This window comes from Pseudomonas sp. GW821-FHT07E12 (genome assembly GCF_058986605.1).
The window spans coordinates 1-52,221 of sequence record NZ_JBYSVX010000039.1 but is presented as its reverse complement, the minus strand read 5'-3'; the positions used below and the strand labels follow the sequence as shown (position 1 = coordinate 52,221).

51 protein-coding genes are annotated in these 52,221 nt (G+C 66.1%); 24 read left to right on the top strand and 27 right to left on the bottom strand.

The annotated features are described in order from the left end of the window. The 3 genes from AC3WJE_RS17965 to AC3WJE_RS17955 form a co-directional block, all read left to right on the top strand. Nucleotides 1-296: hypothetical protein (locus AC3WJE_RS17965; protein ID WP_493732192.1), on the top strand; the 296-nt coding region annotated here is incomplete at its 5' end. Nucleotides 297-336: 40 nt separating this feature from the next. Next, the gene (locus AC3WJE_RS17960; RefSeq protein ID WP_493732191.1) at nucleotides 337-1,281 is read left to right on the top strand and encodes an ABC transporter ATP-binding protein; all 945 of its coding nucleotides are present in this window, start codon (nucleotides 337-339) and stop codon (nucleotides 1,279-1,281) included. Next, complete coding sequence (locus AC3WJE_RS17955; protein ID WP_493732190.1) at nucleotides 1,278-2,039, top strand: ABC transporter permease; 762 nt, start codon at nucleotides 1,278-1,280, stop codon at nucleotides 2,037-2,039. Before AC3WJE_RS17960 ends, AC3WJE_RS17955 begins: the two co-directional genes overlap by 4 nt. A 54-nt stretch (nucleotides 2,040-2,093) precedes the next feature. Here AC3WJE_RS17955 and AC3WJE_RS17950 read toward each other — a convergent pair whose 3' ends face one another. Then, a complete protein-coding gene (locus AC3WJE_RS17950; protein WP_493732189.1) occupies nucleotides 2,094-2,336 on the bottom strand; it encodes a DUF3297 family protein in 243 nt (80 codons plus the stop codon). 130 nt (nucleotides 2,337-2,466) lie between these two features. Here AC3WJE_RS17950 and AC3WJE_RS17945 point away from each other — a divergent pair, with 130 nt between their 5' ends. Continuing rightward, the gene (locus tag AC3WJE_RS17945) at nucleotides 2,467-3,009 is read left to right on the top strand and encodes a DUF6630 family protein (RefSeq protein WP_493732188.1); all 543 of its coding nucleotides are present in this window, start codon (nucleotides 2,467-2,469) and stop codon (nucleotides 3,007-3,009) included. A 358-nt stretch (nucleotides 3,010-3,367) separates the two neighbouring features. Here the strand turns inward: AC3WJE_RS17945 and AC3WJE_RS17940 are convergent, their stop codons facing one another. The 11 genes from AC3WJE_RS17940 to AC3WJE_RS17890 form a co-directional block, all read right to left on the bottom strand. Then, nucleotides 3,368-3,691: a hypothetical protein gene (locus AC3WJE_RS17940; RefSeq protein ID WP_493732187.1), complete on the bottom strand. Its 324-nt coding sequence runs from the start codon at nucleotides 3,689-3,691 to the stop codon at nucleotides 3,368-3,370. 96 nt (nucleotides 3,692-3,787) lie between these two features. Next, complete coding sequence (locus AC3WJE_RS17935; protein ID WP_493732186.1) at nucleotides 3,788-4,072, bottom strand: DUF4031 domain-containing protein; 285 nt, start codon at nucleotides 4,070-4,072, stop codon at nucleotides 3,788-3,790. A gap of 8 nt (nucleotides 4,073-4,080) precedes the next feature. Then, a complete protein-coding gene (locus AC3WJE_RS17930; RefSeq protein ID WP_493732185.1) occupies nucleotides 4,081-4,554 on the bottom strand; it encodes a hypothetical protein in 474 nt (157 codons plus the stop codon). 57 nt (nucleotides 4,555-4,611) lie between these two features. Continuing rightward, entirely contained in the window at nucleotides 4,612-5,382 is a 771-nt protein-coding gene (locus tag AC3WJE_RS17925) for an enoyl-CoA hydratase-related protein (protein ID WP_493732184.1), read from the bottom strand. Next, nucleotides 5,375-6,898 (bottom strand): 3-hydroxyacyl-CoA dehydrogenase, encoded by a 1,524-nt coding sequence (locus AC3WJE_RS17920; protein ID WP_493732183.1) that lies wholly within the window; start codon nucleotides 6,896-6,898, stop codon nucleotides 5,375-5,377. Before AC3WJE_RS17920 ends, AC3WJE_RS17925 begins: the two co-directional genes overlap by 8 nt. After that, a complete protein-coding gene (locus AC3WJE_RS17915; protein ID WP_493732182.1) occupies nucleotides 6,891-7,496 on the bottom strand; it encodes a glutathione S-transferase family protein in 606 nt (201 codons plus the stop codon). Before AC3WJE_RS17915 ends, AC3WJE_RS17920 begins: the two co-directional genes overlap by 8 nt. Next, nucleotides 7,496-8,722 (bottom strand): CaiB/BaiF CoA transferase family protein, encoded by a 1,227-nt coding sequence (locus tag AC3WJE_RS17910; RefSeq protein WP_493732181.1) that lies wholly within the window; start codon nucleotides 8,720-8,722, stop codon nucleotides 7,496-7,498. The genes AC3WJE_RS17915 and AC3WJE_RS17910 overlap by 1 nt, the downstream gene beginning before the upstream one ends. Nucleotides 8,723-8,776: 54 nt before the next feature. After that, the gene (locus AC3WJE_RS17905) at nucleotides 8,777-9,604 is read right to left on the bottom strand and encodes an enoyl-CoA hydratase/isomerase family protein (RefSeq protein WP_493732180.1); all 828 of its coding nucleotides are present in this window, start codon (nucleotides 9,602-9,604) and stop codon (nucleotides 8,777-8,779) included. Between the two features lie 64 nt (nucleotides 9,605-9,668). Beyond that, complete coding sequence (locus AC3WJE_RS17900; RefSeq protein ID WP_493732179.1) at nucleotides 9,669-10,466, bottom strand: amidohydrolase family protein; 798 nt, start codon at nucleotides 10,464-10,466, stop codon at nucleotides 9,669-9,671. Beyond that, a complete protein-coding gene (locus AC3WJE_RS17895; protein WP_493732178.1) occupies nucleotides 10,466-11,032 on the bottom strand; it encodes a carboxymuconolactone decarboxylase family protein in 567 nt (188 codons plus the stop codon). The genes AC3WJE_RS17900 and AC3WJE_RS17895 overlap by 1 nt, the downstream gene beginning before the upstream one ends. A 91-nt stretch (nucleotides 11,033-11,123) precedes the next feature. After that, nucleotides 11,124-12,110: a LysR substrate-binding domain-containing protein gene (locus AC3WJE_RS17890; RefSeq protein WP_493732177.1), complete on the bottom strand. Its 987-nt coding sequence runs from the start codon at nucleotides 12,108-12,110 to the stop codon at nucleotides 11,124-11,126. 654 nt (nucleotides 12,111-12,764) lie between these two features. Between AC3WJE_RS17890 and AC3WJE_RS17885 the strand changes: the two genes are divergently transcribed. From AC3WJE_RS17885 to AC3WJE_RS17855, 7 genes are all read left to right on the top strand, one after another. After that, entirely contained in the window at nucleotides 12,765-14,045 is a 1,281-nt protein-coding gene (locus AC3WJE_RS17885) for a porin (RefSeq protein WP_493732176.1), read from the top strand. Between the two features lie 61 nt (nucleotides 14,046-14,106). Further along, nucleotides 14,107-15,435 carry an MFS transporter gene (locus AC3WJE_RS17880; RefSeq protein ID WP_493732175.1) on the top strand — a complete coding sequence of 443 codons (1,329 nt, stop codon included), beginning with the start codon at nucleotides 14,107-14,109 and terminating at the stop codon, nucleotides 15,433-15,435. Between the two features lie 127 nt (nucleotides 15,436-15,562). Beyond that, nucleotides 15,563-16,387, top strand: coding sequence for an alpha/beta fold hydrolase (locus AC3WJE_RS17875; protein WP_493732174.1), 825 nt, complete (start codon nucleotides 15,563-15,565; stop codon nucleotides 16,385-16,387). A 17-nt stretch (nucleotides 16,388-16,404) separates the two neighbouring features. Beyond that, nucleotides 16,405-17,373 carry an aldo/keto reductase gene (locus AC3WJE_RS17870; RefSeq protein ID WP_493732173.1) on the top strand — a complete coding sequence of 323 codons (969 nt, stop codon included), beginning with the start codon at nucleotides 16,405-16,407 and terminating at the stop codon, nucleotides 17,371-17,373. 57 nt (nucleotides 17,374-17,430) lie between these two features. After that, nucleotides 17,431-18,867, top strand: coding sequence for an aldehyde dehydrogenase family protein (locus AC3WJE_RS17865; protein ID WP_493732172.1), 1,437 nt, complete (start codon nucleotides 17,431-17,433; stop codon nucleotides 18,865-18,867). 11 nt (nucleotides 18,868-18,878) lie between these two features. Next, nucleotides 18,879-20,321 (top strand): aldehyde dehydrogenase family protein, encoded by a 1,443-nt coding sequence (locus AC3WJE_RS17860; protein ID WP_493732171.1) that lies wholly within the window; start codon nucleotides 18,879-18,881, stop codon nucleotides 20,319-20,321. Between the two features lie 71 nt (nucleotides 20,322-20,392). Continuing rightward, nucleotides 20,393-21,160 (top strand): SDR family NAD(P)-dependent oxidoreductase, encoded by a 768-nt coding sequence (locus AC3WJE_RS17855; protein ID WP_493732170.1) that lies wholly within the window; start codon nucleotides 20,393-20,395, stop codon nucleotides 21,158-21,160. A 465-nt stretch (nucleotides 21,161-21,625) separates the two neighbouring features. Here AC3WJE_RS17855 and AC3WJE_RS17850 read toward each other — a convergent pair whose 3' ends face one another. Beyond that, the gene (locus AC3WJE_RS17850) at nucleotides 21,626-21,865 is read right to left on the bottom strand and encodes a hypothetical protein (protein ID WP_493732169.1); all 240 of its coding nucleotides are present in this window, start codon (nucleotides 21,863-21,865) and stop codon (nucleotides 21,626-21,628) included. A 263-nt stretch (nucleotides 21,866-22,128) separates the two neighbouring features. Between AC3WJE_RS17850 and AC3WJE_RS17845 the strand changes: the two genes are divergently transcribed. Both AC3WJE_RS17845 and AC3WJE_RS17840 read left to right on the top strand, forming a co-directional pair. Continuing rightward, entirely contained in the window at nucleotides 22,129-22,515 is a 387-nt protein-coding gene (locus AC3WJE_RS17845) for a BlaI/MecI/CopY family transcriptional regulator (RefSeq protein WP_493732168.1), read from the top strand. A gap of 1 nt (nucleotide 22,516) precedes the next feature. Continuing rightward, complete coding sequence (locus AC3WJE_RS17840) at nucleotides 22,517-24,364, top strand: M56 family metallopeptidase (protein ID WP_493732167.1); 1,848 nt, start codon at nucleotides 22,517-22,519, stop codon at nucleotides 24,362-24,364. 15 nt (nucleotides 24,365-24,379) lie between these two features. Here the strand turns inward: AC3WJE_RS17840 and motB are convergent, their stop codons facing one another. The 3 genes from motB to msrB form a co-directional block, all read right to left on the bottom strand. Next, on the bottom strand, nucleotides 24,380-25,540 hold the full coding sequence (gene motB / locus AC3WJE_RS17835; RefSeq protein WP_493732166.1) for a flagellar motor protein MotB: 1,161 nt from the start codon (nucleotides 25,538-25,540) through the stop codon (nucleotides 24,380-24,382). Between the two features lie 6 nt (nucleotides 25,541-25,546). Then, nucleotides 25,547-26,401: a flagellar motor stator protein MotA gene (motA, locus tag AC3WJE_RS17830; RefSeq protein ID WP_493732165.1), complete on the bottom strand. Its 855-nt coding sequence runs from the start codon at nucleotides 26,399-26,401 to the stop codon at nucleotides 25,547-25,549. Nucleotides 26,402-26,529: 128 nt separating this feature from the next. Then, entirely contained in the window at nucleotides 26,530-26,994 is a 465-nt protein-coding gene (msrB, locus tag AC3WJE_RS17825; protein ID WP_493732164.1) for a peptide-methionine (R)-S-oxide reductase MsrB, read from the bottom strand. Between the two features lie 100 nt (nucleotides 26,995-27,094). Here msrB and AC3WJE_RS17820 point away from each other — a divergent pair, with 100 nt between their 5' ends. Further along, nucleotides 27,095-27,493 carry a DUF3224 domain-containing protein gene (locus AC3WJE_RS17820; RefSeq protein ID WP_493732163.1) on the top strand — a complete coding sequence of 133 codons (399 nt, stop codon included), beginning with the start codon at nucleotides 27,095-27,097 and terminating at the stop codon, nucleotides 27,491-27,493. 40 nt (nucleotides 27,494-27,533) lie between these two features. Further along, nucleotides 27,534-27,980 carry a hypothetical protein gene (locus AC3WJE_RS17815; RefSeq protein ID WP_493732162.1) on the top strand — a complete coding sequence of 149 codons (447 nt, stop codon included), beginning with the start codon at nucleotides 27,534-27,536 and terminating at the stop codon, nucleotides 27,978-27,980. 126 nt (nucleotides 27,981-28,106) lie between these two features. On the opposite strand, the gene AC3WJE_RS17810 is transcribed toward AC3WJE_RS17815, so the two are convergent. Both AC3WJE_RS17810 and AC3WJE_RS17805 read right to left on the bottom strand, forming a co-directional pair. Continuing rightward, nucleotides 28,107-28,454 (bottom strand): hypothetical protein, encoded by a 348-nt coding sequence (locus tag AC3WJE_RS17810; protein WP_493732161.1) that lies wholly within the window; start codon nucleotides 28,452-28,454, stop codon nucleotides 28,107-28,109. Nucleotides 28,455-29,077: 623 nt separating this feature from the next. Then, nucleotides 29,078-29,557, bottom strand: a complete 480-nt coding sequence (locus AC3WJE_RS17805) for an Lrp/AsnC ligand binding domain-containing protein (protein WP_493732160.1) — start codon at nucleotides 29,555-29,557, stop codon at nucleotides 29,078-29,080. 148 nt (nucleotides 29,558-29,705) lie between these two features. On the opposite strand from AC3WJE_RS17805, the gene AC3WJE_RS17800 reads away from it, so the two are divergent. Next, nucleotides 29,706-31,016 (top strand): D-amino acid dehydrogenase, encoded by a 1,311-nt coding sequence (locus AC3WJE_RS17800; RefSeq protein ID WP_493732159.1) that lies wholly within the window; start codon nucleotides 29,706-29,708, stop codon nucleotides 31,014-31,016. Further along, nucleotides 30,995-32,071 carry an alanine racemase gene (gene alr, locus AC3WJE_RS17795; protein WP_493732158.1) on the top strand — a complete coding sequence of 359 codons (1,077 nt, stop codon included), beginning with the start codon at nucleotides 30,995-30,997 and terminating at the stop codon, nucleotides 32,069-32,071. The genes AC3WJE_RS17800 and alr overlap by 22 nt, the downstream gene beginning before the upstream one ends. A gap of 128 nt (nucleotides 32,072-32,199) precedes the next feature. Here the strand turns inward: alr and AC3WJE_RS17790 are convergent, their stop codons facing one another. Beyond that, complete coding sequence (locus AC3WJE_RS17790) at nucleotides 32,200-32,778, bottom strand: DUF3016 domain-containing protein (RefSeq protein ID WP_493732157.1); 579 nt, start codon at nucleotides 32,776-32,778, stop codon at nucleotides 32,200-32,202. A 206-nt stretch (nucleotides 32,779-32,984) separates the two neighbouring features. Between AC3WJE_RS17790 and AC3WJE_RS17785 the strand changes: the two genes are divergently transcribed. The 4 genes from AC3WJE_RS17785 (at nucleotide 32,985) to AC3WJE_RS17770 (ending at nucleotide 37,576) form a co-directional block, all read left to right on the top strand. Next, nucleotides 32,985-33,455: a hypothetical protein gene (locus AC3WJE_RS17785; protein WP_493732156.1), complete on the top strand. Its 471-nt coding sequence runs from the start codon at nucleotides 32,985-32,987 to the stop codon at nucleotides 33,453-33,455. Between the two features lie 212 nt (nucleotides 33,456-33,667). Further along, entirely contained in the window at nucleotides 33,668-35,671 is a 2,004-nt protein-coding gene (locus AC3WJE_RS17780; RefSeq protein ID WP_493732155.1) for a PAS domain-containing hybrid sensor histidine kinase/response regulator, read from the top strand. Nucleotides 35,672-35,745: 74 nt separating this feature from the next. Further along, nucleotides 35,746-36,048: a DUF3247 family protein gene (locus tag AC3WJE_RS17775; RefSeq protein WP_493732154.1), complete on the top strand. Its 303-nt coding sequence runs from the start codon at nucleotides 35,746-35,748 to the stop codon at nucleotides 36,046-36,048. 172 nt (nucleotides 36,049-36,220) lie between these two features. Continuing rightward, complete coding sequence (locus tag AC3WJE_RS17770; RefSeq protein ID WP_493732153.1) at nucleotides 36,221-37,576, top strand: PQQ-dependent sugar dehydrogenase; 1,356 nt, start codon at nucleotides 36,221-36,223, stop codon at nucleotides 37,574-37,576. 43 nt (nucleotides 37,577-37,619) lie between these two features. On the opposite strand, the gene AC3WJE_RS17765 is transcribed toward AC3WJE_RS17770, so the two are convergent. From AC3WJE_RS17765 to AC3WJE_RS17735, 7 genes are all read right to left on the bottom strand, one after another. Continuing rightward, nucleotides 37,620-38,732, bottom strand: a complete 1,113-nt coding sequence (locus AC3WJE_RS17765; protein ID WP_493732152.1) for a serine hydrolase domain-containing protein — start codon at nucleotides 38,730-38,732, stop codon at nucleotides 37,620-37,622. Between the two features lie 134 nt (nucleotides 38,733-38,866). Beyond that, nucleotides 38,867-39,361, bottom strand: a complete 495-nt coding sequence (locus AC3WJE_RS17760; protein WP_493732151.1) for an HIT family protein — start codon at nucleotides 39,359-39,361, stop codon at nucleotides 38,867-38,869. Continuing rightward, nucleotides 39,358-41,043, bottom strand: a complete 1,686-nt coding sequence (locus AC3WJE_RS17755; RefSeq protein ID WP_493732150.1) for an amino acid adenylation domain-containing protein — start codon at nucleotides 41,041-41,043, stop codon at nucleotides 39,358-39,360. The genes AC3WJE_RS17760 and AC3WJE_RS17755 overlap by 4 nt, the downstream gene beginning before the upstream one ends. After that, on the bottom strand, nucleotides 41,040-43,079 hold the full coding sequence (locus AC3WJE_RS17750) for an alpha/beta fold hydrolase (RefSeq protein WP_493732149.1): 2,040 nt from the start codon (nucleotides 43,077-43,079) through the stop codon (nucleotides 41,040-41,042). The genes AC3WJE_RS17755 and AC3WJE_RS17750 overlap by 4 nt, the downstream gene beginning before the upstream one ends. Before the next feature lie 122 nt (nucleotides 43,080-43,201). Continuing rightward, complete coding sequence (locus AC3WJE_RS17745; RefSeq protein WP_493732148.1) at nucleotides 43,202-43,444, bottom strand: acyl carrier protein; 243 nt, start codon at nucleotides 43,442-43,444, stop codon at nucleotides 43,202-43,204. Next, on the bottom strand, nucleotides 43,441-44,364 hold the full coding sequence (locus AC3WJE_RS17740; RefSeq protein ID WP_493732147.1) for a diiron oxygenase: 924 nt from the start codon (nucleotides 44,362-44,364) through the stop codon (nucleotides 43,441-43,443). The genes AC3WJE_RS17745 and AC3WJE_RS17740 overlap by 4 nt, the downstream gene beginning before the upstream one ends. Nucleotides 44,365-44,425: 61 nt before the next feature. After that, nucleotides 44,426-46,117 (bottom strand): AMP-binding protein, encoded by a 1,692-nt coding sequence (locus AC3WJE_RS17735; RefSeq protein WP_493732146.1) that lies wholly within the window; start codon nucleotides 46,115-46,117, stop codon nucleotides 44,426-44,428. Between the two features lie 406 nt (nucleotides 46,118-46,523). On the opposite strand from AC3WJE_RS17735, the gene AC3WJE_RS17730 reads away from it, so the two are divergent. The 3 genes from AC3WJE_RS17730 to AC3WJE_RS17720 are packed head-to-tail and all read left to right on the top strand — an operon-like array spanning nucleotide 46,524 to nucleotide 48,978. Beyond that, a complete protein-coding gene (locus AC3WJE_RS17730) occupies nucleotides 46,524-47,585 on the top strand; it encodes a class I SAM-dependent methyltransferase (protein WP_493732145.1) in 1,062 nt (353 codons plus the stop codon). Beyond that, nucleotides 47,582-48,292 (top strand): pseudouridine synthase, encoded by a 711-nt coding sequence (locus tag AC3WJE_RS17725; protein ID WP_493732144.1) that lies wholly within the window; start codon nucleotides 47,582-47,584, stop codon nucleotides 48,290-48,292. The genes AC3WJE_RS17730 and AC3WJE_RS17725 overlap by 4 nt, the downstream gene beginning before the upstream one ends. Continuing rightward, nucleotides 48,289-48,978 (top strand): HAD family hydrolase, encoded by a 690-nt coding sequence (locus tag AC3WJE_RS17720; RefSeq protein ID WP_493732143.1) that lies wholly within the window; start codon nucleotides 48,289-48,291, stop codon nucleotides 48,976-48,978. Before AC3WJE_RS17725 ends, AC3WJE_RS17720 begins: the two co-directional genes overlap by 4 nt. A 604-nt stretch (nucleotides 48,979-49,582) precedes the next feature. Here AC3WJE_RS17720 and AC3WJE_RS17715 read toward each other — a convergent pair. Then, nucleotides 49,583-51,931, bottom strand: a complete 2,349-nt coding sequence (locus tag AC3WJE_RS17715; protein WP_493732142.1) for a TonB-dependent receptor — start codon at nucleotides 51,929-51,931, stop codon at nucleotides 49,583-49,585. Nucleotides 51,932-52,221: the final 290 nt, after the last annotated feature.

Here is a 52,221-nt window from a genome sequence, read left to right as displayed (position 1 = left end):
TTCCCGCTGGCTCCGTCGCTGCGGATGGGGGCCCCGGTAAATCAAAGGCGAAGAGCAACAGCAAAATCACGAGCAACGGCAACGGCAACGGCAACGGCCAAAACCAAAACCAAAACCAGAGCCAGAGCCAGAGCCAGAGCTCCAGGTTTTGCGGCTTCTGCGTCCATAGCCTTCACTGCGGGATCACGCGGGGGAATACCAGCCCGCCCAACCCGCCGTCCATGGTGGCGAATGGGATAGTGTTTCCGCTGGGGCAAGCGTTATCCACACTTGGTCGTGATGCCCATTGGGCCTAGCCTATGCGGGCGATGCTCCGTCGCTTTGCGAAGATTGTCCGTGACTGCGATCGTTTCCATCCAAGGATTGAGCAAGACCTACGCCGGTGGGTTCCAGGCGCTCAGGCAGGTTGATCTGGATATCCAGCGTGGCGAGATCTTCGCGCTGCTGGGGCCCAATGGGGCCGGCAAGACCACGTTGATCAGCATCGTCTGTGGGCTGGTCAATCCCAGTGCGGGGCGAGTACTGGCTGATGGTCACGACATCGTGCGCGACTACCGGGCGGCGCGGGCGGCGATCGGGTTGGTGCCGCAGGAGCTGTCCACCGATGCGTTCGAGACGGTGTGGGCCACGGTGCGCTTCAGTCGCGGGTTGTTCGGCAAGCCGGCCAATCCGGTTTATCTGGAGCAGGTGCTGCGCGAGTTGTCGCTGTGGGACAAGCGCGACAGCAAGATCTCCACGCTGTCCGGCGGCATGAAGCGGCGCGTGCTGATTGCCAAGGCATTGGCGCATGAGCCGAAGATCCTGTTCCTCGACGAGCCCACCGCCGGGGTGGACGTTGAGCTGCGCCACGGCATGTGGCAGATGGTCCGGCGGCTGCGCGAGCAGGGCACCACGGTGATCCTGACCACGCACTACATCGAGGAGGCCGAGGAGATGGCCGATCGGGTCGGTGTCATCAATCGCGGCGAGCTGGTGCTGGTCGAGGACACGCGCACGCTGATGCGCAAGCTCGGCAAGAAGCAACTGACGCTGACGTTGCAGGCGCCGTTGGCGCATCTGCCCGAGGAATTTCAGGGGTTGCCACTGGAACTGGCCGCAGACGGCGCCACGCTGGTCTACACCTTCGATGTGCAGGCCGAGGACACCGGCATCGGGCCATTGCTGCGGCGGCTCAATGCGCTGGGGATCGATTTCAAGGATCTGCATTCCAGCGAAAGCTCGCTGGAGGAGATCTTCGTCAGCCTGGTGCATGGCGCCGAGCAGGCGGAGGTGCGCGCATGAACCTGCATGCGATCGCGGCGATCTACCGTTTCGAGATGGCGCGTGCGTTCCGCACGCTGACGCAGTCGATCGCCTCGCCGGTGCTGTCGACCTCGCTGTACTTCGTGGTGTTCGGCTCGGCGATCGGCTCGCGGATGGGCGATGTGGACGGCATCGGCTACGGTGCCTTCATCATTCCCGGACTGGTGATGCTGTCGCTGCTCGGCGAGAGCATCTCCAACGCGTCCTTCGGCATCTACATGCCGCGTTGGGCCGGCACGATCTACGAGGTGCTGTCCGCGCCGGTGGCGTGGTGGGAAATCCTGGTCGGCTATGTCGGTGCGGCGGCGACCAAGTCGGTGATCCTGGGGCTGTTGATCCTGCTCACCGCGCGCCTGTTCGTCGATTACCAGATCGCCCATCCGCTATGGATGGCGGGTTTTCTGCTGCTGACGGCGGTCACCTTCAGCCTGTTCGGTTTCATCATCGGCATCTGGGCCAACGGCTTCGAGAAGCTGCAGGTGATCCCATTGATGGTGATCACGCCGCTGACCTTCCTCGGCGGCAGCTTCTACTCGATCAGCATGCTGCCGCCGCTGTGGCAGAAGATCAGCCTGTGCAACCCGGTGGTGTACCTGGTCAGCGGTTTCCGCTGGAGCTTCTACGGCAAGGCCGATGTGCACATCGCGGTCAGTACCGGGATGACGCTGGTGTTCCTGCTGGTGTGCCTGGGCGTGATCCGCGCGATCTTCCGCAGCGGCTACCGGCTCAAGCCATGAGCCTCGCCCGGTGCGCGTTGTGCCGCGCACCGGTGCGGCGGCAGGTCGCCGCGCTTACTTGGCGACCAGGAAGTACGCCTCGACGGTGCCCTTGAGCTTGAGCGTCATCGGGTTGCCACGGCGGTCGCGGGCCTTGCCGGCCTGCACGCGCACCCAGCCTTCGCTGACCGAGTATTCCTTGACGTCGTCACGCTCGTTGCCGTTGAAGCGGACGCCGACGCCGCGGGCCAGCACTTCGGCGTCGTGGAAGGGGCTCTGCGGGTTCACCGCGAGGTGGTCGGGAGGGGTATCGCTCATTCAGGGAGTCTGCACGGCAGGCCGGGATGGCCGTTTCGGGGGCGCAAGTTTAAACCGCCCGGACGATGCCGGCTTCCACGATGCGCCCGCGGCGAGGAGAATCGCCGCAGTTTCCCTGTGTGATGCCGCCATGCCCGACAACAGTACCGATTACGAAGAATTCGAGGATCAGCCGTCCGATTTCGACGAGGACGATCATCCGGCGCGGGTCTGGAACCTGCTGGTGCTGATCAATCCCGGCGACGAGGAGAGCGCGCTGCGCCAGTTCGACGCCTGGCGCGAGGCGATGGGCGGCGAGGGTGGCGACAGCAGCGACGAGGCCTGGCTGTGGGCGCTGAAGGATGCGATCGACTGGCAGTCCGGGTTCTATGTGGACCGGCGCGATGTGGAGTCGTTCGTGTCGGCGCTGGATGAGCTGGCGACGCGCTGGAATCTGCGGATCGATTGGGGTGGTGATCTGGACGATGAGGATTTCGCCAGGGAGCTGGATGTGCCTCAGTTGATGGGCACGGCCTACGATCGGCTGCGTGAGCATGGGTACTCGTTGTGGAACTGGAGTACCGGTGAGGAGACCTATGGGGGGTGGATTGCGCTCAGTCGGGATGATGAGGCGATGTTGGCTTTGACTTCGTTGTTGGGGGTGGAGGTGCGGTTGGGGAATGATGCGTTTTAGGGGGCTGGTTTCGGATGGTGTGCTTGATTGCGGCACCGTCGTCGCCTGTCATCTATCTGCCCTCGTCCCCGCGAAGGCGGGGACCCAGTGACTTCCGCGCCATCTCACCATCGTCGCCATCTATCTATCTTCATTCCCGCGAACGGGGGGCAGTGACTTCCACGTCATCTCTCTACCGTCATCCCCGCGTAGGCGGGGATCCATGGACGTTGCTTCTAGGTTTGAAGTTGCAGTGACAGCAAAGGCAAAGGCCAAGGCTTTCGCTCCTACGGAGCGAGTTACCTTTCTTTGCTCGTGCAAAGAAACGTAACCCAAAGAAACACGCCCCAGTCCTCGCGCCCTTCGCTGCGCTACGGGTTCACTCCGCCAGCGGGATTTTCTGACGCGGCATCCATGCCGCGGCAGAAAACGACGTGCATCCATGCACGTCGCCCTTCGGGTTTTTCCCGCTGGCTCCGTCGCTGCGGATGGGGGCCCCGGGAAGGTCAAAGTCCAAGGCAACTGCAAAGGCAAAATCACGAGCAACGGCAACGGCAACGGCAACGGCAAAGCCCAAAGCCAAAGCCAAAGCCAAAGCCAAAGCATGGCGGGTTGGTGTCGATTTGATGGGGTTCTGCCGCCTTGGATGGTGCTTGTCGTCAATCGGGCAATGAGCCGGATCGGGGGCTCTTTCCGGCGTCATCCCCGCGCCGGTGGGAAACGCTTCTCGGCAGTGAAGTGGCCGGTCATCGATGGACGTTCCTACATGCGCGTCTGTTGGAAGCGAGGCTGTAGGGTGTTACGGATGCTCACCACGCGCCTGCGCGCGAGCATTGGCGATCAGGGCTCTCAGCAGGGTGCGGTCCGTATGTCGCGAGACCGGTACGGTGCCCAGTCGAATCGCTTGTTCGCGCATTTCGGCGGTTACGTCGTAATGGGCGCCGCTGAGTTTGTTCTGGAAGGCGCGGCGGGGGATGCCCAGCCGCGCTGCCATGGCGTGTAGTTCGTCCAGGGTATCGGCCAACAGGTGCGCCCAGCGCTGGCCGCGCCAGGGATGCACTGCGTCGTCGATGTAGACGGTCATCGCGGAGATCAGCTTGCCGGTTTGGCGTCTTCGGGCTGGGCTTCGATGACGGTGTCGGCGGCTTCAGCCGTGACGTCGTCTTCGGCTTCGTCCTCTTCTCCGCCTTCGAACTCGGAGACCAGCTGCGCCAGGTATTCCTCGGGGGTCTTGCCTTCGTCGGCGGCGAGGTCGTCGATCATCTGCTGCAGTTGCTCGGAGTAGTGCAGGGTGACGGTCTTGCCTTCCTTCTCCTGCACGTTGGCCAGGTGCTTGAGCATGGCCAGCATCGGGACCGGGTTGTCGGCGCTGCCCATGGTCTGGCCGCCGATGCCGAGCACCCATTCGCCGGCCGATTGCTGGCCGATCGCGGCGACTACGTGGCCGTCGGCGTCCTGCAGGACGGCGTGGTTGGCGACGGGTTGTTCGCGGCCGAGGCGGGCGAACGGACGCTTGGGCTGCTTCTTCTTGCGCTGGTCGCGCTTGGCCTTGGAGTTGCGGGACACGGGATTTCCTGGGGAAAGTGCAAAGCGCCATTCTACCCGGGTGGGCAGAGACCGCCGTCAGCGGCCCTGGAATCGCGCCGGGCGCTTCTCGATGAATGCGTGCATGCCTTCTTTCTGGTCGTCACTGTCGAACAGACGCTCGAACAGGCGTCGTTCCAGCGAAAGCGCGGTTTCCAGCGGGACGTCGGCGCCCAGGCGCATCGCGTCGCGGATCGCCTGCACCGCCAGCGGCGGCATGGTGGCGATGCGTTCGGCCAGTGCCACCGCCTGCGCCAGTGCCTCGCCGGGCGGTGCCAATGTCGAGACCAGATTGGCCGCATAGGCCTCGCGGGCCGGGATCATCTCGCCGGTCAGCGCCCACAGCAGTGCCTTGTAGCGGCCGGCTGCGCGCAGCATGCGTTGGGTGCCACCGGCGCCGGGCATGATCCCGACCTTGATTTCCGGCTGGCCGAAGCGTGCGTCCTCGGCGGCGACGATCAGGTCGCAGGCCAGGGCCAGCTCGCAGCCGCCACCGAGTGCGTAGCCTTCGACCGCGGCGATCACCGGCTTGGACGCTTGCCGCACGCTGCGGAACAGCTCTTCCGAACCTTGGCGCAGGTGGTCGAGCGGACGCATGTCGGCCATCTCGGCGATGTCGGTGCCGGCGACGAAATAGCCGCCGTGCCCGGTCAGCACGATCACGGAGATCGCGTCGTCATCGAGCGCCTGCTGCAAGGCATCGACCAGTTCGCGCTTGAGTTGGAGGTTGAGCGCGTTGCGTCGCTGCGGGCGATCGATGCCGATCACCGCGACCGCGCCTTCGCGCTGGATATCCACAAACTCAGCCATGCGCAGCCTCCACAGCGAGTTGCGCCTGACGTCGCAGCCACGGCGAGAGGCGATAGCGGTCCTCGCCGTAGGTCGCGGCCAGATGGCCGAGCACACGGGCAACATAGTCGAAGCACAGTTGCCGGCCCCAGGCGAGCGGGCCCTGCGGGTAGTTCACGCCACGGATCATCGCGGTATCGACGTCTTCGGCCGAGGCCACGCCCTGCTGCACGGCGTCGGCGGCCTCGTTGACCAGCATGGCGACGGTGCGCGCGACCACCAGGCCGGCGGCGTCGCCGAGGGGCGAAACCTGTTTGCCGAGGGCTTCGAACAACCCGGCCGCGGCGGCGAGATGGCTGTCGTCGGTCTGCGGCGTCGCCGCCAGCGCGATGCGCTCGCAGTGTTGCCAGTCGCGTGCCAGATCGAACAGCACCACCGGTTCGCCGAGTGCCTGCGCGCGTTCGCCGGCACTGCGGCCATCGGTCAGTGCCAGCGCATGGCCGTCCACGCGCAGCACGCCGTCGCCGTCGATGTGGCGTACGCGGATGCCGGCGTGCTGGATCAGTTCGGCGAGCGCCTGCGCCGGGCCGAGTGCGCCTTCGATCACCACTTCGTGCGGACGCGGGCCATGCAACTGCGCGGGCGCGATGATGGCTGCGTCGTCACCGTAGGCGTAGAAGCCGCGCCCACTCTTGCGACCGAGCCAGCCGGCATCGACCAGCGCCTGCTGCACCAGCGAGGGCTGGTAGCGCGGATCGTGGAAGAAGCCGCGCCAGACCGAACCGGTCACCGCGAAATTGACGTCGTGGCCGATCAGGTCCATCAGTTCGCACGGGCCCATGCGGAATCCGCCGCTCTCGCGCATCACCGCGTCCAGCGTGGACGGATCGGCGTGACGCTCCAGCAGCAGGCGCAGCGCTTCGCCGTAGAACGGGCGGGCGACGCGGTTGACGATGAAGCCGGGCGTCGAACCGCACACCACCGGCGATTTCTTCCAGGCGTGGGCGGTGGCGACGATGCAGTCCACCACGCATGGATCGCTGGCCTGGCCGCGCACTACTTCGACCAGCGGCAGCACGGTGGCGGGATTGAAGAAATGCATGCCGACCACGCGCGCCGGGGTCGGCAGGCGCGCGGCCAGTGCGGTCACCGACAGCGAGGAGGTGTTGGTGGCGAGGATGGCGTCGTCGGGCAGGCGTGGCAGCAGTGCCGTCAGCGCCTGCACCTTGATGTCGAGGTCCTCGACGATGGCCTCGATCACCAGGCCGACGGTGTCGAGCGACAAATGCTCGTCGTCGGCGACGATGCGCGCGGCGGTGGCCTCGGCGACGTCGGCCTCGAGCTTGCCGCGCTGCACGCGCTTGTGCAGGCCGGCGCGGATGCCGTCGAGTGCGCGCGTGACCGCCTCCGGGCGGGCGTCGCACAGGATCACGTGATGGCCGGCGCTGGCGGCGACCTCGGCGATGCCGGCGCCCATGGTGCCGGCGCCGATCACCAATACCGCGCGTTGGTTCGACAGAGCGGCGGAATCAACCATCGACCGGCTCCGTGGCGACGAAGGATGGGCGCTGTGCGAGCGTGGCGTACCAGTGCGCCAATGCCGGGGCCTGCACGCGCCATTCCTGTGCGGCGAAGCGGTAGTCGAGGTAGCTCAGCGCACAGCCGATGCCGATGTGGCCGATGCAGAATGGTGCCGCTTCCAACTGCGGGGTTTCCTGTTCGAGTCGTTGCAGGCTGGCGGAAAGCTTGATCCTGAAGGCATCGAGCAGCGCTTGCAGCGGCTGCTCGCGTTCGCGCTCGTTGCGCCACAGCACCAGCAGTTCGAGCAGGCCGTCGCCGAATGCGTGCCAGCGCAGCGCCGGCCAGCGCCGGTCCGGCGCGTGCGGGAACAGGCGGCTTCCGGCCAGTGCGTCGAGGTATTCGCAGATCACGCTGGAGTCGAACAGCGCGCTGCCGTCGTCCAGCACCAGGGTCGGGATCTTCGACAGCGGGTTGTCGGCCATGATCGCGGGATTCGGTACGGTCATGGCGGCGACCGAGCGCTGCAGGGTGATGCGGTCCTGCAGGCCGAGTTCGTGCACGCAGACCATGACCTTGCGCACGAACGGCGATTTCGGCGACCAGTGCAGTTTCATCAGATCACCCCCTGGGCACGCAGCGATTCGATCTGCGCGGCACTGTAGCCGAGCTCGTCGAGAATCTGTGTGCTGTGCTGGCCGAGCAGCGGCGGGGCGGTGCGCGGGTGCAGCGGGGCGTCGGCAAAACGCATCGGGCTGGCGATCAGGTCCACCTCCACGCCGGATGGATGCGGCGCGCGCTGCAGCATGCCGCGCGCGATCACCTGCGGGTCGGCCAGCGTCTCGGGCACGTTGTTGATCGCACCGCAGGGCACGCCGACGGCATCCAGCGCAGCCACAAGCGCGGCGCGCGGCCAGCCGGCGAAGGCTTCCTGCAACAACGCGCGCAGTTCGCCGATGCGTTCGACCCGTTCGGCGTTGCTGGCAAAGCGCGCCTGCGCCCATTCCGGATGACCCAGTACCTCGGCCAGCTTGGCGAACTGACGATCGTTGCCGACCACCAGGATGATGTCGCCGTCGGCGCAGCCGAACACGTCCTGCGGCTGGATGTTGGGATGGGCGTTGCCGTTGCGTCGTGGCACGCCGCCGGAGACCAGATGGTTCATCGCCTGATTGGCCAGCGAGGCGACCTGCACGTCGAGCATGGCGATGTCGATGGTCTCGCCGTGGCCGCTGGTGTCGCGACGATGCAGCGCGGCCAGTACTGCCACGGCGGCGTACATGCCGGTCATCAGATCGACGATCGGCACGCCGACTTTCTGCGGGCCGCCGCCGGGGCGGTCGTCGCGCTCGCCGGTCACGCTCATCAGCCCGCCCATCGCCTGGATCAGGAAGTCGTAGGCCGGTTGTTGCGCGCGCGGGCCGTCCTGGCCGAAGCCGGTGACCGAGCAGTAGATCAGGCGCGGATTGAGCGCGCGCAGCGAGGTGGCATCCAGGCCATAGCGCGCGAGCGTGCCGACCTTGTAGTTCTCCAGCACGATGTCGGCCTCGGCGGCGAGCTGGCGCACGATCTGCTGGCCTTCCGGTGTGTCGATGCCGACGGTGATCGAACGCTTGCCGGCATTGACCGCCAGGTAATAGCCGGCCTCGCGGGTCGGGTTGCCTTGCGCGTCGTTGAGGAACGGCGGGCCCCATGAGCGGGTGTCGTCGCCGACGCCGGGGCGTTCGATCTTGGTGACGTCGGCACCGAGGTCGGCCAGGATCTGGCCGGCCCACGGCGCGGCGAGGATGCGACTGAGATCCAGCACTTTGATGCCGGAGAGGGGACGCGGATCTGCACTCATCGAATCAGTTCGGTTCAGTTGTGGCCCGCAGCTGCGCGGGCGCAGGCGGTGGGGTCAGCGACCGGTGAAGACCGGGGCGCGCTTTTCGCGGAAAGCGGCCTGTGCCTCGCGCGCGTCGTCGCTGCGGGCGATGTTCGCGGTCATGTCCTGCTCGTAGCGATAGCCATCGCGCAGGCTCATGTCCTCGATGACGTTGAGGGTGTGTTTGCCCATGCGCGTGGACAGCGGGCTCTTGGCGGCGATCTGGGTGGCGATCTCCAGGGCAGCCGGCAGCAGCGCGTCGTCACTGACGCACGCTTCGACGATGCCCAGGCGATACAGCTCGGTGGCGTCCACGCGCAGGCCGGTCAGCGCCATGCGCCGCAGCCGCGAATGGCCGAACAGGCGCATCGCGTGACGGCAGCCGCCGAGCAGGCCGACATCGACTTCCGGCAGGCCCAGGCTGGCACGCTCGCTGGCGATCAGGATGTCGGCCGAGGCCACCATCGCCAGGCCCGAGCCCAGTGCCGGGCCGTTGATCGCGGCGATCACCGGCTTGGCGCATTCGCGGATGGCGTGGAAGCACTCACGGGTGCGGCGCGAGTGCGCCGGCAGGTCACCCGGGCCGCGGATGCTGTCGGCACGGCCCTTCAGATCGGCGCCCGCGCAGAACACCTTGCCGGCGCCGGTGAGCACCACCGCGCGTACTTCGTCCAGTTCGCTGATGCGATCCAGCGCCAGGGTCAGCTCGTCGTTGAGGATGCGGGTCAGGGCGTTGACCGGCGGTGCGTCCAGCGTCAGCACCGCTACATGCGCCTCGATGCGGACCCGCAATTGGCTCAGGTCGTCCATTCCGTCATGGCCCTTCGTCGTCGTTGTGCGGGCCAGTCTAGGCAGCGGCATGGCGATGATCGACGCGACCGGCGGCAGAGCTGCTATGACCGCAGGCGCATAGCGAGGCGATGACTCAGGCGTACAGCGCCGTCGGGTTGTCGATCAGGATGCGGCTGGCCAACGCGGGATCGGTGCAGGCGTCGCGCATCGCTTGCAGCAGGTCGAGCGGGTCCGGCGCCGGCTCCACGCGCAGGTGCGGCCAGTCGCTGCCCCACAGCAGGCGATCGGGGTTGGCTGCCGCCAGTGCGTGCTGGAACGGAGCGGCATCGGCGAGCGATGCATGGTTCCAGGTGTTGCGGTAGGCGCATAGCTTGACCCAGGTGTGGCCGCCTTCCAGCAACCGGCGCAGCGCGGCGAAGCCGGGTTGGTCGAGGCCGGCGGCGGGGTCGAAGCCGCCCATGTGGTCGATCACCACCGGCACCGGCAGGCGCGCCAGGGTTGGGGCTATCTGGGCCAGGGTCGGCGCGTCGGTCCACAGTTCCGCATGCAGGCCGGCCTCGGCCAGCGCCGGGGTCAACGCGAGCAGATCGTCGAGGGTGGCGGCGCCCGGGAAGTTGCCGGCCGCGCGCTGGCTGAAACGCAGCGCACGCACACCGCGTGCATGCAGGCCGCTCAGGTCGGGGGATTCCTCGGCGCGGGCGACCAGCACGCCGCGCAGGCCGGGATGGGCTTGCAGCGCGTCGAGCACTGCCGAGGCATCGCGACCGTAGGCGCTGGGTTGGACCAGCACGCCGTGGTCGAGGTCGAGCCGTTGCAGCAGGGCGAGGTAGTCGGGCAGTGGTGCTTCCGGCGGCGTGTGCACGCTGCGCTCGACCAGCGGATAGCGCTCGTACGGCCCGAACAGATGCGCGTGGCAGTCCCAGCCGCGCATCACAGGCTCCGCTGCGGCAGCGCGAACGCCGGCTCGACACCGTCCGGCAGCGGAATCTCGTGAGCGTTGAGGGTCATCGCCACCATCGTGTAGTAGCCGACCAGCGCGGTCAGTTCGACCACACCACGCTCGCCGAGCTGGGCCAGTGCACGTGCATAGGTGATGTCGCTGACCGAGTTGTGGCGATTGAGTTCGCGCGCGAAGGCGACCACCGCCGCTTCGTCTTCGTCCAGACCCTCCGGCTCGCGTTGCGCCAGCAGTGCTTCAAGCACCTCGGCCGAGAGGCCGGCCTTCTCGCCTTCGAGTCGATGCGCGTACCACTCGAACGGCGACTGACAGGCGCGCCCGGTGACCAGGATCGCCAGTTCGGACTGACGCCGGCTCAGCGAGGTGTCGTAGCGCAGCAGTTCGCCCAGCGCCTGCCAGCGGTCGGCCAGCTCGGGGTTGTGCAGGGCGGCGCGCAACGGGCCCTGGATCTTGCCGCGGCGGCCGGACACGACCTTGTCGTGGACCCGGCGCTGCTCCGGCGTCATGGTTTCGGGGGCGGGCAGGCTGATGCGGGGCATGGAGGCTCCTGGGAACGGTGGCGTGCATGCGCCGGGGACGCCGTTATAGCCAGCGGTCGCGTCGGCGACCATGCCGGCGGCGGCATGCCTGTTATGCGCTGCGTGGGGCGTCGTCGGGATCGCGGTCCCACATGCCGGTCCGGGCCATGTCGTGGAACAGCGCGTCGATCTGCGCGGTCACCGATTTGACCGCGCGCGAAGGACTCTTGGCGCGCGCGGTCGCCATCACGATGGTGCGGCGCATCGGCGGATCGAGAATGCGCGCGGCCTGCAGCGTGCCGGCGGCGACTTCGTCCCAGACCGCGTGCAGCGGCAGCACGGTGTAGATCGTTTCGCGATTGGGCAGTGATTTCTGCAACGGCAGCGAGTCGGCCTCGATCGCCGGCGCCAGCGTGATGTGCTGCTGACGGGCGATGCCGTCGAGCGTGGTGCGCAGGCCGTTGGGCGCGCTCGGCAGCACCAGCGGCAGTTGGTCGAGCACGCTGAAACGTACCGGACCGGAGGCGGTGAGTGCATCGCCACGTCCGCCGATCAGATAACTGTCGACCGTGGCCAGCGCCTGTTCGAGTTCCGGCACCGAGGCGCCGTAGCGATACAGGATGGCGATGTCCACGCGTGCGTCGGCCAGCCATTCCTCGACCTGGCCGCTGGAGCCTTCGAGGATCTTCAGGCTCACTGCCGGCCAGCGTCGGCGGATTTCCGCGTACAGCGGCAAGGTCAGGGTCTGCGAGATCGACGGCAGCATGCCGACGGTGACGCGCCCGGACGGTTCGCGGCCTTCGCCACGGATGTCCTGCTCCAGCAGCTCTGCTTCGCCCAGCAGCGCCTTGATCCGCGGAAAGATGCGCTGGCCCAGTTCGGACAACTGCACGCCACGGCCGGTGCGATTGAACAGGCGTGCGCCGCAGTCGCGTTCCAGTGCGTTGAGCTGGCGCGACAGCAGCGACTGGTTGCTGTCCAGGAACAGCGCCGCGCGGGTCACGCTGCCCAGTTCGCCGATCGCGACGAAGGCGCGCCAGCGCCCCAGGTCGGAAATCAGGCTGATGTCGAAGTCGGTCGCCTTGGCGGGCTGCTGCATATATCCGGAACCGCATAACAGTGGGAGGGATGTGTTGACGGCAGTCGCGCTTGGCGCGTGCCGTCGATGCCTCCCTCGTGACCGGCAAAGGGTAGCAGCCGGACGTCGACGGCGGCGGCACAGGCCGCGAGCGGTGCTGCTGCGTCGCAACATTCGCGGGCACGGTGCGGTTTGTCGGTGAGTCTGCCCACCGGTCGCGGGCGCTGCTTGCGGCGTGAATGGCCTGTGATGCAGCGACATATCTCCAGCGCAATACCAGCATTGCCTGCGCCCCGGCTGGGAGGGTGGGGAACGGGCGCCTAGAGTCCAGCCTCGATCGCACCGCCCGCCACATCGACGGGAATGCGCCGCACCACGAGGAGGAGGGTCCTCAATGCACGTCTGGTTCCAATCTGCCGCTGTTCCGGATGCGCCACGGCGCAACGGCACGTGCGGCGCTCCGCCTCTGTCGAGTTGCCAGCCGCAATCCGGGTAGGCCCGCAGCGCGGACGTCCGCACCGAAAGCAATCACGTCGCAGTACCGCACGACCCATTGCCCGCCATCGCCACCCGGCCGCGCCTGACGCCGCCGCGCCGGGCGATTGCGCGCCGGCGTCAGCGGTGATCGCCAACAACCAGATGACACCGCGGCCACGGCCGCATCCGGGAGGAAAAATGGGCAACAACACCGCAATGCTGCTGCTGGCCGCCGTCGGCGCGATCGCCAGCGGTACCGCCAGTGCGCAGGACAGCGCCGGCGGCCAGACGCAGGAGGCGCAGATCGCGCGGATCCAGGCGCGGATGCAGGCGATGGAGCAGGAAATGGACGCGATGCAGGCCGAGCGCGAACAGATGCGTCAGGAGTTGCAGGCGCTGCGCAACGAACGCGCCAATGCGGCCGCCGCGCCGGTGACTGCTGTCGCTGCTGCATCGACGTCTGCCACGCCTGCATCGGTACCCGCCGCAGTCGCGGCGACACCTGCGGCACCGGCCGATCCGCCGGCGGTGGAGGTGTACGGCATCCTCGACGTGTTCCTGAGTTCGGGCGACTACGGCAACGGCACAGTGACGCGGCTGGATTCCAGCGGCGCGCGCGGCAGCCGGATCGGCTTCCGTGGCGGCAAGGTGCTCAACGACGATGTCACGCTCGAATACAACCTGGAGGCCGGTTTCAACGTGGATTCCGGCTCGATGCCCGATCCGGGCCGCATCTTCAACCGGCAGTCCTACGTCGGCCTGAAGACCCGCTACGGCACCGTGCGCTTCGGCCGCATGAACACCATGCAGTTCATCATGCTGGGCAAGTACGACGCGATGGACGCGACCACCCAGGCCTCGGCGCTGCTCAATCTGGCGCCGTTCGTGCCGCGCTACAGCAACGTGGTGGCCTATATCTCGCCCAAGCTCGCCGATGCGATCACCTTGCAGGCGCAGTACGGCCTCGGCGAGGCCTCCGACGGCAGCGACAAGAACGCCAACTGGCACGTGTCGGCCGAGTACGAGAAGGGTCCGGTCGGTTTCGGCCTCACGCATGAGGAAATCAAGGACGCCACCGGCACCATCACCACGCGTTACACGCTGGTCGGCGGCAGCTACGACTTCGGCCGTTTCCGTCTGTTCGGTGGTTACCACACTGCCGATGTCAGCAACGGCAGTCGCGATGCCGATACCTGGTCGGTGTCCGGGCTGTACCGGATGACGCCGACCGACTGGATCTCGCTGGGCTACGGCGCGCTGAGCGACCACACCGGCAACGACAACAACGCCAACGAGATCGGCCTGCTGTACCAGAAGTTCCTCGGCAAGAACACGGTGATCTACGCCGGGTTGTCGAAGATCAACAACCGCAACCTGGCCAGCTTCACCCTCAACGGCTCGGCCGTGGCCGGTGAGCCGGTGGCCTATCCCGGCGCCGATCCGCAAGCCGCGCAGCTCGGCCTGCGCTACTCGTTCTGACTTTCTGCACCGGCGCGCACTCCGCGCCGGGCGCACAATCCATCGCGTTCCGGAGACTTCGATGAATCAGCAAGCAGCACCGGCCGCCGCGCTCGCGCAGGCGACGCCCCGGCCCAGCGACATCCGCAAGGTCGCCATTTCCAGCTGGATCGGCACCACGATCGAGTTCTACGACTTCCTGCTCTACGGCACCGCCGCCGCGTTGGTGTTCGGCAAGCTGTTCTTCCCGCAGACCAGCGCGATGGCCGGCACGCTGGCCGCGTTCGCCACGCTGGCGGTGGGCTACGTGGCGCGGCCGTTGGGCGCGGCGATCTTCGGCCACTTCGGCGACAAGGTCGGGCGCAAGAAGATGTTGATGCTCACGCTGGTATTGATGGGCGGTTCCAGCACCTTGATCGGGTTGCTGCCGACCTATCACAGCGTCGGCATCCTCGCGCCGATCCTGCTGGTCACCTGCCGCCTGATACAGGGCATCGCGATCGGTGGCGAATGGGGCGGCGCGGCATTGATGGTGGTCGAGCACGCTTCAACGAAGAACCGTGCGTTCTGGGGCAGCTTCGCGCAGATCGGCGCGCCGACCGGTGTGCTGTTGTCGGCCGGCATCCTGGCGATCATGTCCAAGCTGCCGCCGGACCAGTTCGAAGCCTGGGGCTGGCGCGTGCCGTTCCTGCTGAGCGTATTGCTGCTGGTGATCGGCTACTTCATCCGCTCCAGCGTGTCGGAGAGCCCGCTGTTCCTCGAGGCCCAGCGTCGTCAGGCCGAGAAGAAGGAACAGGCGGTCAAGCTGCCGTTCGTCGAACTGATGCGTCAGCCGGGCCCGCTGCTGAGCGCGATGGGCATTGGTCTGGGTGCGTTCGTGATCCAGGCGGTGATGCTGCTGTTCGGTCTGGCGCATGCGATCAGCGTCGGCTTCGAGCGCAGCCAGGTGCTGCAGGTGCAGACCGCCGGCTCGGCGTTGCTGATCGTGATGGTGGTGGTGATGGCGGTGCTGGCCGACAAGCTGGGCCGGCGTCCGGTGGTGTTGTTCGGCGCGTTGCTGTCGGCAGCGTGGGCGTTCCCGATGCTGGAGCTGATGAACACCGGGCAGCTGTGGGCGCTGTGTCTGGCGATCGGCGTCGGCACCGTGGCGCAGGCGGCGATGTACGCACCGCTGGTGGCGTTCCTGACCGAGAAGTTCAAGCTGCGCACCCGCTACACCGGGGCCTCGCTGGGCTACCAGGGCGCGGCGCTGATCGGTGCCGGCTTCACTCCGATGATCGCCACCGCGCTGAAGGATTACGCCGATGGCAGCACCACGCTGGTGTCGTTGCTGCTGCTGGTCTGCAGCCTGCTGTGCGCGGCCTGCGTGTGGTTCAGCCGCGAGAGCCAGCACAACGATCTGAGTGAATGAATGCGGTGGGCGCCGCGCTGCGTGTGGCTTTGGTCATGCAGGCAGGCAGCGTGAGCGGGAGTAAGGTGCCGGGCGGGATCGCGCGGGCGGCAGTGTCCGCCCGGCGCGAGCGGCGTAACGAATGGAAGTGAACGTGCAACAAGTGCAGTCCAATCGCCACCGGGTACAGGTGGACCACGACCGGGTGTCGCTGGACGTGATCGTCGAGGGGCAGGGGCCGGGCATGCTCCTGCTGCCGTCACTCGGTCGCGATTCGGAGGACTACGACGAGGTCGCCGCCGGGTTGGCCGTGCGTGGTTACCGGGTGCTGCGACCGCAGCCGCGCGGCCTGGGCGGCAGTCACGGTCCGATGCATGGCATCACGTTGGCGGATCTGGCTGATGACGTGGCCGCAACGATCGTCGCGCTGGATGCCGCACCGGCGGTGATCGTCGGCCACGCCTTCAGCAACTGGGTGGCGCGCATGACCGCGGTGCGCCATCCGACGCTGGTACGTGGCGTGGTGATCGCCGCCGCTGCCGCCAAGCAGTATCCGCCGCACCTGACCGAGGCGATCCGCCGCATCGTCGATCCGTCGCAACCGCGCGAACAACGTCTGATCGATCTGCAAGCCACCTTCTTCGCGCCCGGCAACGACGCCACCGCGTGGTTGCATGGCTGGCATCGCGAGGTACGCGACAGCCAGTTCGCCGCACATCTGGCCACGCCGCAGGCGTTGTGGTGGAGCGCGGGCCGCGCACCGCTGCTGGATCTGCAAGCCGCCGATGATCCGTTCCTGCCACCCGAGCGCCGTCACGAATTGCGCGAAGAACTCGGACCACGGGTCAGCGTGGCGCTGATCGAGCGCGCCAGCCATGCGCTGCTGCCCGAGCAGCCGCATGCGGTGGTCGCGGCGGTGGCCGACTGGGCCGACACACTGCCATCGGGCATCGCCCCGAACGAACCGGTTTGACTTCCATGGGACTCCACATGAATTACCGCAGCATCGGCCGTACCGGCATCCAGGTTTCACAGCTCTGCTTCGGCACCATGTCGTTCGGTTCGTACTCCGACGCACCCGCATCGCGCGCCATGTTCGCGCGCTGCCGCGAGGCCGGGATCAACTTCTTCGACTGCGCCAATTCCTACGCCGGCAGCCTTGCCGAATCGATCCTGGGCGAGTGCATCGCCGAGGCCGGTTGCCGCGACGAGGTCGTGCTGGTCAGCAAGGTGTGCCGGCCGATGAGCGCGGACATCAACGGCCGTGGCCTGTCGCGCCACCACATCATGCGCGAGGTCGAACACAGCCTGCGCCGGCTGCGCACCGACCGCATCGATTTCTACTTCATGCACCACTACGACCCGCTGACCCCGATCGAGGAATCACTGCGCGCCTTCGACGATCTGCAACGGCAGGGCAAGATTTTGTATCCGGCGGTGAGCAACTGGTCGGCGTGGCGTATCGCCAAGGCGCTGGGCATCAGCGAGCGTCAGGCATGGGCGCGCTTCGAGCTGATCCAGCCGATGTACAACCTGGTCAAGCGCCAGGCCGAAACCGAATTGTTCCCGCTGGCCGAATCCGAACAACTGGGCACGATCGTCTACAGCCCGCTGGCGAGTGGATTGCTCACCGGCCTGTATGGCGTGGATCGGGCCCCTGAGCAGGGCCGGCTCAACGAGGCTCGCTACCAGCAGCGCTACAGCGAGCGCACCAATTACGAAATCGCCGACGCCTTCACCGACTTCTGCCGCGAACACGGTTACGCGCCGCCGGCACTGGCGGTGGCCTGGGCGATGTCGCATCCGGCGGTGACCGCGCCGATCGTCGGCGCCGAAACCGTCGAACAACTCGACGGCTACCTGGCCGCGCTCGACATCCCGATGGACGCCGCGCTGCGCACACAGGTGAGCGCGCTGTCGCTCGCGCCCGAAGCCGGCACCGAGCGCACCGTCGACTGATTCGCCTTCTTTCCCCACAGCCGGCCGGCACGGCGGCGGCACCATCAGGAATCCCCCATGGAAAAAACTCATCTGCTCATCGACAACCAGGACGTGGTCACCGACCAATACCTGGAAGTGCGCGACCCAGGGCGCGTCTCCGAGATCGTCGGCCTGCTCGCGCAAGGCACCGCCGCCCACGTCGATCAAGCCGTGCAGGCTGCGCATCGTGCTTTCGCAACGTGGCAGCACGTCCCGCTGGAACAACGTCAGGCGCTGCTGTTGCAGGCCTCCGATTTGATCGCCGCCGAGGGCCCGAAGCTGGCCGAACTGATGGCGCGCGAGTCCGGCATGCTGGTGTCGACCAACGCAGCCGAAGCCGGCATGTCGGCGGCGATCGTGCGCGACAACGTCGAGCTGGCGAGCGATTTCCTCAAGCCGCTGGAAGCCGAGGACGAAGCCAGCATCGTCATCGTCGACAAGGTGCCGGTGGGCGTGATCGCCGGGATCATCCCGTGGAACGCGCCGATCATCCTGACCATGCGCAAGCTGGCGCCGGCGCTGGTGTGCGGCAATACGCTGGTGCTCAAGCCCGCGCCGACCGCCGCGCTGGGCCTGTCGGCGCTGCTGAAGAAGATCGCCGCGCTGTTCCCGCCGGGCGTGATCAACGTGGTCCACGGCGGTGCCGACGTCGGCGCGGCGCTGACCACGCATCCGCGGGTGCGCAAGATTTCCTTCACCGGTGGCGGTGCGGTGGCGCGGCAGATCATGAAAGCTGCCGCCGACACCATCAAGGGCGTGCAGTTCGAGCTGGGCGGCAACGATCCGGCGATCGTGCTGGCCGATGCCGATCTGGATCAGGCGATCCCGCGCATCGTCGGCGGCGTGTTCCGTCGCGCCGGGCAGTTCTGTTTCGCGGTCAAGCGCATCTACGTCGATACGGCCATCCACGACGAGTTCTTCGAGCGTTTCTGCGCCGAGGTGGACAAGTTCAAGGTGGGTCATCCGCTGACGCCGGGCGCGACGTTCGGCCCGCTCAACAACGAAGCGCAGTTCCGCTACATCCAGGGCCTGACCGAGCGCACCCGCGCCGCCGGCGCCGAGGTGACGGTGCTCGGCAGCCGGCTCGATCCGGACAGCTGGGAGCAGGGCTGGTACCTGCAACCGGCGGTGGTGGGCCGTGCCGATCCGCAACTGGAACTGGTGCGCGAGGAACAGTTCGGCCCGATCGTGCCGATCGTCGCCTTCGACGACGTCGAACAGGCGATCGCCTGGGCCAACGACAGCGAACTGGGGCTGGCCTCCAGCGTGTGGTCGCGCGATGAAGAGGCGGCGGTAGCGGTGGCGCGGCGCATCGAAGCCGGCATGACCTTCATCAACAACGCCGGCACCTCGCGCATCGGCCAGCGCAACAGCCCGTTCGGCGGCGTCAAGCAGAGCGGCATCGGTCGCGAGAGTTCGGAAGTGGGTCTGTCCGAGTACGTGGAATACCACGCCATCAACGTCCACAAGTGATCGGAACTTCCATGAGCATTGCTACCGTAGAACTGTTGATCGACAACCAGGACGTGGCCGGCGCCGATTACGCCGAAGTGCGCGACCCCGGCCGTTTCGCCGATGTGGTCGGGCGCGTGGCGCAGGCCGACGCCGCACTGGTGGATCGCGCCGTGCAGGCCGCGCATCGCGCCTTCCCCGGCTGGGCGGCGACGCCGCTGGAGCAGCGCATCGCCTGCGTGCGGCAGGTTGCCGATCTGCTCGAAACGATGGTCGATGAGCTGACCCCGATCGTGGTGTCGGAGACCGGCATGCTGCCGGCCGAGATCCGCATGGAGATCGCCGGCTCGGCCTTCGCCACCCGCGACAACGTCGACGCCGCGCGCGCCTTCCTGCAACCGAGCCGCGCCGAGGATGCGACCAGCTGGGTCAGCGTCGAGAAGAAACCGGCGGGCGTGATCGCCGGCTTCGTGCCGTGGAACGCGCCGATCGTGCTGATGATCCGCAAGCTGGCGCCTGCGCTGGTGTGTGGCAACACGCTGGTGATCAAGACCCCGCCGACCGCGCCGCTCGGTATCGGCACGCTGCTCAGGCGCGCCGCCGCGCTGTTCCCGCCGGGCGTGCTCAACGTCGTGCACGGTGGCAACGAGACCGGGCAGGCACTGGTCGCGCATCCGCTGGTGCGGCGCATTTCCTTCACCGGCGGTGGCAAGGCCGCGACCGCGATCATGAAGGCTGCCGCCGGCACGCTGAAGAACGTGCAGTTCGAGCTGGGCGGCAATGATCCGGCGATCGTGCTCGATGACATGGATCTGAACGCGCAGATGCCGGCGCTGGTGGCCGGCACCTTCCACCGTTCCGGCCAGTTCTGCTTCGCGGTCAAGCGCATCTACGTGCCGGAATCGATCTTCGAGGCGTTCTTCGAGCGTTTCGCCGAAGAGGTGGCCAAGTTCAAGATCGGTCATCCGCTGGATCCGCGTACCACCTTCGGCCCGGTCAACAACGCCCAGCAGTACGCCCATGTCAAGGAACTGGTGGCGCGTGCGCGGCAGGGTTCGGCCGAAGTGGTGGAGCTGGGCGAGGCGGTGGATCCGGCCAGCTGGGATCAGGGTTATTACCTCAAGCCGGTGCTGGTGAAGCGTGCGGCGCCCGATCAGGAAATTGTCGCCTGCGAGCAGTTCGGCCCGGTGGTGCCGGTGATCGCCTATCGCGATGAGGACCACGCCGTGGCGATGGCTAACGACACCGAATATGGACTGGGTTCCAGCCTGTGGACCAGCAACACCGCGCGCGCCGTGGCGTTGGCGCGTCGGCTGGAAACCGGCATGACCTTCATCAACCGCAACGCGCAGTCGCGCCTGGGCCGCCGCTACATGCCGTTCGGCGGCGTCAAGCAGAGCGGCATCGGCACCGAGAACTCGGAGCTGGGGCTGGCCGACTACGTCGAATATCACGCGATCAACCTGCACAAATGAACATGCTAGAGCCCATCGTTGCCGGCACCGCCGAATCTTCCACGCTGCAGTCCTCGCAGGAGCACGGCACCATGCGAACCCAACTCCTTCACGGCAAACGAGCCATCGTCACCGGTGCCGGCTCCGGCATTGGCCGCGCGATTGCCGCGTTGTTCCACGCCCAGGGCGCCCAGGTGATCCTGGCTGATCTGGATGCCGGCACTGCCACGCATGCTGCTGCCGAGCTGGGCGGCGATCGCTGTCGCGCGGTGCAGGCCGACGTATCCAGCGAGGCCAGCGTGCGTGCGTTGATCGCCGACGCGGTAGCTGCGTTCGGCGGCATCGACGTGTTGGTCAATTGCGCCGGCGTGCCGCAGCGCTACACCGTGATCGAGGAACTGGAGGAGGCGCACTGGGAGCGCATCCTCGCGGTCAACGCCAAGTCGGTGTTCCTGACTTGCAAGCACGCGGTGCCGCATATGAAGCGCAACGGGGGTGGCACGATCGTCAACATCGGTTCGATCGTGGGCGTGCGGCCCAAGCCCGGTCAGAACGCTTACTGCGCGTCCAAGGCGGCGACGATCGCGTTGAGTCAGTCGTTGGCATTGGAATTGGCCGGTGCGGGTATCCGTGTCAACGTGATCAATCCGGGCGCGGCGGAGACGCCGATGCTGGCGGGTTTCGTGGATACGGCGCAGGTGCCGTTGGAGCAGGTCAAGAAGAATTTCGCGAGCAATATTCCGATGGGGTCGTTGATCCAGCCGGATGATATTGCGGAGGCGGCGTTGTATTTGGCTTCTTCGTTGTCCAGTCGGGTTACGGGGGCGGTGTTCAATGTGGATGGGGGGAGGGGGATTTAGTTTTCCCCTGTGCACCTGCGCGATCCTGTTACCGGTGACTTTCTCGCTATCTCATTAGCGTCGTCCCCGCGAAGGCGGGGACCCAGCGACTTCCACGCCATCTCATTAGCGTCATCCCCGCGAAGGCGGGGACCCAGCGACTTCCACGCCATCTCATTAGCGTCATCCCCGCGAAGGCGGGGATCCAGCGACTTTGGCGCCATCTCCCTACCGGTCATCCCCGCGAACGCGGGGGCGAAGCGCCACGGCTTGCGAGCCACTGGCTCGCGTGGTGCTGAGCGCCATCGGGCTATGCCCGATGGCCGGGGATCGAAGATCCATGGACGTTGCTTGTTGGGTTTGACGTTGCAGTGACGGCAACAGCGACGGCAAAGGCAACGGCTTTCGCTCCTTCGGAGCGAGTTACCTTTCTTTGCTCGTGCAAAGAAACGTAACCCAAAGAAAGCACGCCCCAGTCCTCGCGCCCTACGCTGCGCTACGGGTGCACTGCGCCAACGGGATTTTCTGACGCGGCATCCATGCCGCGGCAGAAAACGACGTGCATCCATGCACGTCGCCCTTCGGGTTTTTCCCGCTGGCTCCGTCGCTGCGGATGGGGGCCCCGGAAAAGCGAATAGCAACTGCAAAGGCAAAATCACGGGCAACGGCAACGGCAACGGCAACGGCCACCGCCACCGCCACCGCCACCGCCACCGCCACCGCCATGTCGCGTCGCGTCGCGTCGAGTCAAGCCGAGCCGAGCCGAGCCGAGCCGAGCCGAGTCGAGTCGAGTCGAGTCGAGTCGAGTCGAGTCGAGTCGAGTCGAGCTGCCGGCAGTCTCCACCCCCGTTCCAATCCACCCTAAGCCCCCTAATCTCACTCCGAAAGATCCCCTCGCTGCAGGCCGCTTCCCTCGTGCCTTCCGGCCCTTGACTACAGCTGTAGACTGGACTAGGTTGTCTACAAATGTAGTCATGCCGGAGTCTCTCATGCTCAGCAAGTCCATCGGCGACCAGGAACTGGCGCTGTTGCAGTACGTGTCCGAGGCCGGTGATGCCTCGGCCAGTGAGGTTGCGGCTGCGTTCGGGGAGCCGCGTGGGTTGGCGCGTTCGACGGTGTTGACGATGTTGGAACGACTGCGCGGCAAGGGTTATCTGCGTCGTCGGCAGGTCGGGGGTGTGTACCGCTATGCCTCGGCGGCGCGTCCGGATGAGGTGGTGCGTTCTGCGGTGGGGCGCTTCGTCGAGAACACGTTGCAGGGCTCGGTATCGCCGTTCGTGGCCTGGATGTCCGAGCGTCGCGATGTCAGCGAGGAGGAACTGGCCGAGCTGGAGACGTTGGTGAGCACGTTGCAATCCCGGCGCAAGGAGAGCTGAGATGGATGCATTGACGGTATGGTCCGAAGCCGCACTGTGGCGTCTGGCATTGGCGACGCTGCAATCGCTGCCGTTGGCGGCGCTGGTCTGGTTGCTGTGTCGTGTGCTGCCTCGGCTCGGTGCCGCGCAGCGGTGCTGGTTGTGGTGGCTGCTGAGCCTGCAGCTGTTGTTCGGACTGGCATGGCCGACGCCGGTGTTGCTGCGCTGGTTGCCGGCCCCGGCAACGGTCGCGCAGGTTGTGACCGCGCCGGTCGCGAACGCATTGCCTGCCGATGCGGTGATGGTGCTGCCAGGCAACGCGATCGCGGTGGCGGCGCAGCCGTCATCGTTCGATCCCGTCGCGCTCGTGCTGCTGGCACTGCTGACGTTGTGGATCAGTGGCGTGGTGCTGATGAGTTGGCGCAGCCTGCGTGACTGGCGCGTCGTGCGGCAGCGCGTGGCCGAGGCATCGCGCGAGCTGCCCGAGTCACTGCGCGAACGTTGTCATGCGCTTGCTCGCCGTCTACAGGTGACGCCACCGGTGTTGGCGCTGAGTGCAACGATCGATTCGCCGCAGTTGGTCGGCGTGCTGCGGCCGCACTTGCTGCTGCCGACCCGGATGCTGCCGACGCTGTCGGAGGACGCGATCGAAATGGCGCTGCGCCACGAGCTGGTGCATCTGCAACGTCGCGATCTGTTGTGGGGCTGGCTGCCGACGTTGGCGCAGCACCTGTTCTTCTTCCATCCCATCGCACACCTGGCTGCGCGTGAATACGCGTTGGCGCGTGAGGGTGCATGCGATGCCGTGGTGCTGGCCGATCCACGCCTGGAGCCGCAGGACTACGGCCGGTTGTTGTTGCAGTTCGGCGTGGCGCCGCGCGCGGTCGCGGTGGTGGGTGCCGCATCTCCCGATTTCATCGCTCTCAAGAGGAGGCTCGTCATGTTGCAGTCGCATGTTCCCGCCTGGCGCATCGCCGGGCCGTTGTTGGTGGCTGTGGTCGGCGTGGTGGGCGTGATGCCCTATCGCGTCGTCGCGCAGTCGGAGACCGATCCAGCCCAGCGCGCCAATCAGGCCGCTGCCGCCAAACCGGTCGCGAAGGCGCAGCCTTCGGCGGCGGCTGCACCGGCCGTGCGGGCGGTACCGGAGGTGTCACCCGTGCCGGCACCGGCGCCGATTCCCGCGGCGGCCGTGTTGCCTCCCCTGCCTGCGCCGCCTGCTCCACCGCCGCCGCCGCCCGAACCTCCCAAGCCGCCGAAGCTTTCCGAAAGTGCGTCGTCGGTGATCACTCTCAGTGCCGACCCGAAAACCGCGACGGTGTTGATCGAAGGCAACCAGCTGCATGCGGTGGGTAGGTCATCCGATGTGGCCGCGGCGCGTCTGCAGCAGAAGAACGGCGAGACCGTGTGGTGGTTCCGCCAGGGCGAGTCGCGCTACGTCGTGCGCGATCCGGCGCTGATCGCGCGGGTCAAGCAGGTCTATGCGCCGGTGACCGAGTTGGGCCGGCAACAGGGCGAGCTGGGTTCGCAGCAGGGTGAGCTGGGCGGGCGTCAGGGTGAGATCGGCGCGGAGCAGGGGCAACTGGGCGCGCAGATCGGCGCGCTCGCGGCGCGTCAGGCGCAACTGGCCGTCAGTGGCGGACAGCAACGAGAGACGGAAATGGCCGCACTGTCGCGCCAGATCGAGGCACTGGCCGAGCGCCAGAAGAGCTCGGGCGCGCGGCAACAGGCGCTGGGCGAACAGCAGCGCGTGCTGGGCAAACGCCAAGAGGCGCTGTCCGCGCGCGAGAAGGACGCGGTGGCAACACTGCGCAGCGAAACCGACCGGCTCGCCAGCGAGGCGATCCGCAGCGGTGTCGCGCAGCGCCTGTAATGACTCGATCGCGTTCTAGTGCTGGGACGGCGCGCTGCTGTCCGGCTTGGAGACGGCCGCAGCTTCGGCGGCTCGTGCCAACGCGGCGGCGGTAGCTACCTGGGTGGTGGTCGAGGTGAGTGGTCGCGCGGTGGTGCCACTGGCAGCACTGGTCGGCGCGGTCGTGGCAGGTGCCGCAGATGAGGCCGCTGTCGTCACCGGGGCAGCAGTACGCGCCGGTGCGGCCGTCGTTGCAACGGGCGCCGAGCCGGCAAGATCGGGCACCTTGGTGTCCGCATCCGGCAGCGCCGGGCCCAGTGCGATCGACGAGCCGGCGCCGGCCAAGGCTGCTTCCTCGGCATCGTGGGTCATCACCACGATGCTGATGCGGCGGTTGATCGGGTTCTGCGGATCGACCTTGTCGAACAGCACCGACGAGGACAGGCCGACCACGCGCGTGACCTTGACGTCCTCCATGCCGCCGGCGATCAATGCGCGCCGCGCCGCGTTGGCACGATCCGCGCTCAGCTCCCAGTTGCTGTAGCCGGCCATGGTGCTGTAGGCGGTGGTGTCGGTGTGGCCGGTGATGCTGATGTGGTTGGGTACCTGGTTGATGAAATGCGCCAGCTCGCGAAGGATCGCGCTGGTGTAGTCCTTCAGCCGCGCGCTGCCCATGTCGAACATCGGCCGGTTCTGCTTGTCGACGATCTGCACGCGCAGCCCGTCCGGGGTCAGGTCCAGCAGCAACTGGTCCTTGAACGGCTCCAGCGCCTGGCTCTTGTCGATGGCCTGCTGCAATTGCTGCATCAGCGCTTCCAGGCGGCGCTTTTCCTGCTGGCGCTGCTGCTGTTCCGGTGATTGCTGATCGGCGCGCTTCAAAAGAGCGTCGCGGCCGGGCCCGTGCGGAATCTCCATCGTGCCGCCGAGCTTGATCATCGAGTTGCTGGCGCCACCGGGACCGTTCATGCCCTGCGACGGCGCCGGGCTGGTGCCGACCATCGGCGAGGGGTTGTTGAAGTAATCGGAGATTGCCGCGCGCTGCCTGGGCGTGGTCGAGCCCAGCAGCCACAGCACCAGGAAGAACGCCATCATCGCGGTCACGAAGTCGGCATAGGCCACCTTCCATGCACCGCCGTGATGGGCACTGCCGCGGACTTTCCTGACCCGGCGTATGACGATCGTCGATTTCTCGGCCATCGCGGTTTACTTGATCGTCTTCAGGTGCGCTTCGAACGTGGAGAAGCCGGGCCGGACGTCCGACGGCAGCGTCTTGCGGGCGAACTCGAGCGCGATCTTGGGGTTGTAGCCGCGCAGGCACGCCAGCAGCGCGGTCTTCACCGATTCGTAGATGCGCGAATCCTGCTCGGCGCGTGCCTCCACCGCCGACGCCAGCGGGCCGATGAAGCCATAGGCGAGCAGGATGCCGAGGAAGGTGCCGACCAGCGCGCCAGCCACGTGCGCGCCGACCTCGCTGATCTCGCCACCGATCGAGCCCATCGTGATGACGATGCCAAGCACTGCGGCGACGATGCCGAAGCCGGGCAGGCCGTCGGACACCTTGGCCAGTGCGTGCGCCGGTGCCAGTGCCTCGTGGTGGTGCTTCTCCAGCTCCAGTTCCAGCAGCGGCTCCAGCTCGTGCGGCTCGATATTGCTGCCGATCATCAGCCGCAGGCAGTCGGTGATGAAGTCGATCAGGTGCTGATCGGCCAGCACCTTCGGGTAGTTCTGGAACAACGCGCTTTCCAGCGGCCGCTCGACATGGTCTTCCAGCGCCATGAAGCCCTCGCGACGCGCCTTGTTGAGCAGCTCGTAGACCAGGCTGAGCACGTCCAGGTAATCCTGGCTCTGGTACTTGGGGCCCTTGAACACCGCCGGGATGCTGGCGAAGGTCGCCTTCACCGTCTTGACCGGCGTGCTGACCAGGAACGCGCCGAACGCGGCGCCGCCGATGATCACGATCTCGTAGGGCTGCCACAGCGCGCCGAGCTTGCCATGCGCACCCACGTAGCCTCCCAGCACGCTGAGGATGACGACGATGAGTCCGACGATGATGAGCATGGCGGGGGAGGGGAGGCAGAAGGGGGCAACCCCGTTGTCGGCCCCATTCACGTTTTCTGAAGGTTTGCGGTCACCGCGATCGGCGTATGTCGCCCATACGGTTCAGCCGGTGGGCGCTGCGCGATCCCTCACGCCGGCTGGGCTTCGGCGCCACCGTGTTGCAGCGGATTGGGCAGCGGCTGGCCCTGCTCGGTGAAACCGAGCGATACCGAGTTCAGGCAATGGCGCTCGAACGTCGGTGGCGGCCCGTCCGGGAATACGTGGCCGAGATGGCTGCCACAGCGGGCGCAGGTGATCTCGGTGCGGATCATGCCGTGACTGATGTCGCGGATCTCGCGGACGTGGGCCGGGTCGAACGGGGCGAAGAAACTCGGCCAGCCGGTGCCGGAATCGAACTTGGCGCTGGAGCGGAACAGCGGCAACCCGCACAGGCGGCAGGTGTAGACACCCTCCAGCTTGTTGTCGAGGAACACGCCGCAGAACGGCGCCTCGGTGCCGTGATGGAGCAGCACGCGCTTTTCCTCCTCGTCGAGGTCGGCGATCAGATGCTGGCGCTGGGCATCGTCGGGGGGAGTCAGATCGAACCGGGTCATGATGTCCTCGTGGCGGGCCGGCGATCGCGCCGGCTGTATGCGCTATGGATGGGGGCAGGATGGCTATCATCCAAGTTTGCAACGTTCAGGGAGCCGCACGATGAAACAGCACGCGACCGGGAGTTTCGAGGTGAAGCTGCAACCGCAGTCCAGCCGCCAGGCCGACGGCAACAGCTTGGCGCGGATGTCGCTGGACAAGGTATTCAGCGGTGACCTGCAAGGCGAGGGCAAGGGCGAGATGCTGGCGGCGCGCACCGTGGTCGAGGGCTCCGCCGCCTACGTGGCGGTCGAATCGTTCACCGGCAGCGTGCACGGCAAGGCCGGCAGCTTCGTGTTCGTCCATCGCGGCTGGATGGAGCGCGGTGTGCAGAGTCTGCTGATCAGCGTGGTACCCGACTCCGGCACCGGTGCGCTGGCAGGCATCGCCGGCACGCTCGGCATCCGCATCGAGGACAGCGTGCACCACTACGATTTCGACTACACATTGCCCGACGCCTGAGCCGCCCCCATCTTCCCGCTATCGCTGCCGGGAAATGCTCATGAAACCGCGCCTTTGCCTGATGCTGTTATCTGGAATGTTCGCCATCACGGTGGCGGATGCGCAGAGTCTGTCGAGCACGACACCGGCGACGCAGACCCGCTCCACCACGCGTGTCGAGCCGGCAAAGGCCCCTGCGTCGCCGCCCCAGCGTGAATCCGCGCCTGTGTCACCCACATCAAGGTCGCTGGTCTCGCCGATGCCGACCACGCTGCAATCGCGGCCGCAGCCACCCGTGCCGGTGCGCGGTGCTTCGCGTTCACAGGATGCCGATGGCCCGGCAACGGCACAGCCGCTGCCTGCGAACACGCAAGTGAAGGTCTATGACCGCAACGGACGCCTGATTCCGGGTATGAAGGCGGCGGGCGCCAATCGTGTGCTCGACACGCGCACCGGTCGTTATCACGACACCGTGCCGATGGGCGATGGACAGCGGATCGTGCGCTAGAGCGTGATGACACGCACGATGTGCCCATTCACCTCGACTGATGCGTAGACAGACTGCTGAACGATTCAATTCGTTGGCGTGCGCTCAGCGCGATGAAGCGCGGAATGACCGAAATTTTTCGTGCGATTAACTCCTGACGGACCACGCTGGCCGTGCGCGGACAGATTCGAAATTCATCGATACGGTCTGCGTTTCTTCCACTTTGAGAAGGCAGTCATGGCTAACCAGAATCAGCAGAATCCACGTGGGCCGCAGCAACCGGGTCAGCATAGCGGGCATCAGGACAAGCATGAGCAGCACGGTCGCCAGCCGGGTCAGCAGCAACAGATGGATGAAGATCGCAAGCAGGGAAAACCGCAGCGTGAGGATCACAAGCAGCAGCGCTGATGGTGGGTGAGTAGTTGGAACTGCGGCGCGCTTCGGCGCGCCGCTTTGTTTTTGTGCGTGGTTGGGATGGGATCCGAAGCGGTCCACGCCACCTTTCTACCGTCGTCCCCGCGAAGGCGGGGACCCAGCGACTTCCACGCGATGTATCTATCGTCATCCCCGCGAACGCGGGGACCCAGTGACTTCCACGCCATCTCTCTATCGTCATCCCCGCGAACGCGGGGGTGAAGCGCCGCTGCTTGCGAGCCACTGGCTCGCGCGGCGCTGAGCGCCATCGGGCTATGTCCGATGGCCGGGGATCGAAGATCCATGGACGTTGCTTGTTGGGTTTGATGTTGCGGTGATGACAGCAACTGCAACTGCAAAGGCTTTCGCTCCTTCGGAGCGAGTCACCTTTCTTTGCTCGTGCAAAGAAAGGTAACCCAAAGAAAGCACGCCCCAGTCCTCGCGCCCTTCGCTGCGCTACGGGTGCACTGCGCCAGCGGGATTTTCTGACGCGGCATCCATGCCGCGGCAGAAAACGACGTGCATCCATGCACGTCGCCCTTCGGGTTTTTCCCGCTGGCTCCGTCGCTGCGGATGGGGGCCCCGGGTAAGTCAAAGTCCAAGGCAACTGCAAGGGCAAAATCACGAGCAACGGCAACGGCAACGGCAACGGCAACGGCAAGGGCAAGGGCAAGGGCAAGGGCAGAGGCAGAAGCAACCCCGGCTCAGTCCGGCACTGGCAGATTCAGCGTCTCCTTCACTTCTTCCATCACGATGTAGCTTTTCGACTCGCGTACATGCGGCAGGGTCAGCAAGGTGCTGCCCAGCAGCTTGCGGTAGGAGGCCATCTCGTTGATCCGGGCCTTGATCAGGTAGTCGAAGTCGCCCGATACCAGGTGGCATTCCAGTACGTTCGGCAACTTCAGGGCGGCGCGGCGGAACTCTTCGAAGATGTCGCCGGATTTGTAGGCCAGGCTGATCTCCACGAATACCAGCAGGCTGGCCTTGAGGGCGTTGGGGTCCAGGCGGGCGTGGTACCCGGTGATCACGCTCTCGCGTTCCAGGCGGCGCACGCGCTCGGTGCACGGGGTGGTCGACAGGCCTACGCGCTCGCCCAGTTCGGTGAAGGAAATGCGGCCTTCCTGCTGCAGGATGCGCAGGATCTTGCGGTCGATCTTGTCCAGCTCGCGGCTGCGTGCGGCCATGGATCACGGTCTCCGGTCTGTTTTTGGAAAATTCCACTGCCTTTCTTCGAAAAGGCAGGAAATGACACTGGCTTTGCGCGAATATACTGCCCTGAAATGTCGAGCCATGGCATCGGCCGTGGGTAATGATCTGGTGGAGAGGTCCGCGATGCGCATACTGGTGCTGGGAAGTGGCGTGATCGGCACGGCGAGTGCCTGGTATCTGCGTCAGGCCGGTTTCGAGGTCACCGTGGTGGACCGCCAGCCCGGGCCCGCGCTGGAAACCAGCTACGCCAACGCCGGCCAGCTTTCGTTCGGCTACACCTCGCCGTGGGCGGCGCCGGGGGTGCCGTTGAAGGCCGTCAAGTGGTTGTTCGAACAGCATGCGCCGCTGTCGATCCGGCCGACCACCGATCTGCACCAGTACATCTGGCTGGCGCGGATGCTGCGCAACTGCACCGCCGAGCGCTACGCGATCAACAAGGCGCGCATGGTGCGCATGTCCGACTACAGCCGCGATTGCCTGGATGAGCTGGTCGCCGCCACCGGTATCGCCTTTGAAGGGCGTCATCGCGGCACCACCCAGTTGTTCCGCACCCAGCAGCAGCTCGACGCCGCCGCGCAGGACATCGAGGTGCTGGCCGAGTACGGCGTGCCCTACGAGCTGTTGGCGCCGTCCGAGATCGCTCGCTACGAGCCCGGATTGGCCGACGGTGGCTCTGGGATGGCCGGTGCGCTGCACCTGCCCCACGATCAGACCGGCGACTGTCGGCTGTTCACCCAGCGCCTGGCTCACCTGGCGGCCGAGGCCGGGGTCGAGTTCCGTTACGAGCAATTGATCGAAGGCATCGAGCACGACGGCGACCGCATCACCGGCGTGCGCATCGGTGGTCGTTTGGAGACCGCAGACCGCTATGTGGTGGCGACCGGCAGCTATTCGTCCGAGCTGGTACGACCGCTCGGTCTGGCGCTGCCGGTGTACCCGTTGAAGGGTTTCTCGCTGACGATCCCGATCGCCGACGCTGCACGCGCGCCGACCTCGACCATCCTCGACGAGAGCTACAAGATTGCGGTGACCCGTTTCGATGACCGCATCCGCGTCGGCGGCATGGCCGAGGTCGCCGGTTTCGACCTGTCGCTGAATCCCAAGCGCCGCGCCACGCTGGAAATGGTGGTCAACGACCTGTATCCCGGCGGCGGCGATCTGGCCAACGCCGAGTTCTGGACCGGCCTGCGCCCGGCTACGCCGGATGGCACCCCGGTGGTCGGCGCCACGCCGTATTCCAACCTGTTCCTCAACACCGGCCACGGCACGCTGGGCTGGACGATGGCGTGCGGCTCCGGTCGTTACCTGACCGACCTGATGAGCTCGCGACGTCCGCAGATCAGCAGCGAGGGCCTGGACATCTTCCGTTACCTGCCGTCGCGTGCGGCCCATTCGCAACATGAGGCCGCTTCGTGCGCCCAGCCCTCGCTCTGATCGATCTCGGCGCACTGCGCCACAACTACCAGCTGGCGCGTCGTCTCGGCGGCGGCAAGGCACTGGCCGTGGTCAAGGCCGATGCGTACGGCCACGGCGCGGTGCGCTGTGCGCAGGCGTTGGAGGACGAGGCCGACGGCTTCGCGGTGGCCTGCATCGAGGAAGCGCTGGAACTGCGCGAGGCCGGTATCCGTGCGCCGATCCTGCTGCTGGAAGGCTTCTTCGATGCCGACGAGCTGCCGCTGATCGCCGAACACGATCTGTGGACCGTGGTGGCCACGCCGTGGCAGGTGCACGCCCTGGCCGCGTTCCACAGCCCGCGTCCGCTCGGCATCTGGCTCAAGCTGGACAGTGGCATGCATCGGCTGGGCCTGGAACCGGACGATTTCCGCGCGGCCTGGCTGCGCCTGCGCGGCTTGCCGCAGGTCGGCTCGATCGTGCTGATGACCCACCTCGCGCGTGCCGATGAGATGGACAACAGCCGCACCGACGAGCAGGCGGTCACCTTCGCGCTGGCGTGCCGCGGCATGAGTGCCGAAACCAGCTTGTGCAATTCGCCCGGCCTGCTGGGCTGGCATGCGCTGAGCAACGACTGGTCGCGTCCGGGCCTGATGCTCTACGGTGCCAATCCCTTCAGCGGCGAGAACGAGTTGACCGCGCAACTGCGTCCGGTGATGACGTTGTCCTCGCAGATCATCGCCACGCGCGAGTTGGCAGCTGGTGAGCCGATCGGCTACGGCGCGCGCTTCGTCACCGAGCGTCCCACGCGCGTGGGCGTGGTCGCGATGGGCTATGCCGACGGCTACCCGCAGTTCGCGCCGAACGGTACGCCGGTACGCATCGACGGTGCGCCGGGCCAATTGATCGGGCGTGTGTCGATGGACATGCTGACCGTGGATCTGACCGAACACCTGCAGGCCGAGGTCGGCACGCCGGTGGAATTGTGGGGCGCCGGCCCGCGGGTCGGTGAACTGGCCACGCGCTGCAATTCAAGCGCGTACCAGATGCTGTCCGGGCTCAAGCGCGTACCGCGCCGCTACATCGAAACAACCTAGGGCGTTGTAGGAGCGGCTTCAGCCGCGATGGCGCTTTCCCATTTGAATCCCCGCACATGGATGTGCGGGCTGTTGCAGAGGGATCTGCATGACAGCGCCATCGCGGCTGAAGCCGCTCCTACGATGCATCAACGCTCGGCGGTGAAGCGGTCGTCGCGCAGTTCGCGGCGCACCCAGTCGTCGATCATCCGTTTCTCGTAGCGCAGCGGGTCGCTGTCGGTGATCGAGACGTTGCCCATCAGGAACGCGGTGTCCACCAGCTTCTTCTCGCCCTGGTCGATCACCTGCCCGGAGGCGTCGGTGCGGACCCAGTTGAACGACATGCGCGGCGGATAGATGTCCTTGACGATGCGCACATCGTCGAAGCGCGGACCGTGCCACGGCTCGTAGTCACCGGCGCGCTTGATGTCGGTGATGGTGATCTGCATCTGCTGGCCCGGTGGCAGGCGCTTGGCGACGGTCTTCTGGAAGTACCCGGCGAGATCGCCGACCCAGTTGCCGCGCTCGGCTTCCCAGCGGTTGCGGCTGTAGCGGATGTCGGTGAACTGGGCTGGATCGGTCCAGCTGACCTTGACCGGGCTGTCGACGTTGCTGGCAAGCGCACGCGGCGCCTGCGGGTCGGTGACGGTGCGCACGCGCGCATCCGCAGCCGTGGCGGCGGCGAGCGCGACCAGCAGCACGGCGGCGGAAGCGAAAGTCTTGTTCATGGCTGTCCTCCCATTGGGACGTTGCAGTGAGTCTGCTCCGGGGAACGCACGCCCGCAATGGCGCGCCGACATGACGTGCGTCACTGTTGTCGGGCATTAATACGGCTCGGGCGGTCGTGCCATGACGACAGGTTCACCGTGCATCGGCGCGCGCTTCACGGGCTGCGGCGCAGGATGGCGATGAAGCCGTTCGAGATGTTTCAGTCATGAAGGTTCCCCGTGTCTCCCCCGCATCCCCTCCCGATCTCAAGCTCCAGTTCATCGACTGGGCCAGGCAGCATGGTCACAACCCGGAAACCGGGGCGGCGGCGTTCGTCGCGTTGCAGAGCGATCGCGACCTGCAAGCGCGCCAACCCGAATCCGACGACGGCGCCACCGACTTGCGCACCTCGCTGTGCCGCGAACTGGAGGCATTGGCCGGGCAGGGCAAGGTCGCGGCGCAGTTTCCGCCGGTGTATGCCTATCGCACCGTGGCCGGTATCGATTACCGCTACTCGCTGATGCTGGTGTTGGCCGAGGACTGCGTGGAATGGACCGCGCGGGTCTGGCGAGGGCTGGATTATCAAGGAATGCTGGTTGGGCGCGGGCAGGGGCCGCGCGACAACTACACCCGGCTTGCGCGGGGTGCGATCGAGCAGGATCTCGACCAACCGGCACCGGCCTACCTGGAGGCCTAGCGCGTGCGTCCGGGGAGGACGCGCGATGTTTGCCCGGCTGGCTTGTATTGGCGTGTATCGTCGGCAATATGATGCTGATCGTGTTGCTGCCGCCCAATGCGTGTACTGGCTTGACGTGCCCGACGGGTCTTTCCACCCTATGACAACATCGGTTGTGGCCTGATGCGCGTCCGGTCGCGCAACCACCGCCTGCCCATGCCCAGGATGTCCGCTTGAGCACGTCTTTCCCGTCTTCCGAAATGCCGTCCACCCGCGCCCTCGGAATGCTGGAGGAGGGGGTTTATCGCGACATGTTCGGCAGCATGGACGCCGGGTTCTGCGTGATCGAGCTGGTGTTCGAGGGGGATCGACCGGTCGATTACGTGTTTCTCGACGTCAATGAAGCCTTCGAGCGCCTGACCGGTCTGCGCGATCCGGTCGGTCGTTCGATCCGGTCGCTGCTGCCGCACAGCGATGGCGAATGGATTCGCCGCTATGGCGAGGTGGTGCTGACCGGCCGGCGCCTGCGTTTCGAGCTGGAGGCGCGGGCGCAGAAGAGCTGGCATGCGGTGGATGCGTTCCGGATCGGCGACCCGGGGCAGCGGCGGGTCGGGATCCTGTTTCTGGACATCACCGAGCGCAAGCGCATCGAACGCGAGCTGGCCGAGAGCGAGGCGCGCTTCAGCGCGCTCGCCGATGGTCTGCCGATGCCGGTGTGGGTGCTCGATTCCCACGGCGTGGTGCGCTTCGTCAACAGCGCGTACGGCGATTTCTTCGGCCTGGACATCGCCAGCGGCACGGTCCCGGCGTGGAGCGAACTGTTGCATCCGGAAGACCTGCCGGTGTTCCAGTTCGAACTGGCCGCGGCACTCGAACGGCAGCACGGCATGCGGGCGCTGGTGCGTGCGCGCCGTCACGACGGGCGCTGGCGCTGGATCGAGATGAGCGCGATGCCGCGTTATTCCGCCGGCGGGCGCTTCATCGGCCTGGCCGGCAGCAGCCCGGACGTCACCGAGCGTCGCGAGATCGAACTGGCGCGCGAGCAACTGCTGGAATCGGAGCGGATCGCGCGCAACGAGGCCGAGAACATGACCCGGCTGAAGGACGAGTTCCTGGCCACGCTCTCGCATGAACTGCGCACGCCGCTGACCACGATCCTCGGCTGGAGCGAACTGCTGCTGCAGCGGTTGGAAGATGCCGATCCCAGCTACAAGGGATTGTCGGTGATCGCCGGCAGCGCGCGGGTACAGAAGCGGCTGATTTCGGACATGCTCGATCTGAGCAGCATGCTGCTCGGCAAGGTGCAGCTGGAGGTGGAGACGCTGGATCTGAGCGACCAGCTGCGCGAGGCGATCGGTTCACAGGAGCCCGTTGCCGAAGGCAAGGCGCATACGATCAGCCTGCGCGTGCCGGAGGAGCCCTGCCTGGTGCTTGGCGACGCCACGCGCCTGCAGCAGGTGTTCTGGAACCTGCTGTCCAATGCGATCAAGTTCACCCCCGCGAACGGCAGCATCGAGGTGGAGGTGGTGCACGAGAGCGGCCACTTCGTGGTCAGCGTGCGCGACACCGGCGATGGCATCGCCCCGGAATTCCTGCCGCACCTGTTCGGTCGTTTCCGCCAGGCCGACGGCACCACCACGCGTCGTCACGGCGGTCTCGGCCTGGGCTTGGCGATCGTGCAGCAACTGGTGGAGATGCACGGTGGCCAGGTTGCCGCCGCCAGCGAAGGCCCCGACAAGGGCGCGACCTTCACCGTGCGCCTGCCCGAATACACCCCGGAGCTGCACAAGCGGCCACGGCGCGAACTCAAGCGCAGCCTGGCCTCGGAACAGGTGGTGGAGGCCAAGGCATTGAACGGCTGGCGTCTGCTGGCGGTGGAGGATCAGCCGGACATGCGCGATTACCTGCGGCGCCTGCTCGAGGAACAGGGTGCCGAGGTCGCCGTCGCCGCCAACGCGACCGACGCGCTGGAACTGCTCGACGACGGCGCGCACGCGCGCTTCGATGTGATGCTCACCGACATCGGCATGCCGGGCATGGATGGCTACGGCCTGATCCGCACCATCCGCGAGAACATGGGACTGGGCGCGGCGGCGTTGCCGGCGGTGGCGGTGACCGCATTGGCACGCAGTGACGACCGCGACCGCGCGCTGGCCTCTGGTTTCCAGGGCCATCTGGCCAAGCCGTACAGCGTGGCGCAACTGGTCGCCGCGGTACGCGATGCCCGCGAGATGTGACGCGGGCGGCTTGGCTGGTCTTTCACGGGGGAGCGGGTAGCGTGGTTTTCCGTTCCGGAACCGCGAGGTGCCCCATGTCCAAGTACGCCAGGCACGTCTATTCGGGCCAGTCGCAGATCGCCGCGCTGGAGGCTTGGATCGTGCAACTGCCGAGCGAGGCGCGGGTGCAGATCAGGCTCGACGATGGCCGCTGCATACTCGGCACGGTGCCGGTGCAGCCGACGATCCAGGCATTCCGCGACCAGGACGAGCAGGAAGGCATGAACAGCCTGCTGCGGCTGGACGATCTGGATACGCCGGTGCAGCAGCACCTGATCTGGCTCGACACGATCCGTGAAGTGCGGACGCTGCCGCCGTTGCAGTCAGGCGGGGTGTAGCGTTGCCTGCCGAACTTGCCGGGGTGATCCAGCCGCGAAGCTAGTCACATGTTGGTGGGCATAGACCGAAGATAGGCATGTTATCGCCACGTCTTGACGGAACGTTTACGCGTGTATCGTGTACGGGCGGCATCATCGCCGCTGCCGTTCCCGTCCCAGGAAGCCCCCTACGATGACTCCCGCCCTGATTCAGTCGGTTCGTTGGCCATTGGCCGCGCTTGCCGCATGCCTGCTCGTCGCGTGCGGCGACACCGCCAAGTATCCGGTCGAGCGCGGGATCGGGCCTGATCCGGTATTGCCGGACCCGGTCAACCGGCTGATCCCGACCGTCAAGATCGCGCCGGTGAAGGGCTGGGCCGAAGGCGCTGCACCGGTGCCGGCCGACGACCTGCAGGTCACCGCCTTCGCGCGTGGCCTGGATCATCCGCGCTGGGTCTACGTGCTGCCCAATGGCGATGTGCTGGTGGCTGAGAGCAATGCCCCGGCGCGGCCGGAGAAAGATCCGACGCTGCGCGATCGCATCGCCGGCGCGGTGATGAGCAAGGCCGGCGCACGCACCCCCAGTGCCGAGCGCATCACCCTGCTGCGCGATACCGACGGCGACGGCGTCGCCGAGACCCGTACCCAGTTCCTGACCGGGCTGTATTCGCCGTTCGGCATGGCGCTGATCGGCGACCGTCTCTACGTCGCCAACGCCGATGCGCTGGTGCGCTTTCCGTACAAGGATGGCGATACCCATATCACCGACAAGCCCGAGTTCGTCGCCAACCTGCCGGGCGGGATCAACCATCACTGGACCAAGTCGCTGCTGGCGAGCGCGGACGGCAAGCATCTGTACGTGGGTGTCGGCTCCAACAGCAACATCGGCGAGAACGGCATGGACGCCGAGTTGAACCGCGCGGCGATCCTGCAGGTCGATACCGACGACGGCAGCATCCGCGTCTATGCCGATGGCCTGCGCAATCCGGTCGGATTGGCCTGGGAGCCGTCCACGCAGCAGTTGTGGACGGCGGTCAACGAACGCGACGAGATCGGCAGCGATCTGGTGCCGGATTACATCACCTCGGTACGCGAAGGCGGCTTCTACGGCTGGCCGTACAGCTATTACGGCCAGCACGTGGACGAGCGGGTACAGCCGCAGGATCCGCAGAAGGTCGCCCGGGCGATCAAGCCGGATTACGCACTGGGCGCGCATACCGGCTCGCTCGGACTGGCGTTCTCCGGCAGCGAACTGTTGCCGGCGCGCTTCCACGACGGGGCTTTCATCGGCCAGCACGGCTCGTGGAACCGCAATCCGCCGAGTGGCTACAAGGTGATCTTCGTCCCGTTCGTGAACGGCAAACCGCAGGGCATGCCGCTGACCGTGCTGGACGGCTTTCTCGATGCCGATGGCGGCGCACAAGGCCGCCCGGTCGGCGTGACCCTGGACAAGCGTGGCGCGCTGCTGGTAGCCGACGACGTTGGCAATGTGATCTGGCGGGTGACGCCGAAGGCTGCACCGGCAGCCGCACCGGCTGCAACGCCGTAGGCATGGCGGTGGGCTTCAGGCCGGGGGATGCGGATGGCCGTGATCACCCCGGCTCGACCTGTCCGTCGGGGATGAGCGAAGCGCCGAACATGGCGTAGGCGAATTCGTCGATGGTTTTCTGCGACATGCTGGTGTTGTTCAACACCACCAGGCTGCTCTGGCCATCCAGGCGATGGGCGAGCAGCGAGCGATAGCCGTCCGTTTGCCCCGTCTCCCAGGCGAACCGGTGAGGCGTGCCGTCCACGGACAGGGTTTTGACACGTCCGCCAAGTGCGTAGTCCTGCTCGCGGACCAGGACGGTGCTCAGTGCTTCGCGTGATGCGGCGCTCAGGAACGCCTGGTCGTAGACGCCGCGCGCCGCGCGCAGCAGGTCGCCGGCGGTGCCGACGTAGCCCCCGGAAGCCAGCGTGTATGGGAGCCGCGGATACATCTTGCGCACGGGGGGCGAGACCGAGCTGTAGGCCGCGGCGATTTGTGCGCGTGCCTGCTCGGAATGTCCGGGCAGGATGTGCGACAGCCCGAGCGGGGCGAGTGTCAGCGTCTGCACGGTCGCCTCGAAATCCCCGCCGGCAACCGCCTCGACGATGCCTTTGACCAGGATCCAGTTGGTGAGGTCGTAGGAGAACCGGCTGCCCGGCTCGAACGTCAGGTCGCCCGAGCAGAACGCCGCGATTGCCTCGTCGGTGGTGAACGCGCGGGTCCACAGACCCGGGTCGTCCTTGATCTTCGGGTTGAACATGTTGGGGATGCCGCTGGCGTTGGACAGCAGGTGCCGCAGTCTTACCTTGTCGCCGGTATCGGCGCGGTAGTGCTTGAGGTAGCGGGTGATCGGTGCGTCCAGGTCGAGTCGTTGCTGTTCGACCAGACGCAGCACCGTGATCGCGGTGAGCCACTTGGATATGGAGGCCAGCGCATACGGCGTATCGACCGTGGCGGATTGGTGCGCCTCAATATCGGCCATGCCGAAGCTGCGCGCGTTCACGGGCTTTCCCCGGCGGGCAAGCAGGATCACGCCCTGGAAGCCGTTGGCCTCGACGAAGGCGTCGGTGATCGCCCGCTCGGCATCGCTCGGCGCCCGCTCGGCCGCGTGCAACGAAGATGCGAGCAGGCCGCCGAGGCCCGCTCCCAGGAATGTTCGCCTGCTCCACTGCTTCATCCGGATCCCCTTCCCCTGACCATAGTGCGGGCGAGTATGTTGGCTCGCGCCGGCACGGTCCATCCCGGGGCCGGGTCGGAGCGACACGAACGTCGATGCGGTCGCATCAATGCCCGGTTTCAGCCTTGGTTGCATCACTCCCGCGACGCTGTTCCGGTGATGTCCTGCGGCAGGTGCGAGGCCAGCGTGCGCGAGATCGCGTCCAGCTTGCTTCTTGCGGTTTTCAACCCGAACAGGCCGACCGTGCGGGCGAGCAGGCGCAGGCCGAAACCGGCCGTATCGCCGCGCTTGCGCGGAATGCAGTGCAGGTGCAGGTGGGGGATGTGCTGATTGGCGGCAATGCCGTCGTTCAGCAGCAGATTGCCGCCGCCGATCGCATGGCCGCCGGACTCCTGCGCACGCAGGACGCCGTCGGCCAGCGCGAACAGCCGCTGCTGTGAGGACAGGTCCAGTTCCGCGATTCTTGCGACGTGGGATTTGGGGATGATCAGGACATGGCCTTCCCGGATCGGATGAATGTCCATCACCGCGATCCAGTGCGGATCCTCGTGGACCACGCTCGCGGGCAGCCTGCCGCCGACGATGTCGCAGAAGATGCAGTGCGCTTGTGGGGTTGTTTCCACGTTCATTCCACCTTTTCGTCGTCTCGGGTCGGTCGTGTGCGCCGGACCGGTTTCTGCGCGTGCAGGAGCCCGGCCAAGGCCTTGTAATCGGTCTTGCCGTTGGCGTTGAGCGGAAGCGCGTCCAACACATGGATCTGGCTGGGCACCATGTAGGACGGCAGCCGCTGTTTCATGGCGGCGAAGGCGGCGCGGGTATCGAAGTGGGCGCGGACCACGAATGCGGCGATGCCGCTGGCGGCTTCGCCTTGGCGGGTGTGGATCGCGATCGCCGCCACCTGCGCGGGATGGTCCGGGCTCGAGCAGGCGTCCCGCAGGTGCGCCTCGACCTCCTGCAGCTCGATGCGGTAGCCGCGCAGCTTGATCTGGCGATCCGCCCGGCCGCAGAAGTGGGCGATACCGTCGGGCGCAATCACGGCCAGATCGCCGCTGCGGTACCAGCGTGTGGCATCCAGGCCGATAAAACGCGCGTTGACGAAGCGCGCGGCAGTCTGCGCGGGGTCGTGCCAATAACCGAGGGCGAGCTGCGCGCCGCCGAGCAGCAGTTCGCCGATCTCGCCGGTTTCGCAGCGGCTGCCGTCCTCGCGCACCACCACGATCTGCATGCCGGGGAACGCGGTGCCGATCGGAACCACGGAGCATTCGCTGTCCCGTGCCTGGACGCGATGCGCGGTGCAGGCGATGGTCGCCTCGGTCGGCCCATACAGGTTCTCGCAGCGGGCATGGGGCGCGGCGGTCCTCCAGGCGTCGGCCAGCGGCCCGGGCAAGGCCTCGCCGCAGAACAGCGCCAGTTTCAGCGTGGGCAGCGCGCCTGCGTCCAGCAGCCGGTACCGCTGCAACGTGGCCGCCAGCGACGGTACTGAAAACCAGACGGTCAGCCGATGCTCGTTGACGAAATCCGTCGGCATCATCAACGCCGACCTGGGCACGCAGTAAAGGCATGCGCCCGCCGCCCAGGTCACGAACATGTCGTGCATCGACAGGTCGAAGGTGGGCTCGAAGAACTGCGTGCAGCGCTGCTGCTCGTCGAGTTCGGGATAGTGGGCGAGCACGGCATCCAGATAGGCGCACAACGCATCGTGGCCGACGGCGACGCCCTTGGGCGAGCCGGTGCTGCCCGAGGTGAACAGCACGTAGGCGATGTCCTCGTCCGCCACGGCGAGTCCTGACGAGATGCCTGACGAGGCGATGGTGTCGTCGACGTCCTGGGCAGCGGCGATCGCCGCCGGCCGGCCGTCGGATGATGGCGGCGCCTGCTCATCCGCCATCACGTCGTCGGGACCGTATTCCGGCGTCAATACCGTCAACGGAAAATCCAGCCTGCCGACCAGGCCGGGCAGCTGCGCGGCGCCGTACTCGTCGCAGATGAGCGCGGCGGGCCGGGTGCGTTGGAGAATGTCCGCCATCCGAGCCTCAGGGAAACTCGCTCCGAGCGGCACATGGATCTTGCCGGCGAGCATGCAGGCGAGTGGGGCGCAGTAGGCGGTGAGGCTGCGTTCGCCGAGCGTGGCGCACACCGTGCCGGCGACAGCATCGAGTCGGGTGGCCAGGCGCTGTGCATGTGCCTTCAGCAGGCGATAGGAATAGCTGCGGCCATCCACCCACAGCGCGGGCCGATCAGGAAAGCGCGTGGCGGAATCGAGGACGTGATCGATCGCGCGAATCCGTCGCGTGGCGTGTGCTGGCCTCATGCGGCGTTCTGCTGGTCTGGCGCGAGGTGTCGGCATGCCAGATCCGCCACGCGCTGGTCGTAGTAATGGCTGAAGTGATCGCCTTCCGCATCCTGATGCAGATAGCCCTGGTGCAGGCCATCGCACAGGGCCTTGCCGATGTCCGGATGGGTGACCACGTCGCGCTCGCCGACGTAGACCAGCACCGGCTGTGTCACATCGCGGGTCCACGCATCCGGCCGCTCGCCGAACAACGTGCGCATCATGTTCGCGTAGCGGAACAGCGACTCGGGAGTGCGGAACGGAAGGCTGGTCATGTACAGCAGGTACGGATCGGTGCTGGTCAGGATGTTGCTCAGCATCCTGGAGTCGCCCGCGTCGGCGGCCGTCTCGCCGTAGATCAGTTCGCAGTACTTCTCCGCCATGCGGTAATTGCCGGCGATCTTGTCGAACAGGGAGCGGATGCCGGCTTCGAAGCGGGTAACCCGGACGGTTTCCGAGGGCGAGATCGATACGCCGGGATTGAGCAGCAGCCCGGCGCGGATGCGTTCCGGGAACGCGGCCATCGCACGCAGTGCGATCTGCGCGCCGCTGCTCCAGCCGATGACGCCGGATGGCCCCAGGCCCAATGCCTTCTGGATATCGATCATGTCCTGCGCATGCACGAGCGATCCACAATCGTCCGGCTCGAATGCGTGCTCGACGTCGGGCACCCAGCGGCATTCCCAGGTGACCACGTGGAAGTGATTGCGCAGGCGCTGGGCCAGCGGCAGCATGAATTCCGCCGGCATGCCGTAGGCGTTGGCGAGCAGAAGCGGCGGCAGGGAACGGCTGCCGCTGGTAAACACCCGCAGCGCGGCGCCGTCGCGGGCCGCCACGGTCTGCGAGCGGAATCCGGTGCCGTCGATCTCTTCCTGCTGCAGCTCCAGCAGGAACGAGGACAGATAGCGATCGACATCGTGCCAGTCGAGCTGGGGCTGCGGCGAGGCGCTGCGCAGGAAATGCTTTTCCCCGTTGTAGTAGCCGGCGTAGAACCGAGTGCGCTCGTCGAACAATTCCTGCAGCGGGCCGGCCTCCTGGCGGCGCTCGGAAACGAAGGCGAGACGGTTCGCCTCGGTCTTGCGGTCGACCATCGCAATCATCTCCGGCATGCCGATGCCTTCCGGATTGCTCAGGTGGAAGAAGCGCTGGTCGCCGAACCCTTTCGAAGACAGGCTGAGCATGTCGTAGACACACTCGTCGACCGGGGTGAGGTTCACGGTGGCCCGTTCGCTGCCAAGCAGCTCCAATGGGTGTTTCAGCTTCCTGAGCGTTTCGCGCAGTCGATACACCTCCTTCATGAAGCCGTACACGCCGAAGCGGGTGGTGCCGCTGTGATGGCTCGCGCGCGGCCCCATCACCACCGACGGCCGCAGGATGCGGTAACTCAGGCGATGCGATTGGCAGAAGTCGATCACGCGGTTCTCGGCGAGATTCTTGCTTTCCTCGTAGGTGTTGTTGTACTCGCGGTCCGGGGAGTGGCGGGTTTCCTCGATCAGGCCCTGCACCTTGCCGACGCTGTAGGCGGTCGAGATGTGCACGAATTCCGCATGCGTATCGTCGTGGCACACCTTGCGGAACAGCTCGAGCATGTGCTCGGTGCCGCCGATGTTCTGCTCGAAGATCTCGCGGCGATGCCGGTCCTCGAACTTCAGGCTGGCGGCGCAATGCCAGAACTCGCGCGGTCGCGCATCGCGGAGCCGGATGAGGCTGCTCGCATCCAGCCCGCAGTCGGGAAGCGTGATGTCACCGACCAGCACGTGCAGGCGTGCGTCCAGCAGCTCTTTGGGTAGCCATCTTCCGTACGATGCAGCGCATTCGGCCAGATGCGTATACAGCCGGGTACGGGCCTGCCGCTCGGACTCGCCACGCACGATCGCGTAGACCGGCCCGGCCCATTCGACCCTGCGCAACAGGTAATGGCCGCCGAGGAAGCCGGTGGCGCCGGTGAGCAGAATGGGTGCGACGGGACCGGAGGGAATGAGCGTGCTCGGGTCGCGGGTTTCAGGGCGCTGCATGAGGAAACTCCTTGTAGGTCGGTGCAGTGCGGGAATCTCGATTCCCCTGGTTTTCTGCCTCGATGTCGAGGCCGGTGCGATCGCACGCCATGGCTGTGGCGTGCGCGATGCGGGTTGCCCGGCTAGTTCGCGAAGAAGTGGCTGCGGACGCGGGCGAGGGTGGCGGTCCTGGGGATCAGATCGGGAGTGACGGGGATTTCCCGGTCGATCAGCTCCTCGATGATGAGGATGTACTCGACGAAGTTGATCGAATCGAGCAGCTTGTGCTCGAACAGGTCGGTGTCGTCGTCGATGTGTGCGAGGTCCGGGTGCTTCTCGAGCAGCCATTCGCGCAGGGTTTCGATACCTGGGGTGCCGATGCTCACGCTGGGTTCCCTTCCAGTCCGATGCCGATGTCGTTCATGAACTTCAGTGGCCGCTTCAGCAGCGCCGAGGCGTGGTGCTCGCGGCGCACCGGGTGCGACAGCAGTTGCCGCCGCAGCGTCACGCCACCTTCGATCCCGCTGTCGCGGTACATCGCCGGCTGGTACAGCGCTTCGATGGAAATCTGCAGGAAACGCTGCAGATGGGCGACGGCGCCCTCGCATTCCGCCGGTGTGCTGGCGGTGAATGCGATGTCCTTGGCCTGCGCCAGGATCGCCCGCCCGAAGGTGATATGGCGGGCTTCGTCGGCGTGATGGACCTGATGGATCAGCCGTACGAAAGGGGAGACCCGCTCGTCGCCGCCAGCGACGACGTTGTAGTAGCCGCCAATCTCCTCGAACAGGAATATGCGGGCAAACAACAGGAAGAATTCCATCTCCTTGCCGAAACGCTCGCTGGCGATGCCGGTCTTCTTGCTGGAGTAGATCTTGCCGCCATAGCGACGGCAGAACTCGCCGAAGAACCAAAGGTGCTTGTTTTCCTCATCGATGAAGTGATGGATGTAGCTTTCGATATGAGGCAGGTCCGGGGCGTAGAGCTGGGCCGAGAGCATGTTGATCAGCTCGCGCTCGCCTTCGACATTGAGGCTGAAGGCGTTGATGCACTCCCATTTCGACAGCCGTTTGAGCTGCGCTTCCGACAGTGCGTCGGCATGCTCGGTGCCATGCACGCTCAGCAGTTCCGGGGACAGCCACCATTCGTCGTCCGGTATCGCCTCGGGCCAGCTGATCTGCGAGAAGCTGTTGACGTGGCGATCCCGCGAAAGCTGGATCAACTTCTGCATCCGCGAGGCGAATACCGGATCGTCGTCGATCCGGGTCAACGTGGCGGATGAAGATGCAGGGTTGGCGTGCGGAAGCATCCTGGCTCCTTGTCTGCGATGCAGGTGCGCATGGCGCCTGTCGTGGATTTCCTGTGGGGCATCAGGCCCCGTGGTGCGATGTCGCGGCCTCGGCGCGGAGCTCGCGGCGCAATATCTTGCCGACGTTGCTCTTGGGCAGTTCGGTACGGAATTCCACGTGTTTTGGTTGTTTGTACCCGGTCAGGTTGGCGCGTGCGTGAGCCCTGACCTGCTCCTCGACGAGGTCGGGATCCTTGCGGACGATCACGACCTTCACGGCTTCGCCGGACTTCTCGTCGGGGACGCCGAACGCAGCCACCTCCAGCACGCCGGGCATCAGCGCGATGACGTCCTCGACTTCATTCGGATACACGTTGAAGCCCGAGACCAGGATCATGTCCTTCTTGCGGTCGACGACATGGAAGAAGCCGTTGTCGTCCATCCGCGCCATGTCGCCGGTATGCAGCCAGCCGTGCTCGTCGATGACCTTGGCGGTTTCGGCAGGGTGCTGCCAGTAGCCCTTCATCACCTGCGGGCCGCGGATGCACAGCTCGCCGATCTCGCCAATGCCCAGTGTGTTGTTCTGGTCATCCACGACGCAGGCCTCGGTGGACGAGACCGGCAGGCCGATCGAGCCGTTGTACTGGGCCAGATCCATCGGATTGATGCAGGCGGCGGGCGAGGTTTCGGTCAGGCCGTAGGCTTCGATGAGCGTGCTGCCGGTGACGTGCTTCCAGCGTTCGGCAACGGCGCGTTGCACGGCGGTGCCGCCACCGAGCGAGAGGTGGAAGCGGGAGAAGTCGAGCTTGTCGAAACCGGGCGTGTTGAGCAGCCCGTTGAACAGCGTGTTCACGCCGGTGATCGCGGTGAACGGCACGCTGCCGAGTTCTTTCACGAACCCCGGCATGTCACGCGGGTTGGTGATCAGGTGATTGCGGCCGCCGAACTTCATGAAGACCAGGCAGTTCGCCGTCAGCGCGAAGATGTGGTACAGCGGCAGCGCGGTGATGATGACTTCCTCGCCCATGCGGGCATTGCGCCCGATCCAGGCGGATGCCTGCTGCATGTTGGCCACGAGGTTGCGGTGGCTCAGCATCGCGCCCTTGGATACGCCGGTGGTGCCGCCGGTGTATTGAAGGAAGGCGATATCCTCGGGGGAAATATCCACGCTCGGCAGCGGATGCTGCTGCCCGAGCTGCAGAGTCTTGCGGAAGCGGATGGCGCCCGGGATGTGGTAATCCGGCACCATCTTCTTCACGTGTTTCACCACGAAGTTGACGAGGCTGCCTTTCGGGAATGGCAGCAGGTCGCCGAGGCCGGTGGTGATGACGTGCTTGACCTGGGTATCGGCGAGGACTTCTTGGACGGTCTTGCCGAAGTTGTCCAGGGCAAGGATCGCGCTCGCGCCGGAATCGACGAGCTGATGCCTCAACTCGCGTGCGGTATACATCGGATTGGTGTTGACCACCGTCAGGCCCGCCCGCAACGCACCGAACAGCGCGATGGGATATTGCAGGCAGTTCGGCATCATGATCGCGAGGCGATCGCCTTTCTTCAGTTTCAGCTCGCCGAGAAGATAGGCGGCGAACTGCTTGCTGTAGGCATCGACTTCCGCATAGGTGATCGAGCGTCCCATATGGGAGAACGCTGGACGGTCGCGGTATTTCTCAAGTGAGGATTGCAGGACCGATACGATCGATGGGTATTCGTCTGGATCGATCTGATGCGGCACGCCAGCGGGATAACTCTTCAACCACGGATACTCGAGATTCATTCTCCCTCCATGTGGTTACTGCTTTCTAGTTGGCAATTCCTATGCTGCGTCCCGATTGGAGCATAGGGATTCGTGGAGCTGCAAGGCGCGTGCGTCGATCAATTGCATCCTGTTCGTGTTGCGAAGCAGCACATATGCGTTGTCGCGGACCATGATGGTGACGTGGGTGCGAGGCGGGGGCAGCCTGTGGTCGTGTGAAGGAGGACGCGATGTTCTGTCCGCGCGGCGTCCAGCGTTGTTTGGGTGTTTCCGCATCCGCCGAACACCGGGAACGTTTTCTGGTGATGGAGCCGATGCTTGAACGGCGGTGGGTCTTCTGCCGGAGTCGCGGCGGCCGGAAGTGTCGAGGCAGCAGTCATCGCCCGCGACCGATAGAATATGCGGCCTAGTGTCGGTATCGCATGCAATGGCCGCCCTGCAAGACGCTCCACTCGAAACCCTGTTCCTGCCGTTCACACAGGGCCCGTTGCGCTGGCCCGGCGGCCGTGCGCTGTTCCTGCGTGCCCGTGACGGCTGGCCGCTGCGTCAGCATGCCGCTGCTGGAGGGCTGCTGTGCGAGCAGAGCTTCCGGCCATTCGCCGAGGCACTTGAGCGCTCCGGCTGGGATGTACTGGATGAAGCCGCGGTCGAGGCCTCCGGGACGCGCTACCCGCTGGTGCTGGTATTGCCGCCGCGGCAGCGCGAGGAGGCACGCGCGTTGTTTGCACGCGCGGTCGCGCTGGCCGCACCGGGCGGGATCGTGGTGGCCTGCCAGGCCAACAACGAGGGCGCCAAGTCCAGCGAGAGCGATCTGCAGCAGTTGGCGGGCCTCGGCGGCAAGATGACCAAGCATCACTGCCGCGTCTACTGGACCGCGCCGCTGCACGGCACCCATGACGCCGATCTGCACGCGCGCTGGCTGGCGCTGGACGCGCCACGGCCGATCGTGGGCGGACGTTTCACCAGTCGTCCGGGCGTGTTCGCCTGGGATCGGATCGATCCGGCCTCGGTGCTGTTGGCCGAGCATTTCCCGGCCGATCTCGCCGGCCATGGCGCCGATCTCGGTTCGGGGTATGGCTATCTGTCGAGCGAGCTGTTGCAGCGTTGCCCGCAGATCCGCGCGCTCGATCTGTACGAGGCCGAGGCGCGTGCGCTGGCCTTGGCGCGCAGGAACCTGCATGCGTTCGAGGACAAGGTGCGGCTGGGTTACCACTGGCAGGACGTCACTGCCGGGCTGGGCGGACGCTTCGATTTCATTGTTAGCAACCCGCCGTTCCACACGCCCGCGCGCGAGGAGCGCCCGGACATCGGTCGGCGCTTCATCGCGACGGCGGCGCAGGCATTGCGTCCGGGCGGACGCCTGCTGGTGGTCGCCAATCGCCATCTACCGTACGAGCAGGTGCTGGATGCGCAGTTCGGCACGGTGCGCGTGCTGGCCGAGCGTGATGGCTTCAAGGCGCTGCTGGCCACCCGTGGCGGTCGCGCATGAAGCTGCTCAAGCACATCGCCAACCTCGGCTACGGCAGCCGCAAGCAGGTCCAGCAGATGTTCCGCGAGGGCCTGTTCACTGATGCACAGGGCGAGGTGTTGTACGCAGACGACCAGACCCCGCATGAGGCGATCCGCTTCGACGGCGAGCCGCTGGATCCGCCGCCGGGTTTCGCGCTGCTGCTGTACAAGCCGACCGGTTACACCTGTTCGACCAAGGACAGCGGCCGGTTGATCTACGACCTGTTGCCGCCACGCTTCCGGCTGCGCGCGCCGGTGCTTTCGCCGGTGGGGCGGCTCGATCGCGATACCAGTGGCTTGCTGCTGATGACCGACGACGGTGTGCTGCTGCACAGGATCGTGTCGCCGAAGTCGAAGCTGGACAAGGTCTACGAGGTCGAGCTTGCGCAGGATCTGCGTGGCGACGAGGCGGCGCTGTTCGCCAGCGGCACGCTGTTGCTTGAATCGGAACTCAAGCCGCTGCTGCCGGCCGAGCTGGACGTACTCGACGCACGCCGCGCGCGCCTGACCCTGCACGAGGGCCGCTACCACCAGGTGCGGCGCATGTTCGCCGCCGCCGGCAATCACGTGGTCGCATTGCATCGCAGCCGTATCGGTGGACTCGGGCTGGGCGAGCTGGCCGAAGGCGAATGGCGCGCGCTGGCGCCGACCGACATCGACGTGCTGTTCGGCGGGGAGCAGGGATGAGCGCGGTGGAGCCGTTGTTGCAGTTTCCGCAGGCGGTGATCTTCGACATGGACGGGCTGATGCTCGACAGCGAGCGCGCGATCACCGAGTGCCTGGTCCGGGCCGCCACGTCGTTGGGCGAGGACATCGCGCCGGACTACTGGCTGTGCATGGTCGGCAAGGGCGATGCGGCGAGCCAGACGATGCTGGCCGAACGTATCGGTTGGGCACGCGCGGAGGCCTTGTTGGATCGGGCTCGCGAGCTTTACGTCGACGTGGTCGAGCAGGGCATTCCGCATCGGCCGGGAATCATCGCGCTGCTGGAGTGGCTGGCTGCGAACGAGATCCCGCGCGCGGTGGGTACTTCGACGCGGCGCCCGTTGGCGTTGCGCAAGCTGGAGGCAGCGGACCTGCTGTGGCGGTTCGATGCGATCGTGACCAGCAGCGATGTGGAGCATGCCAAGCCGGCGCCGGACATCTATCTGTTGGCCGCGCGCAAGCTGGGCGTGGCGCCTGGGCATTGTCTGGTGCTGGAGGATTCGCCGACCGGTGTGCGGGCGGCGTTGGCGGCGGGGATGACGCCGATCCAGATTCCGGATCTGGTGGTGCCGGATGAGGGGGTGCTTGCGATGGGGCATCGCATTGTGGGGTCGTTGGGGGAGGTGCAGGGGTTGTTGGAGGAGTGTTTGTTGGGGTCGCAGGTTTAGTTGTTCGTTGTTTGTCGTCGGCTCCGGTACGGGAGGATGCGCCGTACTTTCCCCGCGCTATCTCACTACCGTCGTCCCCGCGCAGGCGGGGACCCAGTGACTTCCACGCGATCTCTCTATCGTCATCCCCGCGAACGCGGGGATCCATGGACGTTGCTTGTTGGGTTTGACGTTGCAGTGGCAGCAACTGCAACTGCAACAGCCAAGGCTTTCGCTCCTTCGGAGCGAGTCACCTTTCTTTGCTCGTGCAAAGAAAGGTAACCCAAAGAAAGCACGCCCCAGTCCTCGCGCCCTCCGCTGCGCTACGGGTGCACTGCGCCAGCGGGATTTTCTGACGCGGCATCCATGCCGCGGCAGAAAACGACGTGCATCCATGCACGTCGCCCCTGCGGGGTTTTTGCCCGCTGGCTCCGTCGCTGCGGATGGGGGCCCCGGGAAGTCAAAAGCAAAGAGCGACAGCAAAATCACGAGCAACGGCAACGGCAACGGCAACGGCAACGGCAACGGCACAAGCAACAGCAACAGCCCGGGCTTTTTGCGCTCCACAAACACGAAGGGCCAGCTGTATCCAGCCAGCCCTTCGTGAGTCATACCTCAGCCATCACTACCAGTTGAGGTTCACCGATACGCCGATGATGCGGGGTTCGTTGTACACGGCGGCCATGTAGTTCTCGATCACGCCCTTGAGGTTCTTTTCGTTGGTGATGTTGCGGGCGAAGGCGGCCACTTCCCAGGCGCCGTAGCCGCCGGTGTAGCCGGCGCGCAGGCCGCCTTCGAAGCTGCCCTTGGAGTTGAACTCGACGCTGTCGTACAGGACGAAGCTGGTGTACCCCTGTTTGTTCCAGTCGGTGGCGATGAAGTAGGCGCCGCCGTCGTTGACCGGGATGTCGTAGCGGGCGCTCAGGTTGAGGTTGTACTTGGGGGCGTTCGGCAGCGGGTTGCCGTCGATCTGGGCGAAGGTGTTGGCGCCGACCTTGATGGTCGGGTCCTCGACCGTGCACACCACCACGCCGTTGAGGGCGCAGACCTGGGCGTAGACGCGCTTGTCCTGGATCTCGCTGTGCAGCAGGCTCAGGCCGGCGCTGAGCGACAGGTTCGGGATCGGGCGCCAGTCGAGGTCGGCTTCCAGGCCGTAGGCCTTGGCCTTGTCGGCGTTGAACAACACGCCGTTGCCGTTGGCATCGTTGCCGTTGAGCTGGATGTCGTCGACGGTGTAGGTGAAGGCGGTGGCGTTCAGGCGCAGGCGGTTGTCGAACAGGCTGCTCTTGATGCCGGCTTCCCAGGACAGGATGGTTTCCGAGTCGGCGGTGGTGAAGTCGCTGTTGAATACCGCCGAGCGGCCCTGGATGGTCGGGCCGCGGAAGCCGCGCGCGACGCGGGCGTAGGCGCCGAACTCCGGGGTGAACTGGTACATCGCGCTCAGATCCCAGCTCGGCTGGGTGTCGCTCATCTTCACGTCGCGGCGGCCGGTGTAGGTCACCGTGCCGTCGGCGCGGTCGGCGGTCTTCAGCAGGCGGGTTTCCTTGGAGTCGCGGGTCTGGCGGATGCCGGCGGTCAGGGTCAACTCATCGGTCGCTTTCCAGCTGACCTGGCCGAAACCGGCCCACGAGGTGTTGCTGTTGCGCAGGCGCACCCAGTTGTTCGGGTTGCGTGCGGCGGTTTCCAGAAAGTAAGCGCGCTGGTAGAAGTCGGTGGTGTCGCGACCGTCGAACCAGTACGCGCCTACCTGCCAGGACAGCGGGTTGGTCTCGTTGCTGGCCAGGCGCAGTTCCTGGGTGTACTGGTCGAGGCTGCGGATCTGGCCCATCGATTGGCCGTAGCCGTTCGGCACGCCGTTGACCGGGTAATCGGCCGCCGCGCCACCGTCGGTATCGCCACGGCTGTAGCCGGAGGTGGTCTCGTAGGCGCTGATCGAGGTCAGCGAGACGTTGCCGAAGTCGTAGACCGCCTTGATCGAGCCGCCGTGGGTCTTGTAGGCCTGCGGATTGTCGTGGGCCTCATCAAAGGCGACCTTGTCGCGCGGCACGTCGACGTCGTTGGAGCCCTTCACGATCGCGTTGCGCAGGAACAGCGTGGAGGTGCCGTCGTAGTCGCGGGTGTGCAGCGAGGCCAGGATCGAGAAGTCGTCGCTGGGCTTGAGCAGCAGCTGCAGGCGTGCGTTGCGGTCGTCGTAGCCGCCCATCGCGTCCTTCTTCGGGCTGACGGTGCCGTCGGCGCTGGGGCCGGTGTAGGTGTTGTCGACCCAGTTGTCGCGGTGCTGGTACAGCGCAGAGACGCGGAACGACAGCACGTCGTTGATCGGGCCGCCGAAGCCGCCGTCCACCGAGACGGTGTTGTAGCTGCCATAGCTGGCGTTGACCCGGCCGGCGTACTCGTCGCTGGGCTTGATCGTGTCGAACTTGACGATGCCGGCGGTGGTGTTGCGGCCGAATAGCGTGCCCTGCGGACCGCGCAGCACTTCGACCTGGTCGAGGTCGTAGACCGGGTTGGACTTCAGCACGACGTGTTCGAGCACGACATCGTCCTGGATGATCGAGACCGGCTGCGAGGCGCCGAGGTAGAAGTCGATATTGCCCAGGCCACGGATGTAGAAGCGCGGGAAGATGCGGCCGGTGGTGGTTTCCGCGTACAGGCTGGGAATGCGGCCGGACAGCGCCAGCAAGGTGTCGTCGCCGCCGGCGGTGATGTTGCGCATCGCCTCACCCTGCATCACCCCGACCGAGACCGGAACCTCCTGCAGGTTCTGCTCGCGGCGCTCGGCGGTGACGGTGATCTGGTCGAGCGAGGTGGCGGTATCGGCGGCACGCGGCGCGGCGTCCTGGGCCGAGGCGGCGGCGCCCCAGGTCAGCAACAGACCGGCGCAGGCGCAGGCAAGCGTGTTGCGGCGCAGCGCTGGGCGGCCGAGGGCCGCGCCACGCAGCGTGGAATCGGTGAAAGCGGGGTGCAACGACATGAATCGGGTCCTTTGGGTGCGCTGAGTGGGTTCCTTCCGGGCTGCGCAGGACCGGCGACCACGCGGTGTTGTTCCGCGCGGTGGCACTTTATGTCGAGTTCGTTGCGTGATGTTTACCGAATGAAATGGAATGCCACAGATTGACATCAAGTGGCCAGGGATTGGCGGATAGCAAGTACCTGCCGCCGCCAGGATGTTGCCGTTGCCGTTGCTGTTGCCTTGGACTTTGACTTACCCGGGGCCCCCATCCGCAGCGACGGAGCCAGCGGGAAAAACCCGCAGGGCGACGT

Excerpts from the sequence above, each read along its gene's own strand:
- AC3WJE_RS17890 (WP_493732177.1), bottom strand. The coding sequence starts at position 12,110 with ATGCAGCAGCCCGCCAAGGCGACCGACTTCGACATCAGCCTGATTTCC.
- AC3WJE_RS17925 (WP_493732184.1), bottom strand. The coding sequence starts at position 5,382 with ATGGCTGAGTTTGTGGATATCCAGCGCGAAGGCGCGGTCGCGGTGATC.
- AC3WJE_RS17845 (WP_493732168.1), top strand. The coding sequence starts at position 22,129 with ATGCTCAGCAAGTCCATCGGCGACCAGGAACTGGCGCTGTTGCAGTAC.
- AC3WJE_RS17760 (WP_493732151.1), bottom strand. The coding sequence starts at position 39,361 with ATGAACGTGGAAACAACCCCACAAGCGCACTGCATCTTCTGCGACATC.
- AC3WJE_RS17735 (WP_493732146.1), bottom strand. The coding sequence starts at position 46,117 with ATGAATCTCGAGTATCCGTGGTTGAAGAGTTATCCCGCTGGCGTGCCG.
- AC3WJE_RS17900 (WP_493732179.1), bottom strand. The coding sequence starts at position 10,466 with ATGCGCGGCTGGGACTGCCACGCGCATCTGTTCGGGCCGTACGAGCGC.
- AC3WJE_RS17920 (WP_493732183.1), bottom strand. The coding sequence starts at position 6,898 with ATGGTTGATTCCGCCGCTCTGTCGAACCAACGCGCGGTATTGGTGATC.
- AC3WJE_RS17955 (WP_493732190.1), top strand. The coding sequence starts at position 1,278 with ATGAACCTGCATGCGATCGCGGCGATCTACCGTTTCGAGATGGCGCGT.
- AC3WJE_RS17800 (WP_493732159.1), top strand. The coding sequence starts at position 29,706 with ATGCGCATACTGGTGCTGGGAAGTGGCGTGATCGGCACGGCGAGTGCC.
- AC3WJE_RS17770 (WP_493732153.1), top strand. The coding sequence starts at position 36,221 with ATGACTCCCGCCCTGATTCAGTCGGTTCGTTGGCCATTGGCCGCGCTT.
- AC3WJE_RS17815 (WP_493732162.1), top strand. The coding sequence starts at position 27,534 with ATGAAACCGCGCCTTTGCCTGATGCTGTTATCTGGAATGTTCGCCATC.
- AC3WJE_RS17805 (WP_493732160.1), bottom strand. The coding sequence starts at position 29,557 with ATGGCCGCACGCAGCCGCGAGCTGGACAAGATCGACCGCAAGATCCTG.
- AC3WJE_RS17945 (WP_493732188.1), top strand. The coding sequence starts at position 2,467 with ATGCCCGACAACAGTACCGATTACGAAGAATTCGAGGATCAGCCGTCC.
- AC3WJE_RS17850 (WP_493732169.1), bottom strand. The coding sequence starts at position 21,865 with ATGGCGGTGGCGGTGGCGGTGGCGGTGGCGGTGGCGGTGGCCGTTGCC.
- AC3WJE_RS17775 (WP_493732154.1), top strand. The coding sequence starts at position 35,746 with ATGTCCAAGTACGCCAGGCACGTCTATTCGGGCCAGTCGCAGATCGCC.
- AC3WJE_RS17720 (WP_493732143.1), top strand. The coding sequence starts at position 48,289 with ATGAGCGCGGTGGAGCCGTTGTTGCAGTTTCCGCAGGCGGTGATCTTC.
- AC3WJE_RS17895 (WP_493732178.1), bottom strand. The coding sequence starts at position 11,032 with ATGCCCCGCATCAGCCTGCCCGCCCCCGAAACCATGACGCCGGAGCAG.
- AC3WJE_RS17820 (WP_493732163.1), top strand. The coding sequence starts at position 27,095 with ATGAAACAGCACGCGACCGGGAGTTTCGAGGTGAAGCTGCAACCGCAG.
- motB (WP_493732166.1), bottom strand. The coding sequence starts at position 25,540 with ATGGCCGAGAAATCGACGATCGTCATACGCCGGGTCAGGAAAGTCCGC.
- AC3WJE_RS17940 (WP_493732187.1), bottom strand. The coding sequence starts at position 3,691 with ATGACGCCGGAAAGAGCCCCCGATCCGGCTCATTGCCCGATTGACGAC.
- msrB (WP_493732164.1), bottom strand. The coding sequence starts at position 26,994 with ATGACCCGGTTCGATCTGACTCCCCCCGACGATGCCCAGCGCCAGCAT.
- AC3WJE_RS17790 (WP_493732157.1), bottom strand. The coding sequence starts at position 32,778 with ATGAACAAGACTTTCGCTTCCGCCGCCGTGCTGCTGGTCGCGCTCGCC.
- AC3WJE_RS17880 (WP_493732175.1), top strand. The coding sequence starts at position 14,107 with ATGAATCAGCAAGCAGCACCGGCCGCCGCGCTCGCGCAGGCGACGCCC.
- AC3WJE_RS17785 (WP_493732156.1), top strand. The coding sequence starts at position 32,985 with ATGAAGGTTCCCCGTGTCTCCCCCGCATCCCCTCCCGATCTCAAGCTC.
- AC3WJE_RS17865 (WP_493732172.1), top strand. The coding sequence starts at position 17,431 with ATGGAAAAAACTCATCTGCTCATCGACAACCAGGACGTGGTCACCGAC.
- AC3WJE_RS17870 (WP_493732173.1), top strand. The coding sequence starts at position 16,405 with ATGAATTACCGCAGCATCGGCCGTACCGGCATCCAGGTTTCACAGCTC.
- AC3WJE_RS17755 (WP_493732150.1), bottom strand. The coding sequence starts at position 41,043 with ATGAGGCCAGCACACGCCACGCGACGGATTCGCGCGATCGATCACGTC.
- AC3WJE_RS17855 (WP_493732170.1), top strand. The coding sequence starts at position 20,393 with ATGCGAACCCAACTCCTTCACGGCAAACGAGCCATCGTCACCGGTGCC.
- motA (WP_493732165.1), bottom strand. The coding sequence starts at position 26,401 with ATGCTCATCATCGTCGGACTCATCGTCGTCATCCTCAGCGTGCTGGGA.
- AC3WJE_RS17935 (WP_493732186.1), bottom strand. The coding sequence starts at position 4,072 with ATGACCGTCTACATCGACGACGCAGTGCATCCCTGGCGCGGCCAGCGC.
- AC3WJE_RS17725 (WP_493732144.1), top strand. The coding sequence starts at position 47,582 with ATGAAGCTGCTCAAGCACATCGCCAACCTCGGCTACGGCAGCCGCAAG.
- AC3WJE_RS17905 (WP_493732180.1), bottom strand. The coding sequence starts at position 9,604 with ATGCCGCTGCCTAGACTGGCCCGCACAACGACGACGAAGGGCCATGAC.
- AC3WJE_RS17950 (WP_493732189.1), bottom strand. The coding sequence starts at position 2,336 with ATGAGCGATACCCCTCCCGACCACCTCGCGGTGAACCCGCAGAGCCCC.
- AC3WJE_RS17765 (WP_493732152.1), bottom strand. The coding sequence starts at position 38,732 with ATGAAGCAGTGGAGCAGGCGAACATTCCTGGGAGCGGGCCTCGGCGGC.
- AC3WJE_RS17915 (WP_493732182.1), bottom strand. The coding sequence starts at position 7,496 with ATGAAACTGCACTGGTCGCCGAAATCGCCGTTCGTGCGCAAGGTCATG.
- AC3WJE_RS17860 (WP_493732171.1), top strand. The coding sequence starts at position 18,879 with ATGAGCATTGCTACCGTAGAACTGTTGATCGACAACCAGGACGTGGCC.
- AC3WJE_RS17885 (WP_493732176.1), top strand. The coding sequence starts at position 12,765 with ATGGGCAACAACACCGCAATGCTGCTGCTGGCCGCCGTCGGCGCGATC.
- AC3WJE_RS17715 (WP_493732142.1), bottom strand. The coding sequence starts at position 51,931 with ATGTCGTTGCACCCCGCTTTCACCGATTCCACGCTGCGTGGCGCGGCC.
- AC3WJE_RS17840 (WP_493732167.1), top strand. The coding sequence starts at position 22,517 with ATGGATGCATTGACGGTATGGTCCGAAGCCGCACTGTGGCGTCTGGCA.
- AC3WJE_RS17750 (WP_493732149.1), bottom strand. The coding sequence starts at position 43,079 with ATGCAGCGCCCTGAAACCCGCGACCCGAGCACGCTCATTCCCTCCGGT.
- AC3WJE_RS17730 (WP_493732145.1), top strand. The coding sequence starts at position 46,524 with ATGGCCGCCCTGCAAGACGCTCCACTCGAAACCCTGTTCCTGCCGTTC.
- AC3WJE_RS17740 (WP_493732147.1), bottom strand. The coding sequence starts at position 44,364 with ATGCTTCCGCACGCCAACCCTGCATCTTCATCCGCCACGTTGACCCGG.
- AC3WJE_RS17910 (WP_493732181.1), bottom strand. The coding sequence starts at position 8,722 with ATGAGTGCAGATCCGCGTCCCCTCTCCGGCATCAAAGTGCTGGATCTC.